The organism is Rahnella sp. BCC 1045 (assembly GCF_019049615.1).
Classification (GTDB): domain Bacteria; phylum Pseudomonadota; class Gammaproteobacteria; order Enterobacterales; family Enterobacteriaceae; genus Rahnella; species Rahnella contaminans.
The window spans coordinates 57,672-113,879 of the sequence record NZ_JAFMOZ010000136.1 but is presented as its reverse complement, the minus strand read 5'-3'; the positions used below and the strand labels follow the sequence as shown (position 1 = coordinate 113,879).

Annotated in this window: 56 protein-coding genes and 4 pseudogenes (2 of these 60 running past the window's edge); 39 read left to right on the top strand and 21 right to left on the bottom strand. The window is 51.5% G+C overall.

The features are described from left to right. The 5 genes in view from ydcS to J1782_RS18540 are tightly spaced (at most 26 nt apart) and all read left to right on the top strand, a layout consistent with a single transcriptional unit that may run on beyond the window. Positions 1–1,120, top strand: the 3' portion of a protein-coding gene (gene ydcS, locus J1782_RS18560) for a putative ABC transporter substrate-binding protein YdcS (RefSeq protein ID WP_152326738.1). Its footprint begins 20 nt before the window's first position; the window shows 1,120 of its 1,140 coding nt (coding positions 21–1,140); the start codon falls outside the window, past its left edge; it ends in the stop codon at positions 1,118–1,120. 26 nt (positions 1,121–1,146) lie between these two features. Then, complete coding sequence (locus J1782_RS18555; protein ID WP_217153694.1) at positions 1,147–2,169, top strand: ABC transporter ATP-binding protein; 1,023 nt, start codon at positions 1,147–1,149, stop codon at positions 2,167–2,169. A 15-nt stretch (positions 2,170–2,184) separates the two neighbouring features. Next, complete coding sequence (locus J1782_RS18550) at positions 2,185–3,117, top strand: ABC transporter permease (RefSeq protein WP_217153715.1); 933 nt, start codon at positions 2,185–2,187, stop codon at positions 3,115–3,117. After that, positions 3,107–3,913: an ABC transporter permease gene (locus J1782_RS18545; RefSeq protein WP_217153693.1), complete on the top strand. Its 807-nt coding sequence runs from the start codon at positions 3,107–3,109 to the stop codon at positions 3,911–3,913. The genes J1782_RS18550 and J1782_RS18545 overlap by 11 nt, the downstream gene beginning before the upstream one ends. A gap of 12 nt (positions 3,914–3,925) precedes the next feature. Then, positions 3,926–5,344 carry a gamma-aminobutyraldehyde dehydrogenase gene (locus tag J1782_RS18540; protein WP_217153714.1) on the top strand — a complete coding sequence of 473 codons (1,419 nt, stop codon included), beginning with the start codon at positions 3,926–3,928 and terminating at the stop codon, positions 5,342–5,344. A 28-nt stretch (positions 5,345–5,372) separates the two neighbouring features. Here J1782_RS18540 and J1782_RS18535 read toward each other — a convergent pair. Together J1782_RS18535 and J1782_RS18530 are read right to left on the bottom strand one after the other, a co-directional pair. Next, a pseudogene (locus tag J1782_RS18535) lies at positions 5,373–5,744 on the bottom strand (tyrosine-type recombinase/integrase); the annotation flags it as partial. A gap of 18 nt (positions 5,745–5,762) precedes the next feature. Continuing rightward, positions 5,763–6,347 (bottom strand): annotated as a pseudogene (locus tag J1782_RS18530) (transposase). Positions 6,348–6,384: 37 nt separating this feature from the next. On the opposite strand from J1782_RS18530, the gene J1782_RS26570 reads away from it, so the two are divergent. Beyond that, positions 6,385–6,516, top strand: a complete 132-nt coding sequence (locus J1782_RS26570) for a tail fiber assembly protein (protein ID WP_217153692.1) — start codon at positions 6,385–6,387, stop codon at positions 6,514–6,516. Here the strand turns inward: J1782_RS26570 and J1782_RS18520 are convergent. Further along, positions 6,511–7,566: an acyltransferase gene (locus J1782_RS18520; RefSeq protein ID WP_217153691.1), complete on the bottom strand. Its 1,056-nt coding sequence runs from the start codon at positions 7,564–7,566 to the stop codon at positions 6,511–6,513. The genes J1782_RS26570 and J1782_RS18520 overlap by 6 nt on opposite strands. 397 nt (positions 7,567–7,963) lie before the next feature. Continuing rightward, positions 7,964–9,067: an acyltransferase gene (locus tag J1782_RS18515; RefSeq protein WP_217153690.1), complete on the bottom strand. Its 1,104-nt coding sequence runs from the start codon at positions 9,065–9,067 to the stop codon at positions 7,964–7,966. Between the two features lie 678 nt (positions 9,068–9,745). Between J1782_RS18515 and J1782_RS18510 the strand changes: the two genes are divergently transcribed. After that, the gene (locus J1782_RS18510; RefSeq protein ID WP_217153689.1) at positions 9,746–10,060 is read left to right on the top strand and encodes a hypothetical protein; all 315 of its coding nucleotides are present in this window, start codon (positions 9,746–9,748) and stop codon (positions 10,058–10,060) included. A 677-nt stretch (positions 10,061–10,737) separates the two neighbouring features. Here J1782_RS18510 and J1782_RS18505 read toward each other — a convergent pair. Together J1782_RS18505 and tehB are read right to left on the bottom strand one after the other, a co-directional pair. After that, the gene (locus tag J1782_RS18505; protein WP_165059852.1) at positions 10,738–11,151 is read right to left on the bottom strand and encodes a hypothetical protein; all 414 of its coding nucleotides are present in this window, start codon (positions 11,149–11,151) and stop codon (positions 10,738–10,740) included. Positions 11,152–11,401: 250 nt separating this feature from the next. Next, positions 11,402–12,001 (bottom strand): tellurite resistance methyltransferase TehB, encoded by a 600-nt coding sequence (tehB, locus tag J1782_RS18500; RefSeq protein ID WP_152326744.1) that lies wholly within the window; start codon positions 11,999–12,001, stop codon positions 11,402–11,404. A gap of 124 nt (positions 12,002–12,125) precedes the next feature. On the opposite strand from tehB, the gene J1782_RS18495 reads away from it, so the two are divergent. Further along, positions 12,126–12,755, top strand: coding sequence for a Vat family streptogramin A O-acetyltransferase (locus J1782_RS18495; RefSeq protein ID WP_152326745.1), 630 nt, complete (start codon positions 12,126–12,128; stop codon positions 12,753–12,755). Between the two features lie 9 nt (positions 12,756–12,764). Here the strand turns inward: J1782_RS18495 and J1782_RS18490 are convergent, their stop codons facing one another. After that, a complete protein-coding gene (locus J1782_RS18490; protein WP_217153688.1) occupies positions 12,765–13,292 on the bottom strand; it encodes a GNAT family N-acetyltransferase in 528 nt (175 codons plus the stop codon). 215 nt (positions 13,293–13,507) lie between these two features. Between J1782_RS18490 and fic the strand changes: the two genes are divergently transcribed. Further along, a complete protein-coding gene (gene fic, locus J1782_RS18485; protein WP_217153713.1) occupies positions 13,508–14,608 on the top strand; it encodes a protein adenylyltransferase Fic in 1,101 nt (366 codons plus the stop codon). Between the two features lie 15 nt (positions 14,609–14,623). Here the strand turns inward: fic and J1782_RS18480 are convergent. Beyond that, positions 14,624–14,980: pseudogene (locus J1782_RS18480) on the bottom strand (LysR substrate-binding domain-containing protein); the annotation flags it as partial. 17 nt (positions 14,981–14,997) lie between these two features. Between J1782_RS18480 and J1782_RS18475 the strand changes: the two are divergent. Together J1782_RS18475 and J1782_RS18470 are read left to right on the top strand one after the other, a co-directional pair. Next, a pseudogene (locus J1782_RS18475) lies at positions 14,998–15,324 on the top strand (MFS transporter); the annotation flags it as partial. After that, positions 15,321–15,710, top strand: coding sequence for a DUF4440 domain-containing protein (locus J1782_RS18470; RefSeq protein ID WP_217153686.1), 390 nt, complete (start codon positions 15,321–15,323; stop codon positions 15,708–15,710). The pseudogene J1782_RS18475 and the gene J1782_RS18470, both read left to right, overlap by 4 nt. Positions 15,711–15,766: 56 nt before the next feature. Here J1782_RS18470 and J1782_RS18465 read toward each other — a convergent pair whose 3' ends face one another. The 4 genes from J1782_RS18465 to J1782_RS18450 all read right to left on the bottom strand — a co-directional run bounded on the left by J1782_RS18465 (position 15,767) and on the right by J1782_RS18450 (position 21,180). Beyond that, positions 15,767–17,038 (bottom strand): cytochrome c, encoded by a 1,272-nt coding sequence (locus J1782_RS18465; RefSeq protein ID WP_371819798.1) that lies wholly within the window; start codon positions 17,036–17,038, stop codon positions 15,767–15,769. A gap of 15 nt (positions 17,039–17,053) precedes the next feature. Beyond that, positions 17,054–18,823 (bottom strand): GMC family oxidoreductase, encoded by a 1,770-nt coding sequence (locus J1782_RS18460; RefSeq protein WP_208950700.1) that lies wholly within the window; start codon positions 18,821–18,823, stop codon positions 17,054–17,056. A 45-nt stretch (positions 18,824–18,868) separates the two neighbouring features. Next, positions 18,869–19,594: a gluconate 2-dehydrogenase subunit 3 family protein gene (locus tag J1782_RS18455; protein ID WP_152326752.1), complete on the bottom strand. Its 726-nt coding sequence runs from the start codon at positions 19,592–19,594 to the stop codon at positions 18,869–18,871. 563 nt (positions 19,595–20,157) lie between these two features. Then, positions 20,158–21,180 (bottom strand): LacI family DNA-binding transcriptional regulator, encoded by a 1,023-nt coding sequence (locus tag J1782_RS18450; RefSeq protein WP_217153684.1) that lies wholly within the window; start codon positions 21,178–21,180, stop codon positions 20,158–20,160. 428 nt (positions 21,181–21,608) lie between these two features. Here J1782_RS18450 and J1782_RS18445 point away from each other — a divergent pair, with 428 nt between their 5' ends. The 6 genes from J1782_RS18445 (at position 21,609) to chbG (ending at position 26,901) form a co-directional block, all read left to right on the top strand. Next, positions 21,609–21,929 carry a PTS sugar transporter subunit IIB gene (locus tag J1782_RS18445; protein WP_152326754.1) on the top strand — a complete coding sequence of 107 codons (321 nt, stop codon included), beginning with the start codon at positions 21,609–21,611 and terminating at the stop codon, positions 21,927–21,929. Positions 21,930–22,051: 122 nt separating this feature from the next. Then, positions 22,052–23,410 carry a PTS N,N'-diacetylchitobiose transporter subunit IIC gene (gene chbC, locus J1782_RS18440; protein WP_217153683.1) on the top strand — a complete coding sequence of 453 codons (1,359 nt, stop codon included), beginning with the start codon at positions 22,052–22,054 and terminating at the stop codon, positions 23,408–23,410. 63 nt (positions 23,411–23,473) lie between these two features. Beyond that, positions 23,474–23,821, top strand: coding sequence for a PTS N,N'-diacetylchitobiose transporter subunit IIA (gene chbA, locus J1782_RS18435; RefSeq protein ID WP_152326756.1), 348 nt, complete (start codon positions 23,474–23,476; stop codon positions 23,819–23,821). Positions 23,822–23,835: 14 nt separating this feature from the next. Then, positions 23,836–24,672, top strand: a complete 837-nt coding sequence (gene chbR, locus J1782_RS18430; RefSeq protein ID WP_152326757.1) for a transcriptional regulator ChbR — start codon at positions 23,836–23,838, stop codon at positions 24,670–24,672. A 76-nt stretch (positions 24,673–24,748) separates the two neighbouring features. Beyond that, on the top strand, positions 24,749–26,092 hold the full coding sequence (locus J1782_RS18425) for a 6-phospho-beta-glucosidase (RefSeq protein WP_152326758.1): 1,344 nt from the start codon (positions 24,749–24,751) through the stop codon (positions 26,090–26,092). A gap of 47 nt (positions 26,093–26,139) precedes the next feature. Next, positions 26,140–26,901, top strand: coding sequence for a chitin disaccharide deacetylase (chbG, locus tag J1782_RS18420; protein WP_217153682.1), 762 nt, complete (start codon positions 26,140–26,142; stop codon positions 26,899–26,901). Positions 26,902–27,048: 147 nt separating this feature from the next. Here the strand turns inward: chbG and J1782_RS18415 are convergent, their stop codons facing one another. Further along, positions 27,049–27,840: an AraC family transcriptional regulator gene (locus tag J1782_RS18415; protein ID WP_217153681.1), complete on the bottom strand. Its 792-nt coding sequence runs from the start codon at positions 27,838–27,840 to the stop codon at positions 27,049–27,051. A gap of 474 nt (positions 27,841–28,314) precedes the next feature. On the opposite strand from J1782_RS18415, the gene J1782_RS18410 reads away from it, so the two are divergent. The 4 genes from J1782_RS18410 to cfa are packed head-to-tail and all read left to right on the top strand — an operon-like array spanning position 28,315 to position 30,764. Further along, positions 28,315–28,734, top strand: a complete 420-nt coding sequence (locus J1782_RS18410; protein ID WP_217153680.1) for a hypothetical protein — start codon at positions 28,315–28,317, stop codon at positions 28,732–28,734. A gap of 43 nt (positions 28,735–28,777) precedes the next feature. After that, positions 28,778–29,209, top strand: a complete 432-nt coding sequence (locus tag J1782_RS18405; RefSeq protein WP_152326762.1) for a PACE efflux transporter — start codon at positions 28,778–28,780, stop codon at positions 29,207–29,209. 36 nt (positions 29,210–29,245) lie between these two features. Further along, entirely contained in the window at positions 29,246–29,590 is a 345-nt protein-coding gene (locus tag J1782_RS18400) for a hypothetical protein (protein WP_152326763.1), read from the top strand. A gap of 31 nt (positions 29,591–29,621) precedes the next feature. Then, positions 29,622–30,764: a cyclopropane fatty acyl phospholipid synthase gene (gene cfa, locus J1782_RS18395; protein ID WP_217153679.1), complete on the top strand. Its 1,143-nt coding sequence runs from the start codon at positions 29,622–29,624 to the stop codon at positions 30,762–30,764. Positions 30,765–30,902: 138 nt separating this feature from the next. Here cfa and J1782_RS18390 read toward each other — a convergent pair whose 3' ends face one another. Further along, on the bottom strand, positions 30,903–31,823 hold the full coding sequence (locus J1782_RS18390) for a LysR family transcriptional regulator (RefSeq protein ID WP_208950516.1): 921 nt from the start codon (positions 31,821–31,823) through the stop codon (positions 30,903–30,905). 119 nt (positions 31,824–31,942) lie between these two features. On the opposite strand from J1782_RS18390, the gene J1782_RS18385 reads away from it, so the two are divergent. From J1782_RS18385 to J1782_RS18360, 6 genes are all read left to right on the top strand, one after another. Continuing rightward, complete coding sequence (locus J1782_RS18385) at positions 31,943–32,914, top strand: amino acid ABC transporter substrate-binding protein (protein ID WP_152326766.1); 972 nt, start codon at positions 31,943–31,945, stop codon at positions 32,912–32,914. A gap of 79 nt (positions 32,915–32,993) precedes the next feature. Continuing rightward, positions 32,994–33,887 (top strand): L-isoleucine 3(1)-dioxygenase, encoded by an 894-nt coding sequence (gene hilA / locus J1782_RS18380; protein ID WP_217153678.1) that lies wholly within the window; start codon positions 32,994–32,996, stop codon positions 33,885–33,887. Between the two features lie 62 nt (positions 33,888–33,949). Further along, positions 33,950–34,681, top strand: a complete 732-nt coding sequence (gene hilB, locus J1782_RS18375; RefSeq protein ID WP_152326768.1) for a 3(1)-hydroxy-L-isoleucine 4-dioxygenase HilB — start codon at positions 33,950–33,952, stop codon at positions 34,679–34,681. Beyond that, on the top strand, positions 34,678–35,409 hold the full coding sequence (locus J1782_RS18370) for an SDR family NAD(P)-dependent oxidoreductase (protein WP_217153677.1): 732 nt from the start codon (positions 34,678–34,680) through the stop codon (positions 35,407–35,409). Before hilB ends, J1782_RS18370 begins: the two co-directional genes overlap by 4 nt. Before the next feature lie 47 nt (positions 35,410–35,456). After that, positions 35,457–36,713, top strand: a complete 1,257-nt coding sequence (locus J1782_RS18365; RefSeq protein WP_217153676.1) for an acetyl-CoA carboxylase biotin carboxylase subunit family protein — start codon at positions 35,457–35,459, stop codon at positions 36,711–36,713. Positions 36,714–36,775: 62 nt separating this feature from the next. Further along, the gene (locus J1782_RS18360; protein WP_217153675.1) at positions 36,776–38,014 is read left to right on the top strand and encodes an MFS transporter; all 1,239 of its coding nucleotides are present in this window, start codon (positions 36,776–36,778) and stop codon (positions 38,012–38,014) included. Between the two features lie 56 nt (positions 38,015–38,070). Here J1782_RS18360 and J1782_RS18355 read toward each other — a convergent pair whose 3' ends face one another. The 3 genes from J1782_RS18355 to J1782_RS18345 all read right to left on the bottom strand — a co-directional run bounded on the left by J1782_RS18355 (position 38,071) and on the right by J1782_RS18345 (position 41,057). After that, positions 38,071–39,942: an amidohydrolase gene (locus J1782_RS18355; protein WP_217153674.1), complete on the bottom strand. Its 1,872-nt coding sequence runs from the start codon at positions 39,940–39,942 to the stop codon at positions 38,071–38,073. 14 nt (positions 39,943–39,956) lie between these two features. Further along, entirely contained in the window at positions 39,957–40,523 is a 567-nt protein-coding gene (locus J1782_RS18350; RefSeq protein ID WP_152326773.1) for an antibiotic biosynthesis monooxygenase, read from the bottom strand. Between the two features lie 114 nt (positions 40,524–40,637). Next, on the bottom strand, positions 40,638–41,057 hold the full coding sequence (locus J1782_RS18345) for a helix-turn-helix domain-containing protein (protein WP_152326774.1): 420 nt from the start codon (positions 41,055–41,057) through the stop codon (positions 40,638–40,640). Positions 41,058–41,167: 110 nt separating this feature from the next. Here J1782_RS18345 and J1782_RS18340 point away from each other — a divergent pair, with 110 nt between their 5' ends. The 3 genes from J1782_RS18340 (at position 41,168) to J1782_RS18330 (ending at position 43,244) form a co-directional block, all read left to right on the top strand. Then, entirely contained in the window at positions 41,168–42,025 is an 858-nt protein-coding gene (locus tag J1782_RS18340) for an SDR family oxidoreductase (RefSeq protein WP_208950521.1), read from the top strand. Between the two features lie 149 nt (positions 42,026–42,174). Beyond that, positions 42,175–42,450 (top strand): cupin domain-containing protein, encoded by a 276-nt coding sequence (locus J1782_RS18335; protein ID WP_152326776.1) that lies wholly within the window; start codon positions 42,175–42,177, stop codon positions 42,448–42,450. A gap of 257 nt (positions 42,451–42,707) precedes the next feature. Beyond that, complete coding sequence (locus tag J1782_RS18330; protein WP_152326777.1) at positions 42,708–43,244, top strand: adenylate kinase; 537 nt, start codon at positions 42,708–42,710, stop codon at positions 43,242–43,244. Here J1782_RS18330 and idi read toward each other — a convergent pair. Together idi and J1782_RS18320 are read right to left on the bottom strand one after the other, a co-directional pair. After that, on the bottom strand, positions 43,197–43,730 hold the full coding sequence (idi, locus tag J1782_RS18325; protein WP_152326778.1) for an isopentenyl-diphosphate Delta-isomerase: 534 nt from the start codon (positions 43,728–43,730) through the stop codon (positions 43,197–43,199). The two genes, J1782_RS18330 and idi, sit on opposite strands and share 48 nt — an antisense overlap. Before the next feature lie 11 nt (positions 43,731–43,741). Continuing rightward, on the bottom strand, positions 43,742–44,155 hold the full coding sequence (locus J1782_RS18320) for a MarR family winged helix-turn-helix transcriptional regulator (RefSeq protein ID WP_217153673.1): 414 nt from the start codon (positions 44,153–44,155) through the stop codon (positions 43,742–43,744). 156 nt (positions 44,156–44,311) lie between these two features. Between J1782_RS18320 and J1782_RS18315 the strand changes: the two genes are divergently transcribed. The 7 genes from J1782_RS18315 to msrA all read left to right on the top strand — a co-directional run bounded on the left by J1782_RS18315 (position 44,312) and on the right by msrA (position 51,848). Further along, on the top strand, positions 44,312–44,899 hold the full coding sequence (locus tag J1782_RS18315; RefSeq protein ID WP_152326780.1) for a non-oxidative hydroxyarylic acid decarboxylases subunit B: 588 nt from the start codon (positions 44,312–44,314) through the stop codon (positions 44,897–44,899). Positions 44,900–44,958: 59 nt separating this feature from the next. Continuing rightward, positions 44,959–46,389 carry a non-oxidative hydroxyarylic acid decarboxylases subunit C gene (locus J1782_RS18310; RefSeq protein WP_152326781.1) on the top strand — a complete coding sequence of 477 codons (1,431 nt, stop codon included), beginning with the start codon at positions 44,959–44,961 and terminating at the stop codon, positions 46,387–46,389. 29 nt (positions 46,390–46,418) lie between these two features. Continuing rightward, on the top strand, positions 46,419–46,646 hold the full coding sequence (locus J1782_RS18305; protein ID WP_152326782.1) for a non-oxidative hydroxyarylic acid decarboxylases subunit D: 228 nt from the start codon (positions 46,419–46,421) through the stop codon (positions 46,644–46,646). Positions 46,647–46,932: 286 nt separating this feature from the next. Next, on the top strand, positions 46,933–48,312 hold the full coding sequence (locus tag J1782_RS18300) for a glycoside-pentoside-hexuronide (GPH):cation symporter (protein WP_152326783.1): 1,380 nt from the start codon (positions 46,933–46,935) through the stop codon (positions 48,310–48,312). Next, the gene (locus tag J1782_RS18295; RefSeq protein WP_217153672.1) at positions 48,309–50,348 is read left to right on the top strand and encodes a TIM-barrel domain-containing protein; all 2,040 of its coding nucleotides are present in this window, start codon (positions 48,309–48,311) and stop codon (positions 50,346–50,348) included. Before J1782_RS18300 ends, J1782_RS18295 begins: the two co-directional genes overlap by 4 nt. 203 nt (positions 50,349–50,551) lie before the next feature. Then, entirely contained in the window at positions 50,552–51,094 is a 543-nt protein-coding gene (gene msrB, locus J1782_RS18290) for a peptide-methionine (R)-S-oxide reductase MsrB (protein WP_244370407.1), read from the top strand. A 16-nt stretch (positions 51,095–51,110) separates the two neighbouring features. Further along, the gene (gene msrA, locus J1782_RS18285; protein ID WP_254303111.1) at positions 51,111–51,848 is read left to right on the top strand and encodes a peptide-methionine (S)-S-oxide reductase MsrA; all 738 of its coding nucleotides are present in this window, start codon (positions 51,111–51,113) and stop codon (positions 51,846–51,848) included. A gap of 686 nt (positions 51,849–52,534) precedes the next feature. Here the strand turns inward: msrA and J1782_RS18280 are convergent. Together J1782_RS18280 and J1782_RS18275 are read right to left on the bottom strand one after the other, a co-directional pair. Continuing rightward, the gene (locus J1782_RS18280; RefSeq protein ID WP_217153670.1) at positions 52,535–53,449 is read right to left on the bottom strand and encodes a proline iminopeptidase-family hydrolase; all 915 of its coding nucleotides are present in this window, start codon (positions 53,447–53,449) and stop codon (positions 52,535–52,537) included. 88 nt (positions 53,450–53,537) lie between these two features. Continuing rightward, a complete protein-coding gene (locus tag J1782_RS18275; protein WP_152326786.1) occupies positions 53,538–54,293 on the bottom strand; it encodes a LuxR family transcriptional regulator in 756 nt (251 codons plus the stop codon). Between the two features lie 228 nt (positions 54,294–54,521). On the opposite strand from J1782_RS18275, the gene J1782_RS18270 reads away from it, so the two are divergent. Then, positions 54,522–55,460, top strand: coding sequence for an ABC transporter permease (locus J1782_RS18270; RefSeq protein ID WP_152326787.1), 939 nt, complete (start codon positions 54,522–54,524; stop codon positions 55,458–55,460). Beyond that, positions 55,457–56,208, top strand: partial view of an ABC transporter permease gene (locus tag J1782_RS18265; RefSeq protein ID WP_217153669.1) — the 5' portion only. It continues 109 nt past the right edge of the window; only the first 752 of its 861 coding nucleotides appear in the window; its start codon is at positions 55,457–55,459; its stop codon lies beyond the right edge, outside the window. The genes J1782_RS18270 and J1782_RS18265 overlap by 4 nt, the downstream gene beginning before the upstream one ends.

The following is a 56,208-nucleotide window of genomic DNA, read 5'->3' as shown; positions in this document are numbered from 1 at the left end:
TTGTTTGGGCCTGCTGAGTTTTTTAAATACCGCTCTGGCCGCGGAAACACCGGCAAGTATTGGTAAAGGCGAAGGTCAGTTAAATATTGTGGCCTGGCCGGGGTATATCGAGCGCGGTGAAAGCGACAAAAATTACGACTGGGTGACCCGGTTTGAAAAGCAAACCAGCTGCAAGGTGAACGTGAAAACCGCGGCAACGTCCGATGAAATGGTCAGCCTGATGGCGAAAGGCGGCTATGACCTGGTGACGGCGTCCGGCGATGCGTCATTACGCCTGATTTACGGTAAACGCGTACAGCCGATTAATCCGGCGCTTATCCCGAACTGGAAGAGTATCGACCCGCGTCTGACGAAGGGTGCATGGTTTAACGTTGGCGGGAAAGTGTACGGTACGCCCTATCAGTGGGGGCCAAACCTGCTGATGTATAACACGAAAACCTTCCCGACGCCGCCGGACAGCTGGGCGGTCATTTTCGTTCCGCAAAATCTGCCTGACGGCAAACCCAATCAGGGACGCGTGCAGGCCTATGACGGCCCGATCGCCATCGCGGATGCCGCGCTGTATCTGAAAAGTACCCAGCCGGATCTGAAAATCGACGATCCGTATCAGCTCAACGAAACCCAGTATCAGGCCGTGCTGAAACTGCTGCGCGCCCAGCATCCGCTGATCCACCGTTACTGGCACGATGCGTCTGTGCAGATGAGCGATTTCAAAAACGAAGGTGTTGTTGCCAGTTCTTCATGGCCGTATCAGGCCAACTCCCTGAAAGGTGAGAAGCAGCCGATTGCCACGGTGTTCCCGAAAGAAGGTGTCACCGGCTGGGCGGATACCACCATGTTAGCCGCTGATTCCGAACATCCGAACTGCGCGTATCAATGGATGAACTGGTCGCTGGAGCCGAAAGTGCAGGGCGACGTCGCCGCCTGGTTTGGTTCCGTACCTGCGGTGCCCGCCGGATGTAAAGCCAGCCCGTTGTTAGGCGCAGAAGGCTGTCAGACCAACGGCTTCGACAAATTCGCCTCAATTTCATTCTGGAAAACGCCGCAGTCGGAGAACGGTAAGTACGTCTCCTATTCACGCTGGACTCAGGATTATATTTCGATCATGGGTGGTCGTTAATCACTGTCAATTTACAGGAGCTGACTATGGCCGCCGTACAATTTATCAATGTTTCCCGAATATTCGGGGAAACCAAAGCCGTCGATAATGTGTCGATTGATATTCAGGACGGCGAGTTCTTTTCTATGCTCGGGCCTTCGGGCTCGGGGAAAACCACTTGCCTGCGGCTGATCGCAGGTTTTGAAACGCTGACATCAGGATCCATCCGCATTCACGGGCAGGAAGCGTCGCAGCTTGCGCCGTATGAGCGTGACGTGAACACCGTTTTCCAGGATTACGCGCTGTTTCCGCACATGACGGTGCTCGAGAATGTTGCTTATGGCCTCATGGTCAAAGGCGTGGGGAAAAAGGAGCGAACGCACAAGGCGATGGAAGCGCTGGAACGCGTGGCGCTCGGTTTTACCGCTGCCCGGAAACCGGCATTTTTGTCCGGCGGTCAGCGTCAGCGCGTGGCGCTGGCTCGGGCACTGGTGAATCAGCCGAGCGTACTGTTGCTCGATGAACCGCTTGGCGCGCTGGATCTCAAACTGCGTGAGCAGATGCAGGGTGAGTTGAAAAAGCTACAGCGTGAGCTGGGCATCACCTTTATTTTTGTTACCCACGATCAGAGCGAAGCGCTGTCGATGTCGGACCGTGTCGCGGTGTTTAACAATGGCCGCATCGAACAGGTCGATACGCCGCGCGAGCTGTATCTCAACCCGCGCACCGCATTTGTCGCGCAGTTTGTCGGCACCGCAAACGTGCTGACTTCCGAACTTTCCCTGAAGCTCACCGGCCTTCCCGGCAGCCGTTCCATCCGCCCTGAACATATCCGCCTGACGCCGCAACCGGCGGCCGGAACGGATTCGGTTCAGGTCAGCGCCATCCTCAAAGATATTCATTTCCAGGGCGCCGCAACGCGCTACGAACTGGCGCTCGAAGGCGGTGAAAAGCTGTTTGTCAGTGAGGCAAATAACCTTCCGGTCAGCGCGAAAAACACCTTCCGTCAGGGGCAACCGGTGGTGGCCTGTTGGGACAAAGATGCCATGGTGGCGCTGGTTGAGGGTTAAACGATGGATATCAGCATGACTCCTTACGAGAAGCGATCGCGGCGTGGCCGGGCGCTGGTGACATTCCTGCATCGTCGCCCCGGATTTTATCTGGCGCTGCTGCTGGTGCCGCCGCTGCTGTGGTTCGGTGCGGTGTATTTAGGTTCGCTGTTTGCGTTGTTGTGGCAGGGTTTTTATACGTTCGACGACTTCACCATGACGGTGTCCAACACGCTGACGCTGGCTAACTTGCAGGCGCTGTTTGATCCGGTGAATGCCGACATCATTATCCGCACCGTGACGATGGCGCTGCTGGTGTCATTTTTCAGCGCGGTGCTGGCGTTTCCGATTGCGTATTACATGGCGCGCTACATCACTGGCAAGAAAAAGGCGTTCTTTTATATCGCCATTATGATGCCGATGTGGGCGAGCTATATCGTCAAAGCGTACGCATGGACGCTGCTGCTTTCCAAAGGCGGCGTGCTGCAATGGTTCCTGGAGCATCTCGGGCTGGAACCGCTGCTGACGGCGGTGCTGAGCCTGCCGGGAATTGGCGGTAACACGTTATCGACGTCCGGGATGGGGCGCTTCTGGGTCTTCGTCTACATCTGGCTGCCGTTTATGATTTTGCCGATTCAGGCCGCGCTGGAACGCCTGCCGCCGTCGCTGATCCAGGCATCGGAAGATTTAGGCGCTAAGCCGTGGCAAACCTTGCGCTACGTGATTTTTCCGCTGGCCGTGCCGGGCATTGCCGCCGGGTCGATTTTCACTTTCTCGCTGACGCTGGGCGATTACATCATCCCGCAACTGGTGGGGCCGCCGGGGTATTACATCGGCAATATGGTGTATTCACAACAAGGTTCGATCGGCAACATGCCGATGGCCGCCGCGTTTACGCTGGTGCCTATCGTGCTGATCGCGCTTTATCTGTCGATGGTTAAACGACTGGGAGCTTTCGATGCACTCTAAACGCGCACCCTGGTTACTGAAACTTTCCGCGTGGGGCGGGCTGGTTTTCCTGCATTTCCCGCTGCTGATCATCGCGATTTACGCCTTTAACACCGAAGACGCGGCGTTCAGTTTTCCGCCGAAAGGCTTCACGTTGCACTGGTTCGCTGTGGCGGCAGGGCGTCACGACATTCTCGACGCCGTCTGGCTCTCGGTGCAAATCGCCTGTTACGCCACGGTGATTGCGATGGTGCTCGGCACGCTGGCAGCGGCGGCGCTGTACCGGCGCGATTTCTACGGCAAAAACAGCATCACATTATTGTTCATGTTGCCGATCGCGCTGCCGGGGATCATCACCGGGCTGGCGCTGCTCAACGCCTTTCACGCCGCGCAGATCGAACCGGGCATGCTGACCATTGTTATCGGTCACGCCACGTTCTGCATGGTGATTGTTTATAACAACGTCATCGCGCGGTTCCGGCGGATCACCCACAGCCTGATTGAAGCGTCTATGGATCTCGGGGCCGACGGCTGGCAGACCTTCCGCTACATCATTTTGCCCAACCTCAGCACGGCGCTGCTGGCGGGCGGAATGCTTGCGTTCGCACTGTCTTTCGATGAAATCATTGTGACGACATTCACCGCCGGTCACGAACGGACATTGCCTATCTGGCTTCTCAACCAGCTGGGCAGGCCACGCGAAGTGCCGGTGACGAACGTCGTCGCACTGAGCCTGATGGTACTGACCATGTTCCCGATTTTAGGGGCGTGGTATCTGACAAGAAACGGGTCTGATGTGGCCGGTGACGGCAAATAATAAGGAAAAATGATGCAAACGAACATGCTGATTAATGGTGAGCTGGTTGCCGGAGAAGGGACGTCATTGCCGGTTTTCAACCCGCATAACGGACAGGAAATTGTGCGCCTGGCGCAGGCCAGCGAACAGCAGACCAAACAGGCCGTCGATATGGCGCACCGCGCATTTACCGGCTGGGGGCAGACCACGCCGAAAAGCCGTTCTGAGTTGTTACTGGCGCTGGCCGATCGTATCGAAGCCAGTGCTGAAGCCCTCGCGGAACTCGAATCGCTGAACTGCGGTAAACCTTATCATCTGGCGCTGGGTGATGAAATTCCGGCGGTAGCCGACGTGTTCCGTTACTTTGCCGGTGCCAGCCGTTGTCTGAACGGGCTGGCGAGTGGCGAGTATCTGACCGGACATACCTCCATGATCCGCCGCGACCCGCTGGGCGTGGTAGCGTCTATCGCGCCGTGGAACTATCCGCTGATGATGGCAGCGTGGAAAATCGCGCCCGCACTGGCGGCGGGCAACTGTGTGGTGATCAAACCGTCTGAAATCACGCCACTGACGGCGCTGAAGCTGGGCGAACTGGCACAAGATCTTTTTCCGGCGGGCGTGCTGAACGTGCTGTTTGGTGACGGTCAGACGGTGGGTAACGCGCTGACACATCACGATAAAGTGCGCATGATCTCCCTGACCGGTTCGGTCGCGACGGGCGAAAGGATTGTTGCGCAAGCCACCAGCGGTATCAAACGTACCCACATGGAACTCGGCGGCAAAGCGCCGGTGATTGTGTTTGATGACGCGGATATCGATAAGGTAGTTGAAGGCGTACGCACGTTTGGCTTCTACAACGCCGGGCAAGACTGTACCGCCGCCTGCCGCATTTACGCGCAGAAAGGGGTTTATGCCCGGCTGGTCGCGGCGCTGGGCGAAGCGGTTTCCACGCTGAAATTAGGCACTGATGAAAACAGCGAAATGGGCCCGCTGGTTTCTGCGGCGCATCTCGAACGTGTCGAAGGTTTTGTACTGCGCGCAAAACAAGTGCCACATATTGAGGTCGTGACCGGCGGCGAACGCGTCTCCGGCGAAGGGTATTACTTCCAGCCCACCGTTCTGGCGGGGGCGCGGCAGGAAGATGAAATCGTTCAGCAAGAAGTATTCGGACCGGTGGTCAGCATCACCGAATTCGACACCGAAGATCAGGTTCTGGACTGGGCAAACGAATCGAACTATGGGCTGGCCTCTTCCGTCTGGACGCAAAACATCGGTCGCGCGCATCGTCTTAGCGCCCGCCTGCAATATGGTTGTACCTGGGTGAATACGCACTTCATGCTGGTCAGTGAAATGCCACACGGCGGCCAGAAACAATCCGGCTACGGCAAAGACATGTCGATGTACGGACTGGAAGACTACACGGCGATCAGGCATGTGATGATAAAACACTGAGAGATAGGTAACTGGCTGTAATAGTTTATTATTCTATTCCGGCCAGTTTCTTATGGGGCATCTGTGGGGCATTGAAGTCGAAATTCTGATTCAGGATGGCGATTTGGTCGCCATTTTGTTCAGCCATCCATTTTCCATAAACGCTGAATACCATCTGCGCATTTGTGTGACCCATCTGGCTGGCAATGAAACTTGGGTTAGCTCCCGCACTCAGTGCCCAACATGCGAATGTATGTCGGGACTCATATGCTTTTCTGTGCCGGATGCCAGCTCGTTTTAACAGAGTGTTCCATGATGCAGCAATGGATCCCGGTATGTAGCAAATGCTTTTTGACTGGCGAATCCCGGTCACTGAAGGGTTGAAGACAAAAGTGCAAATGTCAGTTCTTTGCTTCGCATATGAATCGCCACGGGTAATCTAGACACTTCCGAGCCGTTGATAATACGGGTTTTCATATTCTGTCGGTGACATCTGATAGCTAGAACCATGCCGACGCTTACTGTTATAAAACATTTCGATGTAATCAGAAATATCACTGCGGGCTTCTTCCCGCGTTCCGTAGATCTCTTTTTTATCCGCTCGCGTTTCAATAACTGGAAAAAGCTTTCTGCAACAGCATTATCGTGGCAGTTACCGCGACGACTCATGCTGCCCTCCAGGCCGTGTGATTTCAGGAACGACTGCCACTCATGGCTTGTGTACTGACTGTCCTGATCCGCGTGAACCAGCACCTGTTATTGGGGATTACGCCGCGGCTTTTTTTAATATGTCCCGTTCGTCGGTAACCCGCTTGAGCTCTTTCTGGAGACGGCGGATCTCAGCCTGAGCATCTGACTGTTCTTGATTAGTGGAAGAATCCGGACCGTACTTCTTTATCCAGGCGTAAAGGCTGTGGGTGGTGATATCAAGACGTGTTGCAACGCTGGAAACAGAATAACCGCGATCAACAACCTGTTTGACTGCTTCAATTTTAAACTCTTCGGGATAACGCTTACCGCTCATGGGCACCTCTCTTTAAGTCATCTTAAATGACTCTGAGGTGTCTGTTAAACCTGTGGCGATCCAAGCTGAAAACTCAACTTTTTTAGCTTGGAAGAAATATGTTGTATTGCTTAATAGGGTAAACACAAATAATATTCAGGAGATGGCATGGCCAGAACAGCCCTCATAGAGGGCTTTGTTTTAGTTTGTGAGAGACTTTGATAAAGGGATTCTCAATATATTTGGAAGTATATCCTGAAACAATGACGGTCAGTATTATCGCAGCAATTGCTACAGCGACATTGTAGGTGTTATTTACTGTCTTTAATCCAAGTAGGAGGTACAGAATTGGAGTATGCAATAGGTAAATTGAAAACGAACGCCTTCCAAGCATACTAAAGAACCCAGAATCAAGAAACTTTAATGAATTAAATCCAATCAACCCGACTAAGGAAACAGCAATGGAAGTTATTAAAACTACAAAGTAATACTCCGTCATTGATAGGTTGATGTTGTATATAGTAGCCACCATAAACCAGAAGCCACCAATTCCAATAAGCCCCGTAGTAATTGGGTGCCTTTGGAATATGTTAAGGTTTTTTCTTATGATGGAGTAAACGAAGACTCCCGATGACATGCTAAATAGGCACCTTACTATACCACCGTTAACCAATATATCCTTGTTTTCGTTTATATCTTTAGGGTGTATCTTGAAAAATATTGCTAGTGCAATTGACAGGAATGCAAAAAGTATCGGAGCAAATTTATACTTGCAGCATGTGAATGCCAGTAGTGTGCCTATATACAGTTCAATTGATATAGACCAACTTGGTTGATTACTTGAAAAATCGAATCCAACATTCATTGAATTTAAAAGCAGATTGTCGCCTATAATGTTTGCAAACGTGACATTCCCTATCCAGTCAGGATAAAAAACACCTGAGCTAATGAAAAGTGAAATTGGTATAAGAATGTTCGCGACTAAATGCATTGGATAAAGTCGCAATACTCTTTTTTTAAAGAAACAAACAAAGTTTAATTCTTTATTTTGAATAGACTCGCTGTAAACATGAAATAGTACAATTCCAGATAAAACAAAGAATACATCTACAGCAAAAGACGTGTTATGTATCGGATTTATACCTGACTTCCATCCTGTAAAATGCCCGAGGGCATGGGCTAGGGCTACAACTAACGCTAACACCCCCCTAATGCCATCAAGTCCTTTAAGTCTTTGCATGAAATTATACCTTTAAGCTTTGTATCAAGATTGTAGCAACAACGTGCCACACAAGAAACCCTCATAAATTTTTCTTTGTGTTACAGATCTGATCTGGCGGCGGATGGGGGCGACGACTGGTGGTGTAGCAGGAGGTGTCGAGCCTACTTCCACTGTTATTTCATCCAACGGTCAATCGGTGCAAGTGGCCACACGAGGCGTTGTATTTGGCGGGACGTGCCTTGCTGCGTTCGGTTATTATTGGAGGGGCATTATCTTATGAAGAAGACTCCGGAGCGCATTCTTGTGGAGGCTGTGCAGGTGGCACATCTGTGAATGCTGAATAATACAGTGTGGAGTTGATGCAATTGAATGATGGAAATGCCACTGCATCAACCTTAAGCTCTACCCGCATTATCTAATAAACCATACTGCCAACTTTATTAGCTAGCCTTTGGCTGTAATGATCTATTGTTTCAGTCATTAATACAGAAATAAAGATGGTGGAAATGATTGTTGTAAACATCGCAATAAATGCTGACACATTAGCTCCAATAATAGGGTGTAGAATTACAAAAACATACGAGCCTGCGCTAAATAAAACGATTAAGTGTATTGCATACAAGCTAAATGAAATATCACCTAGGAAGGAAAATGGTTTCGAGCTTAAAAAATCCATTAATTTTTTAGAAGAGTTTATAGAGTAAAAGATTATAATTGCGCCAAGCACGTGACATAGAACAGAAGCTGTAATATTACTTGGTAGGTACTGCTGCATGAGAGCTGTTATAGTCCATCCGTCGTTCTGAATGCCCAGAGCCAATCCAAGGAATGCCCAGCAAGGGTTCAAATTGAAACTAGTTTTTCTGCAAAATGAACCACCTACTAAAAATAAACAAAAATAAAGCCCATAGTTTCCTAATAGGATTATTGCCATCAAACTTAATAGCAAGTTAGCGAAAACAAAATAACCTTTATCCCATATGAAATAAGTTATAATGAATAATGCAATAGAGCCGAATAACTCTATCTGAATTGTCCACAGCGCCCCATCAAAATTAAACTCTCCATGATATATCCCTACAAGCCCCTGATATAAAGCAGATGGAAGTTCAAGATGAAAACTATATGGGTTAGAAAACCAAGCTATCCCGCCCATTAGCTGGCTCGCTTCCTTGTTGTGAAATCCAACAGTTGAATATACAGTCCAAGCTATTACAACTGCAGCAAGAGGGACGGGAGTAAGTCTAAAGTATCTCTTTATTGCCGATGATATTAGGTATTTTGAATCTTTTTTGTTATAAAATCCCAGGAGAACAACATATCCACTTAAAACAAAGAAAATGCAAACAGAAAAGTTTCCATTGAAAATAGTGTTGTATACTTCCCAAACGGCATTGTTTTCATCAAATACTCCACCCCTTGAGACTGCAACACTCCATAGCATTTGCATATGAGCCATCATTACAACGAATGAGGCGATGCCTCTCAGCCCAACCAGATGTTTAAATTTCGATGACATGTCATATCTCATATATAATTTATCTTTGGAGAAAGTTATCTTTTCTTTGATTCTCTATAAAAGTTATATTCCATCTGTCCCCAGATAAATATCATTACACCTTCTACGGTTATCATGAAGATACTGTCACTTGAGAACCCAGTATCAATATATAAGTGCAACCTACGGCAACTATCCTTACGAGCCAAGCTATCAAGGAATTGATCATACTTTCCTCACAAATGTTTTTATGAAATTTCTCACATCATACACTTTAGAGCCAATCATCGGAGGGTTTTTGCTTTGTAGGCTAATCACTCAACCTCGCTCAGGTGGGGTTTTTTATTGCTTTGCAGATCAGCCTACTAAGATTTTTCTCTCACCACGCCCTTCACAAGATAAAATCCTCATGATCATTCTGTATTTATGAACAGTATTTTGTTGGGTGATTATTGCTAAGTATTACGACATAAAAGGGCTTTCGTCAGGAGCATCACAATCGACCCTAAACGCGGGAAGGAGGTGACCACAGCCCGCTTTGTGCAGGAATTAGCAAAGGTAAACCACTTCTGGACACTGGATGAGGCTAGCGATTGGATAGAGAAACATCAGTCGTTCTTTCGTGATTACACAGACTGTCACGGAGAAGATAAGCGCTATTTCTTGGTTAACATGGGCTATGTGAGGTAGGAGGAGTCTATGGGATTTCCATCACCAGCAACTGACTACGTAGAGGCAGGGATTGACCTCAATAAAATATGCCGGTTCGGACGGGAATCATCCAGGCTGCATGTTGTTGAGCGATATCTCGGAGAAGGCATCAATTCAGGGGCGATGCTGATTATCGATACGGCCATTAAACCAGTAGACGGTCACCGGCTGCTTGCTAGGGTTGATGGAGAGGTTGAGCTCTGGCGATTGATAACCATAATCCGGCGCGGCCTTGAATCGACCATAGACAAGTGGTTCATCTCATTTGGTGATGAAGTGGTCGATGACACAGTGGTGTTCTGAAAGTGGATGGAGCATTGTATGGGGTATGGGGCAAAAATTTAGCGCAAAACAACTCAAAACCTCCGAAGGCCGTGATTCGTCTTGCGCTAATACTTTGGTTTCGTCCTACAGTTGCTTCACTTCAACTCAGAATCTCAAAATGCTGCCGCACATAATGATAAAAACACGAATAACGTGCTCACATTGTTCGTAGCAGTTACTCAGGCGCAGCACATCTTCAAAATCATTTGTTATCAGGCTAATAGTCAAAATGGCAATTATTGTTAAATACTAGTAGGAGGAATCTGAGAAGATGAGTTCGCCCCTTCAAGAGCTAAGCCAATGAGAGTGCCGGAGATAAGCGCCGGGTGGGGTAAAAATTAATGAGAAGGCCGCCATCAGGCGGCCTTTTTGCGTTTCTGAAGCGGAATCTACGATGAACTGCTCAGGAATATGATGGCGATAATGAACGAGACGACCGTCAGAGCAGCGAGTAAGCAGTTGCCGGGAGTCAGCAACTTGTTGTTGGTCTTGCTTCGGTGGTTTCGGAACAGTATCCAGATCATCACAATCCCGATGAGTATGAATATTATCCCGCCGGTGAGACTGGCAACTGAAGTCATGTATGAGCCCTCATCAGTTAAACCCTAATGATAGCTCATATTATTGAATCTATTCCCGAAGCAGGCGGGCGGGCGTTATGCCTCGCCGGACGCTGCGATTTTTTTGCGGGCAATGTCGATAAACAGAATGCTGGCCGCGAACGAAATTCCGGAGCCGATGATCATGGAAAGCAGATAAGAAGTGACGTAATTATATTCTTTATCTATTAATGTCTGCTGTTCAGAAATTAAATCAATGTTGTCCATGACATAACCCCGGGACAAAAAGAGCCCTGCCCATAGCGCACCGCAGACAATGAAACAGGTATAACAGACGTACGAGAATTTTTTATCAATATAATCAAGGTAGAACTTGGGATCTGAATAGGCCATTTTGAGGAGTCCCAAAAAACAGCCCAGATAAATACCAATTAACCACTTCATTACGTCCCAGTTCATAGATGTCTCTGAATGTTGCCGCTGCGGCAGTAAACGAAAGATAGAAGCCATGTCCGGATGCTCCGTTACGCATCGCTCAACAGCCGCCAAAACCTTAACAATTTGATTTTACGTTGTTTTTGTCGTAAATAACGCGACGTATTATCACACACACTTTGACATTCTGGCAAGATTGTTCACGTCGTGGGCAGAGTGAAACAGGTTAACGAAAGTCCTGAATTGCTGAGCGTAGACGGAAATAAAAAAGAGCCGGAGATTTCTCTATCGGCTCTTTATTGGCAATAAACGTTTTAATGCTTAATTAACGTTTTTTCGCCAGCAATGTGGCAAACCGCAGTTTGTAACGGTTACCGTTTTCGTCGCGTTTATGTAGCTCGCCGACGTCTTCGTTGTATTTCACGATTTCCCAGCCTTCGTAATAATTACGCAACTCTTCCGGTTTGAAGGTAAACGGGAAAGGCAGCGGACACGGATAATCCGGGCTGTCCATGGCCGCGACAATCAGGTTGTAGCCGCCGGGCCTGGTCGCCGCGTGCATGTCTCTGATGATGTGCGGAATGCTGTTTCGTTCCAGGAACATCATCACCACGGTGGAGAAAATGAAATCATATTCGCCGCTGAAACGGTGCGTGTTCAGGTCCTGCTCGCTGATACTGATGTGTTGCAGAGATTCAGCCGCAATAATGTCATTCACTTTCGCCACGCTCATCGGGTTATTGTCCCAACCGGTGACATCAAAGCCTTTCAGATTCAGATACAGTGAGTTACGCCCGCTTCCGCAGCCTAAATCCAGCGCTTTACCCGGCTGAACGTAATTAACCGCGTTGATAATTTCTGAATGGGTACGGGTCAGGCCGTATTTTTCCGTGTAATAGTCTTCTGGTGCGGGTTGCTGTGTCATTCGCTGATTTCCTGAATAGTGAATCGATTACCCGCGATTATCCTCTAAAATAGAGTGCTGGCACCATGACTCTTAGTGGGGGGCAGCGTCCTGTCCCGCCGGGTCATTTATATAAGGAGATAACATGTTGGGTCCGTCCCCCGATAACAAGCATCCGATGGCTGGTTTTCCTCAGATCTGCTTCATCAAAAACACCGTCAGCAATCCCGATATTATTATTGGCGACTACACCTACTACGACGATCCCGTTGATTCAGAAGATTTCGAGCGCAACGTGCTTTATCACTTTCCGTTTATTGGCGATAAGCTGGTGATTGGAAAGTTCTGTGCCCTGGCCCGCGGGGTGAAATTCATCATGAACGGGGCGAATCACAAGCTCTCGGGCATTTCGACCTATCCGTTTCAAATTTTTGGCAACGGATGGGAAAAGGTGACGCCAGCGGCAGAAGACCTGCCTTTTAAAGGCGATACGGTGATCGGGCATGACGTCTGGATTGGCTATGAAGCCCTGTTTATGCCCGGCGTTAAGGTCGGGAACGGCGCCATTGTTTCATCGAAATCGGTGGTCACCGGCGATGTCCCTGCTTACGCCATCGTGGGAGGTAATCCTGCTAAGGTCATCAGATACCGTTTCGACAGTGAGACAATCGCACGCCTGGAGCAGATCGCCTGGTGGAACTGGCCGGTTGAGAAGGTTTCCGCCCATCTGGCGCTGATCACCGCAGGCGACGTTGACGCGCTGGCCACCTGCTGATTTTGACGATCAGCGGATTGTGCGGTGATCTGTCTGCCGGTAAAGATAGCTCCCGACACCGTGTACCGGATCACCTTCAAAACCGACTTTCTGCATGCCGATTTTCTCCAGTACGCGCTGCGACGCCAGATGGTTTTCGCGCACGGTGGCAGAAATCCGCTTAATGCCCAGTTTCTCAAAACCGGCGTTAAGCGCTGCGCTGGCAAATTCCGTTGCCAGCCCTTTTCCCCACGCGCTGGTCGCAAAGCGATAACCGAGAAACACCCGGTGATTCTCGTAACCTTCACGGACCCCCAGACCTCCAAAACCGATAATGTCATCTGGCTGATGGCTCAGCGTAATCGCCCAATGTCCGAAACCGTGCTCGGGCCATTCCTGTAACCAGCCGCCGAGTTTTTCCTTCGCCGCCGCCATGTCTTTAATCGGGCCACGTGGATTAAAAAGATTTGTCTGCGGATCGCCGTAAATAGCGAAAAATGAACCGATATCATCAGCCTCTACAGGCCGGAGAATTAACCGCGATGTTTCGAGGATCATAGTCAGCGTTTTCCTTCTGTTAGCTGTTGTAGAGCTTAGTCTGAGCGGGAAACTGTGCCAATATATCTGCCACTATGTAGTCATTAAGTCAGACATGTTATGTTCCCGAGTAAAACATGTCGATAAAAACCCATTTTGTCGACATGTTTAAGCGATATGTTTATGCTATCGACACATCTTGCAGACCTGTCGATAAAAAGGAGATTAATAGACATATGAAATGGGATCCGGAAAAACCTTATAACTATCTCCCTCTGCTTCCTCCCGATCATTCGCAGGTAGAAACTATGCCTGTCCTGAAAGCCTGTATTACAGCCAGAGCAGCTCTGGCGGAACTGAAACAAGCCGGAAATTTGTTGCCAAATCAGGGATTGCTGATCAACCTCATCCCTTTGCTCGAAGCAAAAGATTCCTCGGAAATTGAAAATATTGTCACCACTTCTGATCGCTTGTTTCAGTTCTCGCAGGAAGACAGTCAGGCAGACCACGCGACCAAAGAGGCACTGCGCTATCGTACAGCTCTTTATGATGGATTCAGGCATCTGTCTCAGCGCCCACTTTGTGTTTCTACGGCCGTGGGAATTTGCAGTACGCTAAAAAATTGCGAGATGGATATTCGCAAAGTGACCGGAACGACGCTTAAAAGCCATGATCATAAAGTGATTTATACCCCTCCGGCTGGTGAAGAGAATATACGAACGTTGGTGAGCAACTGGGAGACGTTTATCCATACGCAGGATGAGTTGGATCCTCTGATAAAAATGGCGATTCTGCATTATCAGTTTGAGGCGATACATCCTTTTACCGATGGAAATGGTCGGACAGGTCGCATTCTCAACATTCTCTTTCTGCTTGAAAAAGAGTTGCTGACTTTACCAATCCTTTACCTGAGCCGGTACATCGTCGCTCACAAAGCTGATTACTATCAGTTGCTTCGTGGGATAACGTTGTCAGGAGAGTGGGAACCGTGGATTTTATTTATGCTGGCTGCTGTTGAGGAAACCTCTAAATGGACGACGGAGAAAATCGCCTCCGTGCGGGTACTTATCGACATTACCACCCGGCACATCCGCGATTTTCTCCCCAAAATTTACAGCCATGAACTGGTGCAGGTTATTTTTGAACAGCCTTATTGCCGGATCTCAAACCTGACTGAACTGGGCATCGCCCGGCGTCAGACCGCATCGGTGTATCTTAAACAACTGTGTGAGATAAACGTTTTGCATGAAATAGCCGTCGGGCGTGAAAAACTGTATGTACATCCGAAACTGATTAATCTGATGACTCAGGAAGAAAACAAGATTATCCCTTATTAAGGGGTCATTGTTTTATCACTCCACCATCTGTTTTTGCAAAAAATCAATAAAGCGCCTTACCTTCTCCGGCACATGGCGGGTGTTGGGATACAACGCAAAAATACCCTGCGGCGGGAAACGGTGATCGGGCAGCAAATAGCATAAACGCTGTGCGTCGATTTCCGGTTGCACCAGCCAGTCGGGCAGCAACGCGACGCCTGCTCCTGCGAGCGCAAAAGCTAATAACGCCGATGCGCTGTCGGCGGTCACGGCCGGAGGCGAGGAAACCCGGAAAGGTATCTTCTCTCGATGAGTATTTGTCACCGGCCAGCTCATCGGCAGCGGCAAACGGCTGTGCGCAATCCATGAAGCCTGAGCCAGTTGTTCCGGCGTTTGAATCTTTCCCGTTTGCCGCGTTCACGCTGATGGTAGCGGGCAGCAGTTTGTGCAGCAGCACGGCGCAAAGTGGCGCGTTCTTACATATTCAGACGGAGAAACTGGCTGATGCCAGTGCGCTCTGGAACATCAACCGCCAGCTAAGTTTTTGTCTGGGCGTGACGCTGGTCAGCGTAATGCTCAATATTTTACAGATTTACCTTCCGCAATCGGCGTTCAGGCTGGCGTTCATTCTTGCTGCCGTCAGCGTTATTGTTCCGGTGTTGCTGTGTCTGCGGTTACCTGGCCGTGAAATTGTGCAGGAACTGAATCAGCGAGAACTTCAAAAGGAGAGCAGATGAATTGTTTTGTGAAAGAAGTGTTTGAAGCGCATGAGTTAATCCAGCGCTGGTTTTCGGACTCCGGCGCACCCGAGCAGGTTTGTGATGAACTGCTGGCGCGCTTTAGTCCGGCCTATTCGATGGTGACGATCACCGGCCACCGGCTGGACCATCCGGCATTGTGTGCGTTTTTCAGGGCGCAGCGGGGCGCGAAAAGCGGACTGAAGATTGAGGTCGAAGAGCCGGTGGTGATTGCGGAAAGTGAAAAAGGCGCGGTAATCGCGTATCAGGAACGCCAGCAGTTGCCCGGCCAGCCGGAAACGCTGCGTTATTCCACGGTGTTATTTGTGGTGGATGCAGAAGGGAAAATTTTGTGGCGCCATTTGCATGAAACGCCAGCCGCATGATTGAGTATAAAAAAACGGCTTTCCGCGAGGAAAGCCGTTTGTGCTTACAAAAGGGATTACTTCGTCAGCGTTTTTCTGACTTCACTGACATCTTTTGCCGTCACCGCCGGTGCGTTGTTGCCCCACCCCTGACGGATAAAGGTCGACAGTTGCGCCGCTTCTTCATCAGTCAGACGGTTGGCAAAGCCCGGCATCGCCAGCGTGGACGGTGCGCGTGCGGTGGACGGTTGCTGAGCTCCGGCGAGGATGGTGTGGATCAATCCGGTCGGGTCTTTGGCATTCACAATCGTGGCCTGATCCAGCTGCGGGAACACGCCCGGTGCGCCTTTACCGGTCACGAAGTGGCAGGCACCGCAGTTATCCAGATACAGACGCTCGCCTTCGCTGAGGTTTTTCGCCGCGGTCAGTTTGGCTTCGGTCGCGCTGGCTTTCTGCGTATCCTCTGCCGGAACCGGCGGGTTGCCGCCCAGGAACTTGATGTACGCCGCAATGGCTTTCAGATCGTCATCGGTCATGTGTGCGGTACTGTTTTCCACCACAGACGTCATCTCGCCGCCCACCGCCGCTTTGTCATTACGTCCTTTGCCCAGATAATCGACGATTTCCTGCTCGTTCCAGTGCGCGACGCCGCGCAGGGAAGGGACGTCCCAGTTATTCAGACTGCCGCCCGCCAGGAAATCAGAGTCACTGCTGTCCAGCGCTTTCTCGTTCATACCGAAGCCGCGCGGAGTATGGCAACTGCCGCAGTGCCCCAGACTTTCCACCAGATACGCGCCACGGTTCACCTGCACAGAAGCGCCGCCGATGGGCTGGAAAGGCTTATCAGACGCGAACGCCCAGTTCCAGAAACGCATGCCCCAGCGCTGGCTGAACGGAAAGCTCAGATCCGTTTCCGGTGGCTGTTCCGCGCTCGGTTTTACGCCCTGCATAAAGTAAACGTAAAGCACGTGCATATCTTCATCATTGATTTTGGCGTAATCCGGATAAGGCATCGCCGGATACAAACGCGTACCGTCCGGCAGAACGCCTTTACGCACCGCATCCGAGAACTGCGCTTCGGTATAACCGCCAATGCCGTGTTCCTTATCCGGCGTAATGTTGGTCGAATAAATGGTGCCCAGATTCGAATTGATCGCCAGTCCGCCTGAAAACGCCGGTTTGCCCGCCACCGTATGGCATGCGCCGCAGTCGCCCAGACGCGCGACATATTCGCCCTGTTTGATCAGCGCCGCGTTACCGGCCTGTGTGTTGGTCTCCGCCTGCGCATTCGCCATAAAACCCGCACCCAGCAGCAGGGCATTAGCGATAAATAAACTTTTGAGTTTCATCCTGTTCATCTCCGCTTATGCCTGAACCAGTGGACCAGGGTTTTTCAGGTACTGATCTTTAATCGCCTGCGCCGCCATCAGGGTGATCGCCCCGATGGTGTCGGTCGGGTTGGCCTGGAAGTTTTGCGGGAATGCGTTACCGCCCGGCACAAACACGTTATGCACATCCCAGCTTTGCAGGAACTTGTTCAGCGCCGAGGTTTTCGGGTTATCGCCCATCACCGCGCCGCCCACATTGTGCGTGGAAACGTATTTGGTCAGGTCAAAGTGCGCGTCCATCGGCAGGAAGCTTTCGCTGTAGCTGTCCGGGTTCAGCTCTTTGGTGATATTGCCGACGATGCCTTTCAGATATTGCTGCAATTTAAGCTCGTTCTGCTTCCAGTCGAAGGTCATGCGCAGCAACGGATAGCCGTATTCATCTTTGTAGTTCGGATCGAGATCCAGATAAATGTCGCGGTAAGACTGGCAGGTGGTGGTGATGCTGATTTTCATCGAATGGCCGTACCATTCTTCCATCCCTTCTTTCCAGCCGGTGCCCCACGCAGGCGTGCCTTTTGGCAGAGACGTGCTGATTGGCGTACCGGTGGCCTGAGAACTGTGGATTTTTGCGCCGCCGATGAAGCCCAGAGCAGGGCCGTCGAAATTGCCCGGAGAGATGTCGTTGAACATCTGGCCGGTGGCGCCTGCGGTTGCAAACGGATTGAAGTTTTTGTCTTTGAAGAACAGCGTCGAACCGCCGTTACTCAGGAACGCATAGTTACGGCCAATCACGCCTTCTTCGGTGATCGGGTTGTAAGGTTTCCCGATCCCGGAAAGCAGCATCAGGCGCACGTTGCAGAACTGGAAGCTGCTGAGTACCACGATTTTCGCCGGCTGGAAGCACTCGTTGCCGTCTGCGTCCATGTAGACAACGCCTTTGGCGGTTTTCTTGTCATCGTGCAATTCGACTTTAAGCACGTTGGCATGAACTTCATAAGAGAAGTTATCCATGCGTTTCAGTGCGTCCATTACAGCGGTTTGCGGCGAGGCTTTCGAGTAGTTCAGGCACGGATATTTACTGCAATAACCGCAGTAATTACACGGTGCTATCTGATTGCCGTAGGGGTTGGTCCATGCGCGGGACACACAGGCCGACGGGTTCGGGAACGGGTGATAGCCCATTTTTTTGGTGACTTCAGCAAACATGCTGCTGTTGAGCGTGTCTTCCAGCGCTGGCAGCGGATACGGCTCGGAGCGTGGCCCTTCAAACGGGTCACCGCCCTCCATAATCTGGCCGCGCAGGTTGCCGGTTTTACCGGACTGACCGCAGATGTGCTCAAACTTGGTGTAATACGGTTCGATTTCATCCCAGGTGAACGGGAAATCCATGATGCGCATGTCTTCCTGCAGGATACCCGGCTTGTAGGCTTCGTCGGCGTAGGTTTTGAGTTTTAAATCGGTCGGCGTCGGGCGGATCAGAACCGCCGTCCAGTGCAGACCGGAACCGCCAACGCCGGTACCCGGCGCAAACGCGCCCCATTTACGGGTCGGCAGCGCGGTTTCACTCATGTTGTACCGCACGGTGACGGCGGCTTCTGCCGGTGTCGCCATGACTTTGTTGCGCACCGCATAGGCATATTCGTCTGCCGGTTTCGGGTATGCAAATTCTTCATAGCCGCGATCGCCGCCGCGTTCGAGTGCGCGAACGGTCAGACCGGCCATTGCCAGCTCGATACTCATCAGCGAGCCGGCCCAGCCGAGGCCGACGACAACGACGTCGACTTCTGGTTTCGTTACTTTTGCCATCTTAAATCCTGTCAGTCATCAGAAAAGGGGAATAGGGCGAGGCACTCAGGCACGTGCGCCCTGCAGGCTCACAGGCCCCAGCGGATACGGGACGTTGTGCTGCTTAACCCACTCGGTGAAACTGGCGCGTGCGCCGGGGAATCCGATGGCGATCCACGCCTTCATCCCTTTGTTTCCGCCGTAGATCGGATCTGCCAGATAACCGTGTTTGGTGTCGGAAAGCAGTTCACTGAAGAATTGCGAAGCGACGAGATTCTCTTCGCCCGCGTCCGCAAACTTAATGCCGTTTTTCTGCAATTGAGTCAGCACACTGTCTTTGTCCTGATCGCTAAGTTCATGGAAGGCTTTCTGATGATTTTGCTGACACCAGCTGTTCGCGATGCGAATGCCGGTTTTGTAGATTTGCTGCGGGCGGAAGGGGATCTGATACCCCATCGTGGCCGGAGCATGCACGTTGAACGGCCCCTGCATGTAGATTTCTTCACCGAAATCGCCGTGCATTTGCTGATCGATAAAAATCGGCACGTTGGTTTCGAGTGCGCCCGGCGCTTTGCCTTTACCGCCAGCGGGGATCAGGCGGTCAGCGGCGGCCATAATAAACTGCCACTCACCGGCGCTGAAAAAGATCGGTTTATAATCGAGTAAGTCCGGGGCAGCCATTTCCGCAGCTTGTGCCGCTGACAGTCCTTTCATCATGATGGTGCCGACAGGCAACGCCATCAGCGATCCAAGTAAAAACTTGCGACGGGTAGTTTTTTTTTGAAGGAGCATAGAATTACGACTCTCACATGCCTGATGTTAAGTTTGGGTTAATTGTTATTATTTTTGGGTACAAATTTATAATATCACCGCTACATTTAAAATAAATGACTAATTTCCACAAGGAATGTGAGGAGGAGATATTCTTTATGTTTCCCTATATCAGTGGTGAGTTTAAATTTTTTATAAAACAGTGAGTTATGATTATCTGGTTTGGGTGTCTAGTTTCGGAAATTTAGCATTTCTTATCAAAGAATAACGCCGGATAATTCCGGTTAAATTTAGGTCAATATAATTCCGGGAGGAAAGTTAATGTTATTTGTTGATATGAATGTTACCTAACATTTTTAACATTTAGAAAATGGAATAAAATTTGGAAGAGGATTTAAATTAAAATTTAATGTTTTTATTAAGGTCAAAACCTTGGGCTTGCCGCCCAAACTGGCCTTAAGAGGCTCCTTCCTGGGCCTCTTTGGTCGGTTTCGGCGCGAGCCGCTGAGTGATAACCGCAATTGAAAAACCGAAATTTACGCCAGGCCGCTGCTTCAAAGCTGTTTGGGCGGCGAGCCCAAAAATTAAGCGGACTCCCTGATCACCAATCTGTACCCCGTATCCACAATCGGTTCTTCAACCTTAATCCCTTCAATTCTGTCCGCCAGCATAGTGGCTGCCCGGATCCCCAGCGCCCATTTATCTACGCTGACGGTCGTGATCGAAGGCCTGTTATGAGCCGCAAAATTCAAATCGGCAAAACCCATCACCGAGAAATCGTCGGGTACGCGCAGCCCCCGGGCTTCCGCTTCCATGATCACGCCCTGAGCCAGCGTGTCGGAACTGCAAATGATCGCGTCGAAACGCTCGCCGCGGGAAAGCATCTCTTTCAGCGCTGCCCGTCCGACTTCCATATTGGCAGGCAGCGACACCATCATTTCGCGGATTTCTGTGCCGGGCTGTGAACGTAAGACGGAGATCGCGCCATTCTTGCGCACCACGGCGCGTCTGTCCGAGGCACAGATAAAACCAAAACGCGTGAAGCCTTTCTCAAGGAAGTATTCGCCAATCGCATTGCCGACCTTTTCATGGGAAAAACCGATCAGCATATCAATCGGCGTCGGGGTCAAATCCCAAATTTCCACGACAGGAATAGTGGCGTTGAGGATGATTCGTTTCAGATCTGACGAATGATGAATACCGGTCAGAACGATGCCGTCCGGACGGCGCGAAAGCAGGGTGGCGACAATCTCGGTTTCTGCGTCCGGTTCGTAACCGACAATACACAGCAGCATATGGTAGCCGCGCGCGGCCAGTTCATCGCTGATCGCCTGAACGGTATCGACAAACATATTGTTGTTAATCTGCGGCACAACCACAGCGATCAGCTTAGTGCGGCTGGTGGCCAGCCCGCCGGCCAGCATATTGGGGATATACCCGGTCACGTTCACGGCTTGCATCACTCGGGCGATGGTTGCGGGGCGCACAACTTTGGGATTATTCAGCGCCCGGCTGACCGTCATCGGTGAAAGACCGGCTTCTCTGGCAACATCTTCAAGCGTGGCCGAACGGGAACGACCTGTGTGATTCTTTATTATATTATTCAAGGTATTGCTCACTGGGTTGCAAGTTCAAACTACGAATGTTTGCGCAATCATTACCAGTTTCTCACAAGAAAATGAGGGGCGATAGACCCAAAGTGTTAAAACGCTGTTATCAGACAGAGATCAATTTGAGGGGAAAATTCTTAGCCTTTCCTCTGCTCCTCAGCGACCAGTCGTCGTGCCCCTGTAAACGGGGATCTTAATTATTTCCGCGAATTATTTGCCCAAAACGTGAAGGGAGTCATGGGCGATGGTCAAGGAGAGACAATTTCTATAAGTTCGGAATTATCCCTGCCGGAAGTGTTGCCGTATACTTCTCTCAAGCAGAAACAATTAACAATCTCTCTTTATCTGCTGACACTGAATAATGACAGATAAAGAAAGATCCGTTGTCAGACCTGCACTCTATACGGGATACGAGGGTTTTCATTATGGAAAAGAAAGTCATTTATTTGTTTTGTTCCGCCGGAATGTCCACTTCTCTGCTGGTTTCTAAAATGAAGGTTCAGGCCGAGAAATACGAAGTGCCTGTCATTATTGAAGCATTCCCTGAAACCCTGGCGGCCGAAAAAGGCAGCGCAGCGGATGTGATCCTCCTCGGCCCGCAAATTGGTTATATGCTGGAAGAAATTAAGAAGGTATTACCGGGCAAGCCGGTTGAAGTGATTGATTCTGCCCTCTACGGCAAAATTGATGGATTGGGTGTATTGAAAGCAGCGGTTGCTGCGATCAAAAAAGCAGCAGTGCAGTAAGTTTTAACTTTTGCGTCAATTTTAAATTAGCAGTGATTAGCATTTTTAAGTCAAAGAGAACTCCAGTCAAAGAGCGAATTTCATACCTTGCCGCCGGAAGGCGGCTTTAAAGGAAAATGCCAATGAGCAAAGCCATTGATTCACTTGAAAAGATACTTCTCCCGTTTGCGGTAAAAATAGGTAAGCAGCCCCACATTAATGCCATCAAAAATGGCTTCATCAAATTAATGCCGCTGACACTGGCTGGCGCCATGTTCGTTTTAATTAATAACGTATTCCTGAACTTTGGTGCCGGTTCCTTCTTTTATTCCTTAGGCGTTCGTTTAGACCCGTCAACCATTGAAACACTGGTGGGATTAAAAACTATCGGCATTAACGTTTATAACGGTACGCTCGGAATAATGTCGCTGATGGCGCCGTTCTTTATCGGCATGGCGTTAGCCGAAGAGCGGAAGGTCGATTCACTTTCGGCGGGATTATTAGCCGTTGCCGCATTTATGACCGTTACACCTTATAGCGTCGGTGAAGCGTATGCCGTTGGCGCAAACTGGCTGGGCGGCGCGAATATTATTTCGGGGATGGTAATCGGGCTTGTTGTCGCCGAAATGTTCACGTTTGTTATTCGCCGCAACTGGGTCATTACCTTGCCCGCCAGCGTCCCGACTTCCGTTTCGCGTTCTTTCTCCGCGTTAATTCCGGGCTTTATTATTCTGTTTATTTTCGGGGTAATTTCCTGGTTGCTCGGATTATATGGCCACAACTTCCACCAGATTATTATGGATTCCATTTCCAAACCTCTGGCGTCAATGGGAAGCGTGGTGGGCTGGGCATATGTAATTTTCAACTCACTGCTGTGGTTCTTTGGTGTGCATGGTTCTCTGGCGCTGACCGCGCTGGATAACGGCATCATGACTCCGTGGGCGCTGGAAAACATCGCGTTGTATACCGAGTACGGTTCTGTGAGTGCGGCGATTGAAGCGGGTAAGACCTTCCACTTCTGGGCCAAACCGATGCTCGACTCCTATATTCTGTTAGGCGGTTCCGGGGCAACGCTGGGTCTGATTATCGCCATCTTTATTGCATCACGCCGTGCGGATCACCGTCAGGTGGCGAAGCTGGCACTGCCGTCAGGTATCTTCCAGATTAATGAGCCGATTCTGTTTGGTCTGCCAATTATCATGAACCCGGTCATGTTCATCCCGTTCGTGCTGGTGCAGCCGATTCTGGCCGCTATCACGCTGGCGGCCTACAGCATGGGCATCATTCCGCCGGTCACCAACCTTGCACCGTGGACCATGCCGACCGGTTTGGGTGCTTTCTTTAACAGTAACGGCAGCATTGCGGCGCTGCTGGTCGCCTTGTTCAACCTCGGTGTCGCCACGTTGGTTTACATGCCTTTCGTGATTCTTTCCAACAAGGCACAGGCGATTATTGAAGAAGAAGAAAGCGAAGAAGATATTGCAGCCGCACTGAAATTCTAATCTGACCTGAAAGCGGGGCGAAAGCAGCCCCGCCATTCAGCGGACTTTCAAGGAGAGATAAACATGTTTGATTTAGACAGCATTGTTGAGACTGAAACTGAATTGCAGGATCTGGAAGAAGTGGTGATGGGGTTAATTATTAACTCCGGACAGGCGCGCAGCCTGGCGTACGCGGCGCTGAAAAAAGCCAAAGAGGGCGATTTTGAGCAAGCGCGCGCGGTGATGGCGCAGTCAAAAATGGCGCTGAACGAGGCGCATCTGGTGCAGACCAAACTGATTGAAGGTGATCAGGGTGAAGGGAAAACCAAAGTTAGCCTGGTGCTGGTCCATGCGCAGGATCATCTGATGACGTCGATGCTGGCCCGCGAACTGATTGCAGAACTCATTGAGCTTCATGAGAAAATAAAATAACGTAGGGATCCAGGATGCAGCCACAGGTATTGAGCATGGAAATCAAGACAGCGCGCGAAAATCAACTCTTCGACGGTCAAAATTTCCACATGTTCATCTACAACAAAGTAGAGAGTATTTCCGGGCTGCATGAACATGATTACTACGAATTTACCGTTGTGCTGACGGGGCGGTATTACCAGAACGTCAACGGGAAAAGGGTATTGCTGGAGCGCGGAGATTTTGTTTTTATTCCTCTGGGTTCGAATCATCAAAGCTTTTATGAATTTGGCGCGACAAGAATACTGAATGTCGGCATCAGTAAAGCTTTTTTTGAGCAGCATTATCTGACCCTGTTACCGGCACAGTTTATTGCGTCGCAGGTTTATAAAATAAACCACGAATTTCTGAATTATATTGAGTCCGTCACGGCGTCCCTTAACTTTCGTAACGGCGAGTTTAATGAATTTCTTGAGATGGTAACGTTTTATATCGTTAACCGTCTGCGCCACCATCGTGAATCGGAAGTGACCGCGGATATTCCGGGCTGGCTGACGATGGCGGTTGAGAAAATGCATGATAAATCGCGTTTCGGAGACAAGGCATTATCCAATATGGTGCAGTTATCCGGTAAGTCTCAGGAATATCTGACCCGTGCCACGCAGCGCCATTACGGCAAAACGCCGATGCAAATTATCAATGAGATTCGTATTGATTTTGCGAAGAAGCAGCTGGAAATTACGAACTACTCCGTCACCGATATTGCATTTGAGTCCGGTTACAGCAGCCCGAGTATGTTTATTAAGAATTTCAAAAAGCTGACTTCATTTACGCCGAATCATTACAGAAAGAAATTATTCAGCATTAACTAAATATCCATTTTTATTTGGATTTTTAAATTAATCGGTTTTGTAATTTACAGTGCATTATTATTGCACGGGAGTCCCTATGCGTAAAAAACTGAAAGTGGTCACCATTGGTGGCGGAAGCAGTTATACCCCTGAATTACTTGAAGGCTTTATTAAGCGTTACGACGAGTTACCGATTACCGAATTGTGGCTGGTCGATGTTGAAGGCGGAAAAGCCAAACAGGATATTATTTACGATCTGTGCGTGCGTATGGTTGAACGCGCGGGTGTGTCAATTGAAATACATAAAACGCTGGATCGCCGTGAAGCGCTGGCCGGGGCTGATTTCGTCACCACGCAGCTGCGCGTCGGGCAATTAAAGGCGCGTGAGCTGGATGAACGTATCCCGCTGAGCCACGGTTATCTGGGGCAGGAAACCAACGGGGCAGGTGGCTTATTCAAAGGCTTACGCACAATTCCGGTGATTTTTGACATCATCAAAGATGTCGAAGAAATCTGCCCTGATGCCTGGGTGATTAACTTCACTAACCCGGCGGGCATGGTGACAGAAGCGGTATTCCGTCACACCCAATTCAAAAAATTCATCGGCGTCTGCAACATTCCTGTTGGCATGAAAATGTTCATTCAGGATGTGCTGAAACTGTCAGCTGAAGACGATTTGTCGATCGACCTCTTTGGCCTGAACCACATGGTGTTCATCAAAGACGTGCTGGTTAACGGCGAATCCCGTTTTGCAGAGCTGCTCGACGGCGTGGCGTCCGGCACACTGACCGCCGGTTCGGTGAAAAACATCTTTGATTTACCATTTAGCGAAGGGTTGATCCGCTCGCTGAACCTTCTGCCATGCTCGTATCTGCTGTATTACTTCAAGCAGAAAGAGATGCTGGCGATTGAAATGGGCGAATTCTACAAGGGCGGCGCGCGGGCAACCGTGGTACAGAAAGTCGAGAAACAACTCTTCGATCTGTACAAAAATCCGGAGCTGAACGTCAAACCAAAAGAGCTGGAACTGCGCGGCGGCGCGTATTATTCCGACGCGGCCTGCGAAGTGATCAGCGCGATTTACAACGACAAGCAGACCGAGCAGTACGTCAACTTCCCGCACAACGGCCATATTGATAATATTCCGGCGGACTGGGCAGTGGAAATGACCTGCACGATTGGCCGCGACGGCGCGAAACCGCATCCGCGGGTCACGCATTTTGACGATAAAGTGCTTGGCCTGATCTACACGATTAAAGGCTTCGAAATCGCGGCCAGCGAGGCGGCTCTGAGCGGAAAATTCAATGATGTCCTGCTCGCGCTGAACCTCAGCCCGCTGATTCATTCCGATAAAGATGCTGAAATACTGGCGCGGGAAATGTTGCTCGCCCATGAAGCGCTGCTGCCCAACTTTGCCGATACCATTGCCGCGCTGAAATAATCCGCCGCCCTCCCGTAAAAAGGAGGGCGCGTTAAAAAGGGACGCTTATGGATAAATTACTGATTGTGAACGCCGACGATTTCGGGCTGTGCAAAGCGCAGAATTACGGGATTATCGACGCGTTCAGCAATGGCGTCGTGACGTCCACCACGGCGATGATGAATATGCCAACCATCGTTCACGCTGCGGCGCTGAGTGCGGCAAATCCGGGGCTGGCCGTCGGGATGCATTTTGTCCTGACGCTGGGAAAACCGCTTTCTCCGATGCCCGGTCTGGTGCGCGAGAACGGTGAACTGGGAAAATGGATCTGGGAAATGGCGGAGCAGGGCACGCTGCCTCTTGATGAAATTAAGCAGGAGCTGAAAGCCCAGTTTGCACGGTTTGTAGAACTTTTTGGCCGTCTTCCCACGCATATCGACAGCCATCATCATGTGCATCTGCTTGCGCCAATATTTCCGATTGTGGAAGCTTTTGCGAAAGAACAAGGCGTGGCGATACGCATCGACCGCGATGAAATCAGGAAGGGCGAAATTGTTCTGCGCGGCGCGAAAAGCACGCAGGGTTTCGACAGCACTTTCTACGGCGAAGCGATTTCAGAAGCGCTGTTTCTGAATACGCTGGATCAGGCCACCGCGCGCGCCGACGAGTCCGTGGAAATCATGTGCCATCCTTCGTTTATCGATAACACGATCCTGGCGAGCAAATATTGCTATCCGCGGCTGGCTGAGCTGGATGTTCTGACGTCCGCATCGCTGAAACATGCGATTGCAGAGCGCGGGTTCAGGCTGGGGACGTTTAAGGATTTATAGGTTTTTGTAGCAAACCCTTCAATGTTAATGAGTTAACGCCTCCCTGATGTTTGCCGGAAACGCAAGGATTGGGGGGCAGTCCAAATTTTCATTCTACGCGCATTCGTTATGTTATCTGGGTAAACACGATATCGGCGGGGGCCTGCTTTACACGGAATATTCAGTAGGAGGGACGCCCAAAACACTTTTGAATGAATAGCTGAACGCTGCTGTGCTTGAGTACCCCATTTCGAGCGCTATTGTCGTGACGCTTTTACTTTGTTTAAGCATGATCACAGACTCAAATATCCGCATTTTCTGTTTCCAGAGACTAAATGATAAACCGGTTTCCTTTTTAAACTTTCTTGAAAAGTTCCGCGTAGACATGCCCACTCTGGCTGACCAGAATTCAATAAAATGCTCAGAACCGGGTGATTCCAATATAGTACGGCACATTTCGTTTAACGCCGGACTTTGCGGCCAGGGAAGGACAAAATCCACTTGCGGTAAATTAAAGATAATATCCAGCAAGACACTGACCAGCTTGCCGTCTTTCCCATGTTCATCGTATAACTCCGGAATGGTTTCGGATGCATAATGGATGAGTTCTTTTGCAACGTCACTGATGGTCACGGCTTTACACATGGTGATGGTTTCGTCTACGACATCTGTTTCGATATCCAGACTTTCAAGGAATACATCATCCATGGCCCACACGGTATGCTCCATATAAGCGGGGATCCAGATCCCATAATGTGAAGGGACAATCCAGCAATTATCGGCAGTCTCAAGACGCATATTTCCCTTTCGGGCGCAGTGAAATTGTGCAAATTCATGAGTATGTGGTAAGACGCCCGTATTTGATTTAATTAAATAAGAGCGAAAATGAACAGGACGGCGCACCTTGGGCATTGGATAGTCCTGCGATGAAACCCAATTTCTTTTCGCTGAGGCTTTCATTGCCGATTCCCCGAGAACATCTTGCTTAGACTTCTTATCGATAAAGATTGTCCTGTCATGATAATACATTTACAACATTTATAGATAATAATAATTCCCATGAATTGTTGTGGGTAATGAAATTCCTGTCCGCAATGAATTGTGCAAGTAATTGATTAAATAGGTGAATTTTGAAATATTTTTCCTCCGTTACTCAGCATGCAAGGTATGACCCATGGCCACTCATGGGAATGAACCTTTTACAGAAAGCTGATATTCGGATAGAGGGAATCCGTCCCTGGGATATCAGAATACGCCATCACGGCTTCTTCAAGCGCATTATGCTACAGGGTCTTTTGGGGCTGGGTGAAAGTTATATAGACGGGGGGTGGGAATGCGATCGTCTGGATATATTTATCTATTAATTCCCCGCATTTTTAATGATTTTTTCTTTATCTGCATGCGGTAACGTCATTTTATTAAATCAGAGAAATTATGAAACATACTTTATTACTTTCTTCTGTCATCGTTGCAATACTGTCTGTGTCCGGTTGTTCAAGCTATAAGTCACTCGAATTGAGTCAACAACAAGTCCACACTTTTTCTGCTTCGTCTGATTATACCTATTATAAAATTGATCCACCTTTGTACGGAGGTGATGTTGTGCAATATTCATTGCGTAACGGAAGTAACGGTACACTCACTGTGAAAAGAACAACACCACAAACATTAATCAGTGATGATGGACTCGTGATTAATTTGTCGGATCTCGTTTCACTTAAGCGTAAAGAAATATCCAAAGGAAAAACAGCTGCTGCTGTCGGTACAGGTGTAGTTACCACCGTGGTGGTTGTGACGGCTGTAGTGGGTTTAGCGTTTGGGGCTGGAATGGTGGCGATGTTATCAGCAAGCTAACGTATTAATAGAAATTTATTGGTGTAATTTGAGGCGCATTGAGATGAAAGTGGAGTTGAATAAGAGTACGCCGGAAAGGATTTTACATGCTGTTCTTTTCGAAGTACTTGGGAATGTTGTAATAGCCATTTTCCTCGCCTACAGTCTGAAAGTTTCTTTGATACAGTCCGGAACGTTATCATTCATCTCTGCTTTAACTGCAACGGTCTGGAATTACGTATTCAATAAGATTTTTGATGAGATTCAGAAGCAGTTTTTATTTGAGAGAAGCTTCCCGATCAGAGTTTTGCATGCCGTCATCTTTGAAACCGTACTTGTTCTTTCACTCACTCCTGTCGCGATGTTTTTACTTGAGTTAACGATGACGGAGGCATTTGGGGTTGAAATAGGGTTAATATTTATTTTCTTACCTTATACGTTAATTTTTAACTGGGTCTATGACTATATACGTTGGAGATTTTTGGCGAATGAATAGATTATTGATTCTGATTGAATTGAAGAGGTTGCAAATATGAATGGTGTGGATTTATTAAAATTCAAGGCCAGTACTCTGGAAAGTAAGGGGCTCTTACGAAGAGCAATAACAATCTGGCAGGATATTTCGATTAATCCAAAGTTAAGTAAGCACGACAGAGATCAGGCGATGCGTAACTTGAATCGTCTTACGCGCGCTATTCAACAAAAAATCGACATTCAGAGGGAGAAACTAAAGTCCCATCCAGACAGATATAAAAATGTCGAGTCAGATAAAGAAAAAATTATGCATCTTTATCGGCAGGGATTAACAACAAAGGAAATACAGCAGATAACACAGCGATCCAGGGATTTTATTTATAATTGCAAGAAGAAATCATGAATTTTAGGGGTTTTATTCAAAAGGCACGCTAATGAAAAAAAATATGATCGTACCTAAGGACTATAACGAATGGCAGAGAATCTGCCGCGAGCTCCTTGATGACGCAGGGATCGAGATTGACGGGGGTGAGAAGCATGATATTCATGTCAAAAACCCAAAATTCTATAAACGTGTTTTAAAAAGGGGATCGCTGGCATTGGGTGAAAGTTACATGGATGGGTGGTGGGATTGTGCGCGACTTGATGTGTTTTTTACTAAAATCATTAATGCACATTTACAGTCCCGCGTACCGGATAATTTGAAAGATATTATCAGAGTGGCCGGGGCCCGCTTCATAAATTTTCAATCAAAAAAAGGAGCCCTGAAAGTTGGTAAAGAACACTACGATCTTGGTAATGACCTTTTTTGTCTGATGCTCGATCCCTGGATGCAATACTCTTGTGGTTACTGGAAAAACGCAGATAACTTAAATCAGGCACAGCAAAATAAACTTAAATTGATTTGTGAGAAGTTGAAGTTAGAAAAAGGGATGAGTCTGCTGGATATTGGTTGTGGCTGGGGAGGGCTGGCGGCATACGCTGCTGAACATTATGGTGCGAAAGTCACAGGGATTACGATATCAGCTGAACAGCAAAAAATGGCGGAAGTGCGCTGCGCCAGTTTTGATGTCGAAATTCTGCTCCAGGATTACAGGGAGCTTGACAGGAAATTTGACCGCATCGTTTCTGTCGGAATGTTTGAACATGTAGGACCTAAAAATTATGCGACTTACTTCGAAGTGGTGGATAAAAATCTAAAACCAGAAGGTATTTTCTTATTGCACACGATTGGTGCTAACAAAACAGAGGTCAACGTCGATCCCTGGATTAATAAGTATATTTTCCCTAACGGATGCCTGCCTTCTCTTGCACATATCGCCTCAGCCAGTGAAAGATATTTTGTTATCGAAGATGTACATAATTTCGGTCCAGATTATGACAAAACGCTGATGGCATGGAATGAACGATTTCTGGCCTCCTGGAATCATATCGAAGGAAATTATTCAGAAAGGTTTAAAAGGATGTTTACCTATTATTTAAATTCATGTGCAGGCGCTTTCAGATCTCGCGATATTCAGCTCTGGCAGGTCGTCTTTACAAGAGGGTTAGAAGGCGGTTTGATCGTCCCCCGTTAATAATAATGCAAAAATTCTGGGTTGAAACCGACAGCTCGCCACAGGCCAACTGCAGCGTAACGGCGACCGATCAACCCAGTCTGCAATATTGCCTATCAGCTGAATATTGGCCATTGCAAGAGGCGCCTTGAGTCTGACCTAAATCCGTCCTTCCGCTTTAATCCATTGCATAAAATCATCGATAAATACCCGCGTTTTAAGCGGCAGGAGTTTGTTGGGCAGAGTGATCGCGTAAGTGTTGCGTGGCAGGGGGTTTTCCACGCGCCAGTCAGGTAAAACGCGGCGCAATTTACCGCTGGCGATATACCGGTTGGCGATAAAAGTGGGGATCAGCGCAATGCCGACGCCTTGCAGAATGGCGTCGATCATGGCGTCGCTGTTATTGATCATCAGCCGCGGAACCAGCGTCACACTTTCCATGATTTCATTCTGCCAGAAGCGCCATGCGCCGCGAAATTGCCGTTCATCAGGGAAAAAAATGTTGTGTTTGATGAGTCCGGCGGGGAAATCCGGCAGTACTTCGTCGTAATCCGCGGAACACACTAATACGTAATCGATCGGCATCAGGGCGCGGGCCACCATGTTTTCCGGCGGGCTTTCGGTGACGCGCAGTGCCAGGTCGTAAGCGTCCTGCGCCAGATTACTGACCCGGTCAGACAACGTCAGCTCGACATTAATCTCCGGGTAACGGCGTAAAAACGCGGGCAGAAACGGGGTGAGCAGAATTTTACCCAGCGTATTCGGCGCGGTGATACGCAAAACACCCTGAGGGGTATCACTGAAACTGTCTGCCTGAGAGAAGAGCGCCTGCGTGGCGGATAATACGGCCTGCGCCTGCCGGTAGATCTCGAGCCCGACCTCGGTGGTCGTGACCGATCGCGTGGAGCGGGTAAATAACACCACATTGAGGCGTTTTTCCAGCCTGTCAATCATCCGGCTTACTGACGAGGGCGCCAGCGAAGTCTCCCTTCCTGCCGATGAAAAGCTTCCTTTTTCAACCACCTGAATAAAAACGGACAAACTGGGAAGCAGTTCTGCTAACTCACTTGTGTTCTTCACGCATAGCTCTTTTGTTTCTGGGATATCTAGCCAAATTAGCATCAAGCCGTATGATGTTCAACAGAGGTATCATCTGGTACAAATCGGCCATAATAGTCAATTTATTTAATGGGTTAGCTATGTCAAACCAAACGGTAATTGAAATGATCCGCCAGCGTGATGTGCTAAATGTTGGCGTTAGTCTGGGTTTTAGAGGGTTGTCGTTTCGTAACGCAGTCAAGAATTGCTGGGAAGGGTTCGACATTGATTTAGCCCGGGCAGTGGCGGTCGCTGTGTTTGGCGATGCAGGAAAAATCCATTACATGCCCTTGCAGTCTGGTGACCGCTTCAGGGCGCTGCGTGATGGGGTGATTGATCTGGGTTCGTTTAACTCCAGTATTACCTTCCAGCGTGAGGCGGAATCAGAGGTCACTTTCGTTCACCCGATGCTGTTTGACGGTGAAGTACTGATGACGCCGGCCAGTAATTTGCTCGAGCCGGTCGAACAGGCAAGTTATACCCGCAAGCGCCGGATAGCGGCCATGCGCGGTTCAACAACCGAAGAAAATCTGAAGCGCTATTTTGGAAATTTAAACCTGTCCTGCGAAATCAGTCTGTTTGATTCGCCGTCTCAGGCACGCCAGGCTTATCAGCATGGTGAATGTAATATCTATTGTCTCGACTCCTATCTGCTGGCCGGTGAACGCGCTCAGCTGACGGACAAAGAGGCGCACATTATCTTGCAAGATCGTATCTCACTGGAAACCATGTCACCGGCGGTTGCATCGAATGATCCGCAGTGGCTGAAAGCGGTAACCTGGATCATGCGTGCGCTGATTGAAGCGGAAAACCTGCAAGTCAGCAGTAAAAATATTCATGAAATGAGTCAGGAGGCGACGGGTTATCTGAAGACCTTCCTGTACCCGTCAGAACAGAATTGTAAGAATCTGGGCCTGCGCCCTGAATTTATTCGTGAGATTATTCATCAGGTGGGCAACTACGGCGAGATATTCCAGCGCAATCTGGGGAAATACTCAGAGCTGAATCAGGCGCGTCGGGATAATAATTTATGGTCGCAGGGTGGGATGTTGTATTCGCCTTTATTTATATAGTCTCTGATTTATATTTACCTTAATTCTGTTACGTTATTTTTGCGCGGTTATCCTTTAAATATTCTTTGGCAGGAACATCATGAGTGAACTATTGGCTGAAAAACAGCAAGAAATGATTTTGTCTGGCTTGGTGAAAAATAATTTCGGTTATTTAGAGACGCAGCCCGATAATGTCGATGCCAGCGTTATCAGAAATATTATTCTGCATGGCCATCATCAGGGCAATGTTTTATATGTTATTCGTAATTTCGCGAATAAACAGATTTGCCAGGATGTGGCTGAAAACTTCAATAAGATGGTGAATCGTAACGGCGGTGGAAACCGTGCGGATGACGGTTTTGTACTGACCAACCAGATTGGCGCTACGCAGTTCTCACGTAATGGCGAACAATATATGGCGGAAGTGAACCGGGTGAATGCCAGCGTCGCCGAACTGATGTCGGTGACCGACACATATGCCACAGAATCCCTGTTCCTTAACCGTACACTGGAAGATTTATTCCTCGAGGAAGGCATTCACTTTGGTCCGGCGCGTTATAAAAATACTTACGCCTGTTTTGCCACTTTCCGGCGCTGGCTGGATAACGGTGCTATGTCGCTGATGCCGCATGAAGACCGCGCCCAGCTTAAGTTTGCGCTTCATGATAATTTTGAAATTGCCAATGCAATGACAGTGACTGCTTTCAACGTGTGTCTGGAAGCGGCGCAGGGCGGCGGCGAGCTGAAAATCTGGAACCTCGACCCGGACGAACTTTGCCGTGCACGCTTTGGTGTGACGGACACCGGTTATCCATATCCACCCCATCTGCTCCAGGGCGTGGAGTCGTTATCCGTGCAACTGAACGCCGGTGATATTTACTTTATGAACGCCTGTCATTTGCACGGTGTAAGCAGTGTGAGTCAGGGAAGTCGCCTTACCGCCGGGCGCTTTATTGGCAGACTTAATAATAGCAAAGTGGTGTATTGGACATAGCCGGAATGCATTAACAGCGGCAATTTATTCTCTCTGTATTCTGAATTAATAATGAGTCTGATATGAAACATGTTAATCATCTTGCCGCCGGAGGATACGCTTTTATTCCCGGCAGTTATTATCAGGCATTGCCTGATACCCATTACGAAAATAAAGATATTTTTCTTTCTGATCTGGAACAGCTAAAACTGGCGTACGAAAGTCTGACGCTGGATCCTTATTCTCCGGGCAACCGCTGGCGCGGATATGCGCAATGCCGTCGCGACGCAGAAGGGAAACTGTTTTTCGGTCATTTCACAGCCTATAAGCAAACTAAAAAATACAATCCGGATACCGGCGGTATTATTCGTCAATATCCTTTATTGCCGGAAAATATCACCGCAAACCGTCTGATGCAGGCAATTTTGCAAGACGATATCGCTTTTGTTGAAGCCTATGAACGTATCGGGGCGCTCGAAGAACTGACCGTCGGCATTCATCTGTTCCGCTACGAAGCACAGTGCGACGCACCCGCCTACAGCTCGCCCGTGTGGCTGCATAAAGATGATGAAGACGTGGTGTTCGTACATCTGATCCACGCCTCCGCCAACATGCTCGGTGGCGACAATCTGATTGCGCCGAACCCTAAAAACATTGAGCGCGTGCTGCGCCTTGAGAACTTGTTCGACACGCTGGTGGTGAATCACGACAAATACCATGCCGTGACGCCGGTCGGTTGCCGCGAACCCGGAGAGACTGCGGTGCGCGACATTATCCTGGTCACGTTCCAGCGCACTGAGGGAGAGGCGGCATGAGCCTGAAACATAAAGCTTTTATTACTGGCGCATCCAGTGGGATCGGCAAATCGATGGTGACGGCCTATCTGGCTGCCGGTTACGTGGTCGAAGGCATTGACAGTGCCCCGTCCGTTTTCACCGATGAACCTGACTACTCTCACCATCAGCTGGATATTACCGACTCCGTACGCCTCGATGCCTTGTTTGAAACGGCAGAGTACGCCAGCGGAAATAACGTCTTAATCAACTGTGCCGGCACCCGCGAAATCTGCCGTATAGATGAGTTATCGCTGTCGCTGTGGGAACGCGTTTTTGCCGTCAACGTGACCGCCAGCTTCGTTGCCGGGCGCGCCTTTTGCCAGCAACTGGTTCGCCAAAACTTGCCGGGCAATGCCGTCAATATCGCCTCGGTATCGGGGCTGATGGGCGAGCCGGATCGCACCGCGTATGTCTCATCAAAACACGCGGTGATCGGCCTGACGAAACAACTGGCGCTGGAATACGGCAGACATCAGATCCGGGTGAATGCCATTGCGCCCGGGGTTATCCGCACGCCGCTGACGGAGCCTTATTACGACAATCCGGCGCAGATGGAGAAGATCCAGCGCGGTCAGTACCTGCCGGTGCTGGGCGAAACGCAGGATGTGGCACAAGCGGCGATGTATCTCACCTCGCCAGAAGCGCGATTTGTGACCGGTTCAACACTGGTTATCGATGGCGGCTGGACGATTGGTAAAGAGCTTTAATCCGATGGCCGGCATAACGGCCACTTATGACTTGCAGGAGTTTTAACATGAACAACACCTATATTCTGATCCTCGGCGGTGAGTTTGCTTTACGTGAGCGTGTTTTAGCCGGTGCCTTGCGGGCTTCTGGCGGCATGCGGGTTCTGACCATGGCGAAAAACCGCACCACGCCGACAATCAAATTCTTCGACGGTTTTTTGCCGGGCGACGTCGCGGACGCTGAGGCTGTGCTGCGCGCGGTCCAGACTCATGAACGCCAGACCGGTGAAACCCCTGCGGCGGTGATCCCGATGAACGACTTCACGGTGCGCGCCGCCAGCCTGCTGACCGGGCATTACCAGCTGCACGGGAACGACAGCCAGACGATCACCAACTGCCGCGACAAGTTTGTCATGAAGCAAATCCTGCAAGCCGCTGGCCTGCCGGTGCCTCGCTTCGCAGCGTTTCGCACCTTAAACGAACTCAAAAAACTGATCGCAGAGATTGGTCTGCCGGTGGTGATTAAGCCGCGTGAAATGGCGGGCAGCCTGGGCGTATTAAAAATCAGCCGCGAAGACGAAATCGAAGAAGTATTCGGCAAATGTGTAACCGATGTGATTTCACTGAACGGTGAATCTTTTGCGCCGGAAGATCTCTTCCAGGTCGAGGAATATGTTCCGGCCTGGCAGGAAGTCAGCGTCGAGGTGATCAATCAGGGCGACTATCATCGCGCGATGGCCGTGACCGACAAATACCTGGGCGAAGAGCCGAATTTCGTCGAAGTGGGCCACAGCATGCCGTCGCTGCACAGTGACAATCAGAAACTGCGTGACATCGCCGAACGTGCCTGCCATGCGCTGGGGATCCGCTACGGTGTGGCGCACTTTGAAGCGCGTATTAATCCGGCGGGTGAAATCAAAATCATTGAAGTGGGGGCGCGCACCGGTGGCGATACCATCATGGATCTGGTGGAAAGAACTTACGGCATCAATCCTTATGAACTGCACGTGCTCAGCCATCTGAACAAGCTTAAACCCCTGCCTGACACCCTGAAGCCCCGCGGTCTCAGCGCCGTGGCTTTCATTAAAGCCGACGAAGGTGTGATAGAAAAAGTCACTTTGCCCGCCAGCCTGCCAGACCACGTAGTGAATATGCAGATCACGGCTAAGCCGCTGGATACGTCGAAAAAGCTGGTGTCGTGGAAAACCCGCGAAGGTTCGGTGGAGTATTTCTGGCCACAGCGTGCCGCGGAACCGGGTTTTGATGAGCATTTAACGATTGCCGATCAGTACGCGCGTTCGCTGTTTACGCTCCGTCAGGCCTGATATTAACCGGGCCGCCGTGCCTGCGCCGGTGGCCCCTGAACTCTTTTAAGGATAGTGATGATATGAACAGTGATCGTTTTGGATTAAAACGTTTTGTCTTTTCCCGCTTTGCCGGGTCACTGTGCGATCAGTTCCTGCTGTTTGCCGTTCCGCTGGCGATTCTGAAAGCCACCGGATCTCTGACCTTTTCTTCGCTGGCTTTCGTCATTGAATGGCTGCCGCGCATTCTGTTTTTCCCGCTGTCTGGTTTTCTGGCAGACCGTATCAAACCGCGCTTTATCTTCTTCAACGTAGAAGCAGGGCGTTCGGTATTGATGGTAGTGGCCTTCCTGACCCTGACTTTTCATCCCAGCGCCACGTTTCCGGTGCTGGCCGTCATGATGGCACTGCTGTCAGTCGCCTATGTGCTCAACTTTGTCGCCACTGAAGCGCTGTTGCCGCGCCATATTCCGGCCGGTACTTTGCCGAAAGCGCATTCCATGCTGCAAGGCGTAGATCAGATTACGCAAGTGCTCGGCCCGGCGCTGGCGGTGGCCATTTCGGTGTACGGCGGCGTCGGGGCAATTTTAGCCTGTGCCGCCGTGCTGTTTGCCATCTCGGCCATCAACTATCTGTTCCTCGAAACACACGATCTGGTGGTTGCTGAGAAGATGAGTTTCCGCTCGATTGTGGAGTCGAACCTGACGGCGATTCAGGTGCTTAAGCAGAATAAAATCCTGCTGCATCTGTGTGCGCTGACCTGGGTGGTGAATCTGGTTTACGGGGCGGCGCTGGTGGTGAGTGCGGCGGTGATCCTCAAAGAATTCCACCTGCCGGAAAGCTATTTTGGCGTATTACAAACTTCTGCCGCGCTGGTTACCATTGTGACGTTTATCTTTGTGCCGCGTATTGCCAAACGGTTTGGTCTCTCGACGCTGGGAACGCTGTCATTTTGCGGGATGATTTTGTCTGGCGCGCTGATGTCGCTGTCACTCGATTTCGCGATGTATCTGGTGGGTTATGCGGTGCTGATGGCCTTCGACGGCGCATTCAGCGTTTACCTGCGTACCTTACGCAGCCAGATTATTCCACAAGAGCATCTGGGCAAAACCATGGGGCTGATTGGTCTGATGAATATGTGTTCGGTGCCGGTCAGTGGTCTGGCGGTAACGGCGCTGGCGGGCAGTTTTATGCCGCTGCAAATCATCGCAATTATCCTGGCTTTCGCGCTGGCATTAGGGCTGGTGCTGATCGTCGTCGGTCGCCGCGCCTTTGGCTACCGCAGCTGGTTACCGCCAGTGATTGCGCAGCCGCAGGTTTAAAACGGAATGACCCCTTACCCGGCCGGGTAAGGGGTGTATTTGCTAAAACAACACCATCAGAAAGAGAAACACGAACATCCCAATGCGCCCCAGAAGGCGTTGTCGTCAGAAACCGGCACATCCGAACCGCGGGCGATGTCGTGGCTGTGTTTATGCACGCCACAGGGTCCGGCGCACTGATGAGCCTGACGTACCAGCCCGACGCGCGCGGCACCTTGCGGCGGCGCTGACCGGTAATGGCCCGGCACTTTCGTGACCGGTGACCAGTCTGGTAAAACCGGAATTGCAGGTGGGGCAAGCGGTGAGAAACTGCCTGCCGCGTAAACCACTTTGCCGTCAACCACGGTCATCACCGATTCGATGCCCTTAATGCGTTCTTCCTGCACGCTGAAGAAATCTTCAGAAAGCACCGCCAGATCCGCCAATTGTCCGGCTTTAATCTGTCCTTTTTTACCCTGCTCGCTGGAAAACCATGAGCTACCCTGCGTCCACAGCATCAGCGCGGTTTCGCGGTTTATTCTGGCGTCATCATCGTACATCGCCATTCCGCCGACCGTGCGGCCGGAAACCAGCCAGTAGAGCGCCGTCCACGGATTGTAGCTTGCGACGCGGGTGGCGTCGGTGCCCAGTCCGACAGGCAGTCCGGCGGACAACATTTTCGCCACCGGCGGCGTGTGTTTGGTGGCTTCAATGCCATAACGGTCTGCGAAATATTCCCCCTGAAACGCCATTCGATGCTGTACTGCAATGCCGCCGCCGAGTGCTTTGACGCGCTCGATATTCCGTTCGGTGATGGTTTCTGCGTGGTCGAAGAACCAGTGCAGGCCGTTAAACGGAATATCGCTGTTCACTTTTTCAAACACATCCAGCATACGGCTGATCGACTCATCGTAAGTGGCGTGCAGACGGAATGGCCAGCGGTGCTCCACCAGATGACGCACCACGCGCTCCAGCTCAACTTCGGTACCCGGCGGTAAATCCGGGCGCGGTTGCAGGAAATCTTCAAAATCCGCCGCTGAGAACACTAACATTTCGCCTGCGCCGTTGTGCCGGTAGAAATCTGTGCCCTGACCGGGTTTGAGCATATCAGTCCACAGTTTGAAATCATCCAGCTCATGCTGCGGACGCTGGGTAAACAGGTTGTAGGCGATGCGCACGGTCAGCTGATTTTTCTGATGAAGTTCATCAATGATCTGATAATCCTCAGGATAGTTCTGGAAGCCGCCGCCCGCATCGATGGCGCTGGTCAGCCCGAGGCGGTTCAGTTCGCGCATAAACTGGCGCGTGGAGTTCACCTGTTGTTCCAGCGGTAGTTTCGGACCTTTTGCCAGCGTCGAGTACAAAATCATCGCGTTCGGTTTGGCAATCAGCATGCCTGTCGGATTGCCGTTGCTGTCACGCTGAATTTCACCGCCTGGCGGGTTTGGCGTGTCTTTGGTGTAACCGACCACTTTCAGTGCGGCGCGGTTGAGCAGGGCACGATCATAGAGATGCAGGATGAAAACCGGCGTATCCGGCGCAGCCTGATTGATTTCATCAAGCGTAGGCATGCGGCGTTCGGCGAACTGAAATTCAGTCCAGCCGCCCACGACGCGAACCCACTGCGGGCCTGGCGTGCGCATGGCCTGATCTTTGAGCATCCGCAGCGCATCGGCCAGAGAAGGTACGCCTTCCCAGCGTAATTCGAGATTGTAATTCAGACCGCCGCGGATCAGGTGAAGGTGCGAGTCGTTAAGGCCGGGAACCGCCGTGTGACCTTGCAAATCAACCACCTGCGTACCCGCATCGGCGAACTGCATCACTTCATTTTCTGTGCCGACGGCAAGGAATTTGCCGTCTTTTATTGCCACAGCGTTCGCCAGTGGTTTTTCGCGGTCGACCGTGTGGAATTTACCGTTGGTTAAGATCAGGGAAGCAAAACGAGTCATTAGAAAAGCTCCTGTCATTGCGCGGTTGTGCGCGTCAGCCATGAATGGAAAACTCGGGTAATAATCGGCATCCAGAGGAATACCACCAGCGCAACGACGGACGCGTCATTGAGTAAATGGCCGCCCTCCGTGCCTTTGAGCTGCGGCAAAAAGAGACCCCAAAACCAGGGAACGATGTGCGTTGACGGGTAAATTACCAGCAGGGTTAGCAGATATTGCTTCCAGCGTGCCGGAGGACGAACCGTGGCGCTGGGCGGGGTGAACCAGAATTCGGCACCGGGACGCACTTCCGTGCTGTCGCTTTGTAAAAGCAACGGGCTGACTTCATCCACCAGTTGCTTGCGCAGGTCTGATTTGTGCCAGGCGTTGAGATTTTCCAGCGTGTCGAAGCGAACCAGAATGGTGTAGGCATCGCCGCTGCGGCTCGGGCGGATAACGTTGACACCCAGATGGCCCGGAAAAGTACTCGCCTGCGGCATGATTTTATTCAGCCAGGTTTCGTACTCTGCTTCACGGGCAGGCGCAACTTTGTGCGTAATGACAAGCGTGACGTGTTGCTTGTGGGTTTGAGACTGGGACATTAACCACCTCACCTGTTGAAAATAAAATCATTTATCGGGTCAATGAAATGATATTAGTTGGCGAGTTGAATCAATGATAGGTGAGAATTTTGGCCTTCTTGTTAAGTTTTTTTGTTATTCATTTTCGCCAACCACGCGCAGGCTGCGCTGCTTCATGACGCGGTGCAAATTCGATTCCAGCCAGTTCGCCAGCCCGGAAACCTGATCCTTCACCTCGATACCCAGCGGGGTCAGACTATACTCAACGTGCGGCGGCACGACCGGAAATGAACGGCGGTCAATAAAGCCATCTTCTTCCAGCGACTGTAATGTCTGCGCCAGCATTTTCTCACTGACGCCCCCGACTTTGCGGCGCAGTTCGCTGAAACGCAGCGTGTCGTCACTCAGGGCGAGCAAAATCAGTAAACCCCAGCGGCTGGTGATGTGCCGGAGGATTTCGCGGGAAGGGCAGTTTGGGTCGAGCACTTCGCCCCGGCGGATCTGTTCCGTGAGGGGAAGACGCTCAGTCGTTTTGTCGGAAGGAATTATTTTCATACTAACCTTTTGGTGCGTACTTACGAAAAGTTAGTATATCGCATAGGATGTTTTCAGAGCCAGCGTCTTTCGGGCCTCATGTTGAATAAAACACTTTTTGGAGAAACAAAATGATTGCAATCACCGGTGCTACCGGCCAGTTAGGCCGCCTCGTTATTGCCGCACTTTTGAAAAAAGTGCCTGCTAATCAGATTATTGCTGCCGTGCGCAGCCCGGAAAAAGCCAAAGACCTGGCTGATTTAGGTGTGGAAGTGCGTCAGGCCGATTACAGCCAGCCTGCAACACTGGATTCCGCATTTAAAGGCGTGGAAAAACTGCTGCTGATTTCTTCCAGCGAAGTCGGCCAGCGTGAAGCGCAGCACAACGCGGTGATTGCTGCCGCAAAACGCGCAGGCGTTAAGTTACTGGCATACACCAGCCTGCTGCATGCAGATAAAAGCCCGCTGGGCCTGGGCGTGGAACACCGCGCGACGGAAAAAGCACTGCGCGAATCCGGCGTGCCTCACGTACTGCTGCGCAACGGCTGGTACACCGAAAACTACGCGGCAAGCGTAGCGCCTGCACTGGCACACAATGCGTTTATCGGCGCAGTCGGCGAAGGGCGTATCGCTTCTGCCGCACGTCAGGATTATGCCGAAGCCGCCGCCGCAGTGCTGACCCTCGATAATCAGGCGGGTAAGGTTTACGAATTAGCCGGTGATGAGGCGTATACGCTGGCTGAATTCTCCGCAGAAATTGCGAAGCAGTCCGGTAAAAAAGTGGATTACGTTAACCTGCCGGAAGCGGAATTTGCGAAAGCGCTGATCGGCGCAGGTTTGCCGGACTGGCTGGCAAATATGCTGGCAGATTCTGATGCTGGCGCAGCGATTGGCGGCCTGTTTGATGATTCCCATACATTGAGCAAACTGATCGGTCGCCCGACGACACCGGCAAAAGACGTGATTGCCGCGACGTTGAAAGCCCTTTGATTTGTTAAATGTTGTTCATTATGTATTACTCAGCGGCCTGCAATTTTGCGGGCCGTTTTTCTTTCTACCTGATCCCTGTTCCCGCCGTCTGTTAAGCTAACTCCCATCTGGTATTATCAGAAAGTCCGCACTAACCCTCAGGTGATCCTATGACAGAAAATGAATTCAGGCTGCTGCTCGTCGATAATGGTTTTGACGAGCCGGTACTGGTCGAGCGGGAACCGCTAATCCGTCTTGAAAAACACGCTCACCCGTTCGAAGCCATGGCTTTTATCCTCAGCGGTGAAATCACTATTACCACCCAAAACGGGTTCAGAACTTATTGCGCCGGAGAGATTTTTCATCTTCAACCCAATGAAATGCACGAGGAAGAGTTCGGCGATCAGGGCGTCCGCTACCTTTCGGGGCGTAAAAGCTTGCAGTAAATCGCAGATAAAAGAATGCCCGTCAGGGGAAACGGGCATTGGAATGAGTTACAAGGGGAAAACCTTAAGTCCTCTGTAGCAGGCTACAGATGAGCTCTATAATAATCATTTAATGTGAAGGTTGTGTGTAGGATGAATCTGTTTTCTGCTCATTGTGGCAACAAATTTTCAACGATCCCTCGCTATACATCGGGTTAATTTCGCGGCAGAATACGCGCCCTTTTTGGCCAGAAAAACAGCGAGCGGAGAATTCTTCAGTGAAAATCAATGTCATTGGTACCAGCGGAAGCGGGAAATCAACACTGGCGCGCGGTATTTCTCAGAAGCTGAACATTCCGTATGTCGAACTGGACGCATTGTTCTGGCGGCCAGACTGGCAGGGCACGCCGGATGAGGAATTTTTCGCCCGGCTCGGCGAAAGACTTTCCGCCAGCGAAGGGTGGGTGCTGGACGGCAATTATAAACGCACGCAGCCCGTGAAATGGCGGGAAATAGATCTGATTATTTGGGTGGATTACTCGTTCGGGCGGACGTTGTTCCAGGCGGTGAAACGTGCCGCCACACGCGCATGGCATCAGCAGGAACTCTGGGCAGGAACGGGAAATCGTGAGACGTTCCGCAAAAGTTTTTTCAGCCGGGATTCCATTATTTTGTGGACGCTGAAAACCTTCGCCAAAAACCGCCGCCAGTATCAGGCATTGCTTGAGGATCCTGACTGGCAGCATGTTCGTTTTGTGCGTTTACGTTCACCCCAGCAGGCTCAGGTTTTTCTCCGTAATTTGACCCAGCTGTAACACCATCCACGGGCTGAACGCCCAGGGTGTTGCACGCACGCTGTTCAGCAAATCTTCCGGTTTTACCCATTGAAAATCCATGACTTCCGTGTCGCGTGGCTCGGGAGCCATACGGCAAAATGCGGAAAAAATCGGGCAGAATTCGTTCTCAACAATCCCGGAAGCATCGGTCGCGATGTACTGGAATTCTCCGATCAGCGAGGTGATTTTTTCAACCGATAAACCCAGTTCATACTGGCATCGACGGTAAACGGCTGCCTGCAACGATTCGCCGGGAAGCGGGTGCCCGCAGGCGGAGTTCGTCCAGACACCAGGCCACGCGATTTTGTTCAGGGAGCGGCGCGTGATCAGCAACTCGCCGCGATCGTTGTGGATGTAGCAGGAAAAAGCCAGATGCAATGGCGTCTGAGCGTTGTGCACCAGCGCTTTATCCATGGTACCGGCCGGTTGATTTTTAACATCAAGCAACACGACTTCTTCAATCATAAAACTCTCCGTTACTCCTCCATCATCGCTTTCAGCAGGCGAACCAACTGCTGTTGATCATCAGGAGAAAGTCTTGCCAAAAACTCAGTGTCTACCTGCTGGCCGCGCGGCTGGGTTTTGGCCAGAACCGCTTTACCTTCCCCGGTCAGAGTAATAAAACGCCGGCGTTTGTCCGCCGGATCCGCCTCACGGATTAACAAACCGCGGGACTCAAGTCGTGAAAGCATTTCCGCCAGCGTGGCCTTGCTGCTGATGGCAACGTCGGTCAGCTGCACCTGTTCAATGCCCGGGTTTTCAGCAATTGAGCGCAATACCGCGTACTGAGGTTTGGTCAGATCCGGAATGCATTGCTGCCATCTCGCGGTGTGTTGCTGGAATACCTTACGCATCAGGTGAAAGGCTTCCTGTCTCAATTGTGTGCTCATCATCGTTCCCGGCTTTCTTATGGTTTCGCCCTATCTTAGCAATCTATGGATCTCGAATGCGACAGACCATTGCGGGGATTTGAAAATGAGTATAAGGTAAAAATAGTTCGTATACGAACAATATGTTCAAAAAAGGTTAACGTGAGTGAGGGTGGTATGAGACTGATTGTGGGGATGACCGGCGCGACGGGCGCACCTTTGGGCGTCGCGCTGCTGAAAGCGCTGCGGGAAATCGACGGAGTGGAAACGCACCTGGTGATGTCGAAATGGGCGAAAACGACCCTTGAGCTGGAAACGCCTTATACCGCTCGTGAAGTCGCTGAAATGGCTGATTTTACACATAATTCTGCCGATCAGGCGGCCACGATTTCCTCCGGTTCATTCAAAACCGACGGCATGATTATTATCCCGTGCAGCATGAAAACGCTGGCCGGGATCCGCGCCGGTTATGCCGAAGGGCTGGTCGGCCGTGCGGCAGATGTCGTGCTGAAAGAAAACCGCAAGCTGGTGCTGGTTCCGCGTGAAACGCCGCTCAGCACCATTCACCTCGAAAACCTGCTCGCGCTGTCGCAAATGGGCGTGGCGATCGTGCCGCCGATGCCTGCTTATTACAACCATCCCGAGACAATTCAGGATGTTACCGACCATATCGTGACCCGCGTACTTGACCAGTTTGGCCTTGAATATCACCGCGCAAAACGCTGGGCCGGGTTATCGCCAAAAAGTGACGACGTCACGTTATAGCGTTCAATTTTTAAGTTTTAAAACACGTAGTAATCCTTCACCGAAACAGGAGAGTCGAGATGGCTTTTGATGATCTGCGCAGCTTTATGAGCGCACTGGATGAAAACGGACAACTGCTGAAAATCACCGAACAGGTGAAAGCAGAGCCCGATCTGGCCGCGGCGGCGAACGCCACCGGTCGTATCGGCGAAGGCGCGCCCGCGCTGTATTTTGACAATGTGGAAGGGTTTACCGACGCCCGTATCGCCCTGAATACGCTCGGTTCCTGGCAAAACCATGCGATTGCGATGGGGTTGCCGCCCAATACATCGACCAACGAACAGATTGCCGAATACATCCGCCGCTGGGATACCTTCCCGGTGAAACCGGAGCGCCGCGATAATCCGCCTTGGGCGCAAAACACCGTCGATGGCGAAGACATTAACCTGTTCGACATCCTGCCGCTTTTCCGCCTGAACGACGGCGACGGTGGTTTCTATCTCGACAAAGCCTGCGTCGTTTCCCGCGACCCGACTGACCCGGACAGTTTTGACAAACAAAATGTCGGCATTTACCGGATGGAAGTGAAGGGCAAACGCAAACTCGGCCTCCAGCCGGTGCCGATGCACGATATCGCGCTGCATCTGCATAAAGCCGAAGAGCGCGGCGAAGATTTACCGATTGTTATCACACTGGGCAACGACCCGATCATTACGCTGATGGGCGCAACGCCGCTGAAATACGACCAGTCTGAATACGAAATGGCCGGTGCGCTGCGTCAGGCGCCGTACCCGATCGCCACCGCGCCACTGACCGGTTTCGACGTTCCGTGGGGTTCAGAAGTGATCCTCGAAGGGGTTATCGAAGGCCGTAAACGTGAAATCGAAGGGCCGTTCGGGGAGTTCACCGGACACTATTCCGGTGGCCGCAACATGACCGTGGTGCGCATTGATAAAGTGTCGTACCGCACCAAACCGGTATTTGAATCCCTGTATCTCGGGATGCCGTGGACAGAAATCGATTACCTGATGGGCCCGGCGACCTGCGTGCCGCTGTATCAGCAACTCAAAGCTGAATTCCCGGAAGTTCAGGCCGTTAACGCCATGTACACGCACGGGCTGCTGGCGATCATCTCCACCAAGAAACGCTATGGCGGCTTTGCGCGCGCGGTCGGTTTACGCGCCATGACCACGCCGCACGGGCTGGGCTACGTGAAAATGGTGATTATGGTGGATGAGGATGTCGATCCGTTCAACCTGCCGCAGGTGATGTGGGCGCTTTCCGCGAAAGTGAATCCGGCGGGTGACCTGGTTCAGTTGCCGAACATGTCCGTGCTGGAGCTGGATCCGGGTTCATCTCCGGCGGGGATCACCGACAAACTGATCATCGATGCCACCACGCCGGTCGCGCCGGATAACCGCGGGCATTACAGCCAGCCGGTACGTGATTTGCCAGAAACCAAAGACTGGGTTGTGAAACTGAATTCCCTGCTGGCGGGCCGTCAGGCCTGAGCACTAACTGACTGAGTTAAGGAGTGATTATGATTTGTCCACGTTGTGCCGGTGAGCATATCGAGCTGATGGCGGTATCGCCGGTGAAAGGGGTCTGGACGGTGCATCAGTGCCAGCGTTGTTTATACACCTGGCGGTCAACGGAGCCGTTACGGCGCACCAGCCGGGAGCATTACCCGGAGGCGTTCCGGATGACGCAGGCGGATATTGATAATGCACCGATGGTGCCGTCGGTGCCGCCGCTTTTAGGGGAATAGTATTGGGCCCCGGACGGGGCCTCTTTGGAATCTCCACGTCTTTTTACAACCCGCGCTGTCGCTCGCTGGCTATGTTTCAGGAACAACAGCTATTGCCGCGAAAACTTGCCGCTGCGCGGTACCTTCATTATTCCCCGCATGTTACCGGTATCACATAAATTAAAAATCATAAGAAATTAATCATATCTCATAATTGTGACTCGCTTTTAACCACTTTATAACAAGTCCTCAGGCCACCGGACGGACTGACTTTTTGAGTTTAACCCGATAAAAGACAGGACGAAAAATGACAGCGAAATTATCCGTAAAAGAAAAAATCAGTTACGGTCTGGGGGATATGGCGAGCCATATAGGTCTGGATAACGTGATTATTTTCCTGACGTTTTACTATACCGATGTGGTGGGTTTACCGGCGGTGTTTGTCGGTACTATGTTCCTTGTGGCCCGCGTGGCCGATGCGATTGTTGACCCGGCGATGGGGCTGATCGCTGACCGCACGCAAACGCGTTTCGGCAAGTTCAGACCTTATATTCTCTGGCTGGCGCTCCCGTTTGGCGCGAGTTGTTTACTGGTGTATGCCGTGCCGGAATCCCTCACGCTGACCGGCAAGATGGTGTACGCCAGCGTCACGTACTGCGTGATGATGCTGATGTATACCGCCATCAATATCCCTTACTGTTCGATGGGCGCGATCATTACGCCGGATAACAGCCAGCGTATTTCGCTACAGTCTTACCGCTTTTTCCTCGCCACGCTCGGTGGCGCGATGTCGACATTCCTGATGATGCCGCTGGCAGAAATGATGGGCGGCGGCAATAAACTCGACGGGTATTTCGGCGCAATGGCAATCATGGCCTCGATCGCTGTGGTCATGTTTTTACTCTGCTTTCTCAATACAAAGGAACGTATCAGCGCGCCGCCGACGCATGCGAATTTCCTCTCAGATCTGCGCGACCTGGTGCGTAACGACCAGTGGCGCGTAGTGGCCGCGCTGATCTTCTTTAATATCTCCTTCGGCGTCGTTCGTCTCGGCGCGATGATGTATTACGTGACTTATTATCTGGGCAACGCCAGCTATTTTATGTGGCTCCTCGCCGCGCATATTGTTGGAAAAAGCCTCGGCAGCGCGCTGGTCAAACCGCTGACCCGAAGCCGCAGCAAACTGTCGGCTTTCACGCTGTGCGCCGTTTTAACCGGTCTTCTGAGCATGGCGATTTTCTTCGTTCCGGCATGGATTTCCCTGCTGGTCGGTATGACATTGCTGGTCTCGACGTTCTATCAGGTCACCACCACGCTGATGTGGGTGATGATGTCGGACGTGGTGGATTACGGTGAATACAAACAAGGCAAACGCATGGACGGCACCGTGTTTTCCACGCTGCTGGCGATCCTCAAAATGGGAATGGCGGTCAGCGGGGCAGTCGTCGGCTGGACACTTGGCATGAGCGGTTATGTTCCGCACGCTGCGCAGCAAAATACTGCGGCGATGTTGTCCATTATTGCGCTGTTCTCGCTGGTGCCGGGCGTGTTGTCGATGTTCAGCGCGCTGTCGATGCGCTGGTACAAACTCAACGACGCCACCATGAAACACATTAATCAGTCCAAAATCACCCCGGAACACGAGCCTGAACGTCAGGCCACCTTGCATACTCAGGAGTCCGCATGAGCGAATTAATCGCCGAAAAAAACCGTATCCTCTGGCATTTCGATCAGCAAACTCTGGTGATTGAACCCTGGGGTGAAAACAGTCTGCGTGTGCGCGCGACCTGTCGTCCTGCGCTCAATGACCACCTCTGGGCACTGCTCCCACAGAATGAACAACCTCAGGCTGATATCTCCCGGGGCACCGAAACACTGACCGTGCGCAACGGCAATATCACGGCGACGGTTAACATTAAAGGCCAGCTGGCATTTTATAACCAACGCGGCGAGCTCATTCTGGAAGAGTTCTGGCGTCAGCGTTCGACGGTGGGGATTGGCGCGACGGAAAAAAGTCAGGATAAGTACATCAGTGCGCTGAAAATGGATGCGCGCGAATTCAAAGCGATTCCCGGCGGAAAGCATCAGCTGACGGTCAGGTTTGAGTCGCACCCCGAGGAGAAGATTTATGGCATGGGGCAGTACCAGCAAAACTGTCTGGACCTGAAAGGGTGCACGCTTGAACTGGCACAGCGCAATTCACAGGCCAGCGTGCCGTTTATGCTCTCCAGCCTCGGCTATGGTTTGCTGTGGAATAACCCGGCGATTGGCGAGGCGACGTTTGGCAAGAACATCACCCGCTGGGAGGCGCAGGTCACAGAGCAGATGGATTACTGGATCACCGCCGGAGACACGCCTGCGGAAATCATGCATCAATATGGCCGTGCGACCGGCACCGCGCCGCGCATGCCGGAATACGCGACCGGTTTCTGGCAGTGCAAATTGCGCTACCGCACACAGCAGGAAGTGCTGGAAGTCGCGCGCGAATACAAGCGCCGGAAACTGCCGATTTCGGTCATTGTGATTGATTTCTTCCACTGGCCAAATCAGGGCACATGGTGTTTTGACCCGGTGGACTGGCCGGATCCGAAAGCGATGGTGGCTGAGCTGAAATCACTGGGTATTGAAACGATGGTGTCGGTCTGGCCGACGGTTGACAGCCGCACTGATAACTATAAGGAGATGAAATCAAAAGGTTATCTGGTGAATACCGATCGCGGTGTGTCAGTGAATCTGGACTTCCTCGGCAACTGTACCTTCTTTGATGCGACACATCCCGGCGCCCGACAATTTGTCTGGGATAAGGTGAAGAAAAATTATTTCGATCTGGGGATCCGCACCTTCTGGCTGGATGAAGCAGAACCGGAGTATCGCGCCTATGATTTTGATAACTATCGCTATTATCTCGGGCCGGTGTTGGAAGTTGGCAATATTTATCCGCAGAAATTCGCGCAGGGCTTTTACGACGGTTTACAGCAGGAAGGTGAGCGCGAAATCGTCAATCTGGTGCGCTGCGCCTGGGCAGGAAGCCAGCGTTATGGCGTGCTGGCGTGGTCGGGAGATATTCATTCCTCGTTCCACGCGCTGCGCAATCAGATTGCCGCCGGTCTGAATATGGGGCTGGCGGGTATCCCGTGGTGGACGACGGATATCGGCGGTTTTCAGGGCGGAAACGTGAATGATCCGGCGTTTCAGGAACTGCTGATCCGCTGGTTTCAATGGGGCGTTTTCTGCCCGGTCATGCGTCTGCACGGGTATCGCGAACCGCAAATTCAGCCGCCGGAACCGTGGCGGAATGGCATTGCGCAATGTAACAGCGGTGCGCCCAATGAAGTGTGGAGCTACGGCGAGGCAAATTATGAACTGATGAAAAGCGGCTTGTTCCTGCGTGAAAAACTGCGGCCATACATCAGTTGCGTGATGGATGAAGCGCATGAGAAGGGCGATCCGGCGATGCGCACGCTGTTCTATCAGTACCCGGATCAGGCCGAAAGCTGGCAGGTGGAAGATCAGTATTTGCTGGGTGCTGATATTCTGGTTGCGCCGGTTTTACATGCCGGTCAGCGCGAGCGTGAAGTCTGGCTGCCCGCCGGTGAAAACTGGATAGCCCTGAACGGTGAACGTTATCCGGGCGGACAGAAAATCATGGCTGATGCGCCGCTCAGCGCTATTCCGGTTTTTATTCGTGAAGGTACACAGGTGCAGGCAGAACTGGGTCTATAACCGTACATAACTTTTCGCGCGGTTATTTAAAGATTCGGGCGCAGCATAACCTTCAGCATAAAAAGCCAGAGAGTCAGCGAAGGGCACGGTAATACCACCGCCGGAGGAAGAAGCGTGTTAATGCCTCTTTCCCGGCATTCGTCAGTTATCACAAAATGGTTAACTTTTCGGGAGGATTCGGTAAGACATCCGCCGGTAATCTGATGTCATCGACAGTAACCGCAACGGTGACGATGATGATCAACAGACGTAATTTCCTCTTAGGCAGCACCGCCGTCTCGGCGATTGCCGTGATGGGGCTTTTCCCCGGGGTCTTTACCCGCAAGGCCGACGCGCAGGCAAAAAAAACCGAAACGTTCGAAATCGAACTGACCGATGCGCAGTGGCACCAGCGCCTCAGCGAAGCGCAGTATTACGTATTGCGTGAAGCCGGTACCGAGCGCCCTTATTCCAGTCCGCTCAACAATGAGCACCGCGAAGGGCAGTTTGCCTGTGCGGGTTGTGCCCTGCCTTTATTCTCTTCGGCGACCAAATTCGACAGCCACACCGGCTGGCCGAGTTTCTGGAAACCGCTGCCGGACGCGGCGCTGACCCACCGGGATACAACACTGGGCATGGTTCGCGACGAAGTGCATTGCCGTCGCTGCGGCGGCCATCTTGGCCACGTTTTTGACGACGGCCCGCAGCCTACCGGTCTGCGTTATTGCATGAACGGGCTGGCGATGACGTTCAGTCCAAAAGTTTAATTCCCGCGAGGCTGTTATGAAAACAACTGTGAAAACATCCGAAAAAAGCGTGAAGTCGTTACGCAATATCAGCGTGATCGCCGGTCTGGTGCTGGCGTCTGCCTTTGTCTTTCAGAATACCGCCTGGTCCTGGGGCGGCGCTGAACCGGCGGTGGTGATCCCCGCACCGGCACATGACGAACCGGCGGGCACATCACACAGTGAAACTGCCGTGTTTGCCGGTGGCTGTTTCTGGGGAATTCAGGGGGTGTTCCAGCATGTGAAAGGCGTGACCAGCGCGGTGTCCGGATACGCGGGCGGCGACGCGCAAACCGCCAGCTACGAACAGGTCAGCGGCGGCGATACCGGCCATGCGGAATCGGTCAAAGTGACGTTTGACCCGACGCAAATCACCTACGGCGAACTGCTGCACATTTTCTTCTCCGTGGGGCATAACCCGACCGAACTGAACCGGCAGGGGCCGGACACCGGCAGCCAGTACCGCTCGGCAGTGTTCCCGATGAACGCGGCGCAGGCGGAAGTGGCGAAAGCGTATATTGCGCAACTGAACGCCAGCAAAAGCTACAGCGATCCGCTGGTGACGAAGGTGGAAAGCAATGCGCACTTCTATCCGGCGGAGGCTTATCACCAGAACTTCCTGAATGATAATCCGGACTATCCGTACATTGTGGTGAACGATCTGCCGAAGATTAAAGATTTAGAGAAAGTCTTCCCGGCGGATTACCGGGAGAAACCGGTTCTGGTTAAACCTTAAGGTTAAGACTTTGGGCTCGCCGCCCAAACGGGCTTTACGCGCCAGCTTAGTGTAAGTTTCGGTTTTTCAATTGCGGTGATTACTCAGCAGCTCGCGCCGAAACCGACCAAAGAGGCCCAGGACGGGGCCTCTTTGGAATCTCCGCGTCTTTTTACAACCCGCGCTATCGCTCGCTGGCTATGTTTCAGGTACCGCAGCTATTGCCGCGAAAACTTGCCGCTGCGCGGTACCTTCATTTCGGTATTACCCGGCCTGCGGCCTTGCCCTTCGGGTCGTCACTTCGTGACGTTGTCTCGCTTCGCTCGGCTCAAGCCTTTTGGTCTCGAAACACTCATTCAGCAAGCTTTCTGAAAGCGGCTGGAGGCTTCTTCAATTCAAAATCAGCCTGCATCAATCTTCCGAAGTACATCGCCTTTGGCCGCTTTCAAAACGACGTCGAGTGAGTGGTGAGAAACAGCGAGAGTCTTTTTTCGAGCAGGTTCGAACCCGAGGCGAGAGAACCGCGCAGCGGCGGCGTTTGCGGCAATAGCCGGAGTTGCTGAAACATACTTTACTAGCGGCAGCGCGCAGTTAAAAAGCGCGGGTGTCCAGAGGGCGCGCGCGTTAACGCGCCCTTTGGGCCAGTTTGGGCGGCGAGCCCAAGGTCTTGATCTTGAGCGATCACCGAAACTTACACCAGACCGCCTTTAAAAGCAGCCCTTTGCAGCTGCCTCCTGCAAATCCAGAAACTCCTGAATGCATTCCATGCACGCTCCCCGTTCTTCCACATGCGGCATGTGGCTTGAATTCTCAAAAATCACCCACCGGACGTCTTTGATCCCGTCGGCAAAGGGCTGAACCACTTCGGGAGCGGCTTCGTCGTAGCGGCCGGAAATCAGCAAGACCGGTACGTTGATCGCCGGCAGACGGTCGATGATCGTCCAGTCTTTCATGCTGCCGATGACGTGAAATTCGGTCGGGCCGTTCATGGCGTGATAAACCGTCGGATCGGCGTCCATCGCGGAGAAGGTGCGTTTAACCTCTTCCGGCCACGGGTCGAGACGGCAAACGTGGCGCGTGTAGAAAACCTGCGAGGCGGCTTTGTATTCTTCGCTGTCGATCGTTCCGGCCTGTTCGTTGGCGAGCAGGGTTTCCTGCACACCGTCAGGTAGTTCGCTGCGCAGGCGGGCGGCGGCTTGCAGCCATAATTCCATCGAGGCGGGTGAGTTGGCGATGATCAGTGCCTTCAGGCCGGCCGGCTGCGTGACGGCGTGTTCGGCACCTAACATTCCGCCCCAGGATTGCCCGAGCAGGGCGTAGTTTTCTTCGATGCCGAGATTGCGCAGGAGATTGTCCAGCTCAGCCAGAAACAGCGATGGTTGCCAGAAACCGGCCGGTTTATCGGGAAGATGCGTCGAACGGCCATTGCCGATCTGATCGTAATGAATGACCGCGCGACCCGTTCGGGCGATGTCGCGAAAGGCGTCGACGTAATCGTGCGTGCAGCCCGGTCCGCCGTGGGCGATCACCAGCGGAGTCTTGCCGCGACTGAGATCGCCGCTGATGCGGTACCAGGTCTGGTATTCCTGAAACGGCGCGTAGCCTTCAGTGATCTTGACCATTTTGTTTCCCCTGTCGGTGAATAATCTTCTCAGGGTAAACATCGGGGCGGTGCTGAACAGCTAGTAAAAAAGATAGGAAATTGGGCGGTCAGCTGTCCAGCAGGCGATAATGCAGCGCGCGAACCACCGCCTGGACGCGGTTGCTGGCCCCCAGTTTACGACCGGCAGTGTTGAGATGCAGTGTTACGGTGGCCACCGAGCGGCTGAGTTTGCGGGCGATTTCCTTGGCCGTTAGCCCTTCCGCCGCCCACGCCAGACATTCGCGCTCGCGCTTGCTCAGCCGCACATGTTTGCAGGTCAGCACGCTGGCGTCGAACAGCGGAAAGACGCACTCCTGAAACGTCAGCGCCAGCAGGCTCAGCTCCGCCAGCACATCCTGAATATCCAGTTCATGCCCCGCGCCTGTGTGTATGCCGGTCACGGTGACAAACCCGCCGTTCGGCAAATGCAGGGGTACGGTCGCGCCGCACGGCATATTGTTATCACACATGTAATGCGTGACCGGTTTGTTGAGATCGCTCAGGCGGTTTTGCAGGGACGTGTTGTCCGGCCGCTGATAGGACCACACAAACGGCGCGCAACTTTCCAGCGCGTAATGCTGCACCGGATCGACCTGGTAATAGCCACTTTCCAGCCACAATTTCTGCATGTCACCCGGCACGTTACACATCCGCAGCAAAGAGGGCGTGATCAGCTCGCCTTCCAGCGAGCGCGGCACCGGCGTGTAATCGTAGATCAGGGCATCGAACCCCAAACGCGACGTCTGCGCAAAGAGGTGGTTAAACGCGCCATCCACGGTGGTTTCCCGCAACGGCGCGGCACTTTCTTTCACCGCGAGTTTCATAAATTCATCTCCGCAAGTTCCTCTTTCCGCCGCGAATGTGCTGATCGGGCACCGATTTTGCTGCTGACCGGTTGTTAAGAAAAAGTTATGCAATCGCAATGCCAAATCGCCGACGGGAGAAACCTAGTATTTTTGCTAACTACCGGTGAGGTTTTGCTGCGGCTAACGTAGAGCTACAGGGGAAATGACGCCTGCTCTGCACCAAAAACAGTCATTAAGAGGATTGCCATGCACCGTTACCGATTTTTGCTCTGGCGCCCGCTGCAATTGCTGCCGGTTTTGCTGGGGATCAGCATTCTGACGTTTGTCATGGTGCGCGCCATTCCCGGCGATCCGGCGAGGATCCTGCTGGGCGTACGCAGCACGCCGGAAGCCATCGCCCGCATTCGTGCGCAGTACGGACTGGATCTGCCGGTCTGGCAGCAATATCTCTACTTCTTACGCAACCTGTTGCACGGCGAAATGGGGAAGTCGCTGATTTACCGCGTGGATACGCTGAAACTGATCATGTCGCGCATCGAACCGACGCTGTATCTGGTGCTGGGCAGTGTGATGCTGGCGATGCTGTTTACGGTGCCACTGGCGGCAACGGCGGCGCGAAACCGCGGGCGGCTCGCGGATCAGATGATCCGTCTGCTTTCCACCGTTGGCCTCGGATTACCGGCGTTCTGGCTGGCGATCATGATGATTTTGCTGTTCAGCCTGTCGCTCGGCTGGTTTCCGGTTTCGGGCTACGGCAGCGATTTCGGCGAGCGTTTACATCATCTGTTTTTGCCTTGTCTGACCGTGGCGCTGGCGCTGTCGGCGGTGCTGACCCGCAACCTGCGCGCCAGTTTGTTGATGGAATTGCAGAACGATTATGTCACCGCGGCCAGGGCGCGCGGGCAGAACGAGAACCGGATTTTCTGGCGGCATGTCATGCCCAATTCTCTGGTGCCGACGGTCAATCTGCTGGCGGTAAATATCGGCTGGCTGATTGGCAGCACGGTGGTGATTGAAAGCGTTTTTGCCATTCCGGGCATGGGACAGTTGCTGGTGAAAGCCATTATCAGCCGCGATTACATGGTGGTGCAGGGCGTGGTTTTGGTGTTTGCGCTGGCGACGGTGGCCGTCAATCTGGTGGCTGATTTGCTGACGGTGGCGTTAGATCCGAGGGTGAAGCTATGAGCATGACCGAAAAAATAGCCACGCAGCGGTTCGGCCGTTTTCATCTGCGCGGGTTGCCGCGTCAGCAGGCGCTGCGGCTGGGTATTCTGATGCTGAGCGCGTGGCTGCTGATTGCGCTGTTTTCCCCGTGGATTGCCCCGTTCGACCCGATTGCGCAGGACGCTGCCGTCACGCTGTCGCCGCCGACTTTTGCGCATCCGTTTGGCACTGATAATTTTGGCCGCGATATTCTTTCCCGCGTGATGTGGGGCGCGCGGATTGATCTGCAAATCTGCATTATCGGCGTCATTTTTCCGTTCACCTTTGGCACGCTTATTGGCGCTTTTTCCGGCTATCTTGGCGGCGCGGTGGATACGTTTTTCATGCGCGTTATCGATGTGGTGCTGGCGTTTCCATTTCTGGTGCTGATGCTCTCTATCATCGCCATTCTCGGGCCGGGGTTAAGCAGTTTTTATATCGCGATGGCGATGGTCGGCTGGGTGTCTTACGCCCGGCTGGTACGCTCGCAGGTGCTGACGCTTAAACACCAGGATTTTATTCTGGCCGCGCGCAGCCTGGGTTACCGCCATCCGCGCATTTTGCTTTTGCATCTTTTACCCAATGCGCTGACCGGTTCGCTGGTGTTCTCAATGTCCGATTGCGTGCTGGTGTTGCTCAGTGGTGCATCGGTGAGTTACCTCGGTTTAGGCGTTCAGCCGCCGCTGGCCGAATGGGGCGTGATGGTCGCCGAAGGGCAAAGTTTTATCAC

What these genes read in the sequence shown, in the direction of transcription:
- J1782_RS18410 (WP_217153680.1), top strand. Translation starts at nt 28,315, where the DNA reads ATGAAACATACTTTATTACTTTCTTCTGTCATCGTTGCAATACTGTCT.
- fic (WP_217153713.1), top strand. Translation starts at nt 13,508, where the DNA reads ATGAAATGGGATCCGGAAAAACCTTATAACTATCTCCCTCTGCTTCCT.
- J1782_RS18385 (WP_152326766.1), top strand. Translation starts at nt 31,943, where the DNA reads ATGTCAAACCAAACGGTAATTGAAATGATCCGCCAGCGTGATGTGCTA.
- chbR (WP_152326757.1), top strand. Translation starts at nt 23,836, where the DNA reads ATGCAGCCACAGGTATTGAGCATGGAAATCAAGACAGCGCGCGAAAAT.
- J1782_RS18495 (WP_152326745.1), top strand. Translation starts at nt 12,126, where the DNA reads ATGTTGGGTCCGTCCCCCGATAACAAGCATCCGATGGCTGGTTTTCCT.
- idi (WP_152326778.1), bottom strand. Translation starts at nt 43,730, where the DNA reads ATGATTGAAGAAGTCGTGTTGCTTGATGTTAAAAATCAACCGGCCGGT.
- J1782_RS18345 (WP_152326774.1), bottom strand. Translation starts at nt 41,057, where the DNA reads ATGAAAATAATTCCTTCCGACAAAACGACTGAGCGTCTTCCCCTCACG.
- J1782_RS18365 (WP_217153676.1), top strand. Translation starts at nt 35,457, where the DNA reads ATGAACAACACCTATATTCTGATCCTCGGCGGTGAGTTTGCTTTACGT.
- J1782_RS18505 (WP_165059852.1), bottom strand. Translation starts at nt 11,151, where the DNA reads ATGGCTTCTATCTTTCGTTTACTGCCGCAGCGGCAACATTCAGAGACA.
- J1782_RS18445 (WP_152326754.1), top strand. Translation starts at nt 21,609, where the DNA reads ATGGAAAAGAAAGTCATTTATTTGTTTTGTTCCGCCGGAATGTCCACT.
- J1782_RS18490 (WP_217153688.1), bottom strand. Translation starts at nt 13,292, where the DNA reads ATGATCCTCGAAACATCGCGGTTAATTCTCCGGCCTGTAGAGGCTGAT.
- J1782_RS18275 (WP_152326786.1), bottom strand. Translation starts at nt 54,293, where the DNA reads ATGAAACTCGCGGTGAAAGAAAGTGCCGCGCCGTTGCGGGAAACCACC.
- J1782_RS18555 (WP_217153694.1), top strand. Translation starts at nt 1,147, where the DNA reads ATGGCCGCCGTACAATTTATCAATGTTTCCCGAATATTCGGGGAAACC.
- J1782_RS18335 (WP_152326776.1), top strand. Translation starts at nt 42,175, where the DNA reads ATGACAGAAAATGAATTCAGGCTGCTGCTCGTCGATAATGGTTTTGAC.
- J1782_RS18295 (WP_217153672.1), top strand. Translation starts at nt 48,309, where the DNA reads ATGAGCGAATTAATCGCCGAAAAAAACCGTATCCTCTGGCATTTCGAT.
- J1782_RS18400 (WP_152326763.1), top strand. Translation starts at nt 29,246, where the DNA reads ATGAATGGTGTGGATTTATTAAAATTCAAGGCCAGTACTCTGGAAAGT.
- J1782_RS18455 (WP_152326752.1), bottom strand. Translation starts at nt 19,594, where the DNA reads ATGCTCCTTCAAAAAAAAACTACCCGTCGCAAGTTTTTACTTGGATCG.
- J1782_RS18515 (WP_217153690.1), bottom strand. Translation starts at nt 9,067, where the DNA reads ATGTCATCGAAATTTAAACATCTGGTTGGGCTGAGAGGCATCGCCTCA.
- J1782_RS18280 (WP_217153670.1), bottom strand. Translation starts at nt 53,449, where the DNA reads ATGGTCAAGATCACTGAAGGCTACGCGCCGTTTCAGGAATACCAGACC.
- J1782_RS18540 (WP_217153714.1), top strand. Translation starts at nt 3,926, where the DNA reads ATGCAAACGAACATGCTGATTAATGGTGAGCTGGTTGCCGGAGAAGGG.
- J1782_RS18305 (WP_152326782.1), top strand. Translation starts at nt 46,419, where the DNA reads ATGATTTGTCCACGTTGTGCCGGTGAGCATATCGAGCTGATGGCGGTA.
- tehB (WP_152326744.1), bottom strand. Translation starts at nt 12,001, where the DNA reads ATGACACAGCAACCCGCACCAGAAGACTATTACACGGAAAAATACGGC.
- cfa (WP_217153679.1), top strand. Translation starts at nt 29,622, where the DNA reads ATGAAAAAAAATATGATCGTACCTAAGGACTATAACGAATGGCAGAGA.
- msrA (WP_254303111.1), top strand. Translation starts at nt 51,111, where the DNA reads ATGAAAACAACTGTGAAAACATCCGAAAAAAGCGTGAAGTCGTTACGC.
- J1782_RS18340 (WP_208950521.1), top strand. Translation starts at nt 41,168, where the DNA reads ATGATTGCAATCACCGGTGCTACCGGCCAGTTAGGCCGCCTCGTTATT.
- J1782_RS18465 (WP_371819798.1), bottom strand. Translation starts at nt 17,038, where the DNA reads ATGAAACTCAAAAGTTTATTTATCGCTAATGCCCTGCTGCTGGGTGCG.
- J1782_RS18300 (WP_152326783.1), top strand. Translation starts at nt 46,933, where the DNA reads ATGACAGCGAAATTATCCGTAAAAGAAAAAATCAGTTACGGTCTGGGG.
- J1782_RS18405 (WP_152326762.1), top strand. Translation starts at nt 28,778, where the DNA reads ATGAAAGTGGAGTTGAATAAGAGTACGCCGGAAAGGATTTTACATGCT.
- J1782_RS18310 (WP_152326781.1), top strand. Translation starts at nt 44,959, where the DNA reads ATGGCTTTTGATGATCTGCGCAGCTTTATGAGCGCACTGGATGAAAAC.
- hilA (WP_217153678.1), top strand. Translation starts at nt 32,994, where the DNA reads ATGAGTGAACTATTGGCTGAAAAACAGCAAGAAATGATTTTGTCTGGC.
- J1782_RS18425 (WP_152326758.1), top strand. Translation starts at nt 24,749, where the DNA reads ATGCGTAAAAAACTGAAAGTGGTCACCATTGGTGGCGGAAGCAGTTAT.
- J1782_RS18355 (WP_217153674.1), bottom strand. Translation starts at nt 39,942, where the DNA reads ATGACTCGTTTTGCTTCCCTGATCTTAACCAACGGTAAATTCCACACG.
- J1782_RS18520 (WP_217153691.1), bottom strand. Translation starts at nt 7,566, where the DNA reads ATGCAAAGACTTAAAGGACTTGATGGCATTAGGGGGGTGTTAGCGTTA.
- J1782_RS18550 (WP_217153715.1), top strand. Translation starts at nt 2,185, where the DNA reads ATGACTCCTTACGAGAAGCGATCGCGGCGTGGCCGGGCGCTGGTGACA.
- msrB (WP_244370407.1), top strand. Translation starts at nt 50,552, where the DNA reads ATGTCATCGACAGTAACCGCAACGGTGACGATGATGATCAACAGACGT.
- J1782_RS18470 (WP_217153686.1), top strand. Translation starts at nt 15,321, where the DNA reads ATGAATTGTTTTGTGAAAGAAGTGTTTGAAGCGCATGAGTTAATCCAG.
- J1782_RS18320 (WP_217153673.1), bottom strand. Translation starts at nt 44,155, where the DNA reads ATGAGCACACAATTGAGACAGGAAGCCTTTCACCTGATGCGTAAGGTA.
- J1782_RS18270 (WP_152326787.1), top strand. Translation starts at nt 54,522, where the DNA reads ATGCACCGTTACCGATTTTTGCTCTGGCGCCCGCTGCAATTGCTGCCG.
- chbC (WP_217153683.1), top strand. Translation starts at nt 22,052, where the DNA reads ATGAGCAAAGCCATTGATTCACTTGAAAAGATACTTCTCCCGTTTGCG.
- J1782_RS18360 (WP_217153675.1), top strand. Translation starts at nt 36,776, where the DNA reads ATGAACAGTGATCGTTTTGGATTAAAACGTTTTGTCTTTTCCCGCTTT.
- J1782_RS18370 (WP_217153677.1), top strand. Translation starts at nt 34,678, where the DNA reads ATGAGCCTGAAACATAAAGCTTTTATTACTGGCGCATCCAGTGGGATC.
- J1782_RS18350 (WP_152326773.1), bottom strand. Translation starts at nt 40,523, where the DNA reads ATGTCCCAGTCTCAAACCCACAAGCAACACGTCACGCTTGTCATTACG.
- J1782_RS18315 (WP_152326780.1), top strand. Translation starts at nt 44,312, where the DNA reads ATGAGACTGATTGTGGGGATGACCGGCGCGACGGGCGCACCTTTGGGC.
- chbA (WP_152326756.1), top strand. Translation starts at nt 23,474, where the DNA reads ATGTTTGATTTAGACAGCATTGTTGAGACTGAAACTGAATTGCAGGAT.
- chbG (WP_217153682.1), top strand. Translation starts at nt 26,140, where the DNA reads ATGGATAAATTACTGATTGTGAACGCCGACGATTTCGGGCTGTGCAAA.
- J1782_RS18415 (WP_217153681.1), bottom strand. Translation starts at nt 27,840, where the DNA reads ATGAAAGCCTCAGCGAAAAGAAATTGGGTTTCATCGCAGGACTATCCA.
- J1782_RS18460 (WP_208950700.1), bottom strand. Translation starts at nt 18,823, where the DNA reads ATGGCAAAAGTAACGAAACCAGAAGTCGACGTCGTTGTCGTCGGCCTC.
- J1782_RS18510 (WP_217153689.1), top strand. Translation starts at nt 9,746, where the DNA reads ATGGGATTTCCATCACCAGCAACTGACTACGTAGAGGCAGGGATTGAC.
- hilB (WP_152326768.1), top strand. Translation starts at nt 33,950, where the DNA reads ATGAAACATGTTAATCATCTTGCCGCCGGAGGATACGCTTTTATTCCC.
- J1782_RS18545 (WP_217153693.1), top strand. Translation starts at nt 3,107, where the DNA reads ATGCACTCTAAACGCGCACCCTGGTTACTGAAACTTTCCGCGTGGGGC.